Source organism: Pseudaestuariivita atlantica (genome assembly GCF_001205715.1).
In the GTDB taxonomy this organism is placed as follows: domain Bacteria; phylum Pseudomonadota; class Alphaproteobacteria; order Rhodobacterales; family Rhodobacteraceae; genus Pseudaestuariivita; species Pseudaestuariivita atlantica.
This window is the reverse complement of the sequence record NZ_AQQZ01000001.1, coordinates 56,891-112,927: the sequence shown is the minus strand read 5'-3', so window position 1 is coordinate 112,927 and position 56,037 is coordinate 56,891. Positions and strand designations below refer to the sequence as shown.

Sequence of the window (56,037 nt, the reverse complement as noted above, 5' to 3'; positions counted from 1 at the left end):
ATCCCGCCCTTCCATGCCGAGTTCGATCACCGCTACCAGCCCGACGCGCCGGCGTGGAAGCGGGAGCTGTCATTGCTGGAAACGCACGGGTTGCCGGGGCTGAAGGGCATTTACCTGTACGATCCGTTCCGGCGGCGGGATCTGTTGCATTCGCGGCAGCTGGCGGTGCTGCAACCGCAGGTCGCGCAGGCGCGGCTGAACGGCGGCGGGCATCCGGCGACGCAGGTCATCAACGGGGCGCGCAATTTCTCGAACCTTCAGAAGTGGTTGCGGCGCGGTGGCCTGACGCGGGAGGCGGTGACGGGGCTGCACCGCGCCTCGCGCCGGATCGCGCCGGTCTACTGGCGGCATATCGCGGAAGTGGCCGCGCGGCATGGCCGGGTCGAGTTCGCCGAGGCCGCGCAGGACCAGTTCGAGGTGCTGACTGCGTTGAAGGACGCGATGTAGCGGTATCGGCGGGCCGCGGTACGTCGATCCAGTGTTCAGGCTGTGCGATTTATGGCTGCCACGTCCGCAAGCCATGCAAGCGGTGCGCCGAGACCAGCCAGATCGACGTGCCGGGGGGCGGCCCGTCGATGGCGCGGCGGCTTCGCCTTGATTCCGCGCCGATGCCCCACAAATCCCGCCTGCGCCCCCTTGACCCGCCCCCGCCTTTCGGCATATCCCGCGCAGACGAAATTCCCGGGTGCCGCGCGCACCCGTTTACGTTTGGCCCACCCGCTGCCGGGCCGCACCGAGAAACGAGGACGAAACCCATGTCGCGCCGCTGCGAACTGACGGGCAAAGGCCCGATGACTGGCAACAATGTCAGCCACGCCAACAACAAGACCAAACGCCGGTTTCTGCCGAACCTGAACGACACCACCCTGCATTCCGAGACGCTGGGTCGTCCGGTGAAGCTGCGCATCTCGGCGGCGGCCCTGCGGTCGGTCGATCACCGTGGCGGTCTGGACGCCTACCTTCTGAAAGCGAAAGACGCCGAGCTGTCGGACAACGCGCTGAAGGTGAAGAAAGCGATCATCAAGGCGCAAGCCTCGGCCTGAGCCGACGCCATCGCCTGAACGAAAGCGCCCCGCCCTCACCGGCGGGGCGTTTCGCGTTTGCGTGACCCGGTGTCGCGGGCGGTTGGCCTCGACGCGCGACCGGCGTACACCCACGCCCATGCGCCGGTTTTCATCCCTCCTCTGCGTTCTGTCGCTTGCCCTGTCGATGGCGGGCATGGCCCCGCCTGCGGGCGCGGCGGATCATGGCGGGATGGCACGGGCCATGCCCACAGGCGACGCCCAAGTCCGGCTTGATGCAAACGGCACATCCCCAGACCCCGCGACGCATTGCCCGCTCTGCGTGCTGCCCGCTCTCATCGCCGGGGCGCAGGGCGTGCCGGTCGCGCCGCTGGCCCAGCGGAGGCCGGCCATCAGGCCGGATGACGCGCCCCTTCTGACCGTTGCGGCCCGTGAGCCGCCACGCGCCCGCGCGCCGCCGGCCTGATCTTCGATCCACCCGTCCTGCATCCTGATCGGAGACCTTCCATGCTGTCCCTCACCCTGCGCGCTACCGCGCTGTCCATTGCCTGCCTTCTCACACCAGCCCTTGCCGGAGAGGGGCAAGAAGCCACCGCCGCCCCGCTGGCCACGACCGAGAGCGGATTGATCCTGAGAGACGGCTTTGCGCGCGCCGCAACGCCCGCAGCAAAGGCCGGGGCGGCCTTTGTCGTGATCGAGAACCCGACCGACATGCCCGACCGCCTGCTTGCGGCCAGCACCGATGCCGCGAAGCGGGTGGAGTTGCACACCCATTCCATGACCGACAGCGGCGTGATGCGGATGCTGCACCTGCCCGAGGGGTTCGAGATACCGGCAGGCGGCCAACTGGTGCTGGAGCGCGGCGGGCATCACGTGATGATGATGGGCCTCACGCGCGGTCTGGCCGATGGCGACGCGGTCGAGGTGACCTTCACCTTCGAACGGGCCGGACCCGTCACCGTGACCCTGCCCGTCGACCTGCAGCGCGGCGCGCACGGGGGCTGAGCGCCCCCCGCCCTGCGCAGCATGGCCTAGAGGCCGAGGCAGTGGCGCATGATCGCCTTCTGCGCGTGCAGCCGGTTTTCGGCCTCGTCGAAGATCACCGATTGCGGGCCGTCCATCACTTCGGACGTGGCCTCTTCGTTCCGGTGCGCGGGCAGGCAGTGCATGAAGAGCGCCTGCGGGCCCGCCGCCTCCATCACGTGACGGTCGACCTGGTAGGGGCGCAGGAGGTTGTGGCGGCGTTCGCGCGCGGTCTGGGACTGGTGCATGGAAATCCACGTGTCGGTCACGACGAGGTCCGCGCCTTCGACTGCCGGGATCAGGTCGCGCTTGATCTCGACCTTCACGCCTTTGTCCCGGGCATAGCCTACGAAGTCGGGTTCGGGATCAAGCACTTCGGGACCGACGAAGGTCATGTCGAACCCGAACTGTCCGGCGGCGTGCAGGAAGGACGCGCAGACGTTGTTGCCGTCGCCCGACCACACGACGCGTTTGCCCGCGATGGGGCCGCGGTGCTCTTCGAACGTCATCACGTCGGCCATGATCTGGCAGGGATGGGTGCGGTCGGTGAGGCCGTTGATGACGGGCACGTCGGCATATTCGGCCATCTCGGTCAGGACGGTTTCGTCGAAGGTGCGGATCATGATCAGGTCGACATAGCGCGACAGCACGCGGGCGGTGTCGGCGATGGTCTCGCCATGGCCCAGTTGCATGTCGGCCCCCGACAGCACCATCGTCTGCCCGCCCATCTGGCGCACGCCCACGTCGAAGCTGATGCGCGTGCGGGTCGAGGGTTTTTCGAAGATCAGCGCCACCATGCGCCCGTCGAGCGGCAGGTCGTCGTCCGCCGCTCCACGGGGCCTGCCCGCGCGTGCGTCCTTCATGGTGCGGGCGTGGTCGATGATGTGGCGCAGGTCGGCGGCGTCGGTTTTGTGGATGTCGAGGAAATGGGGCATCGGTCAGGGCTTTCCGGCAGGCGGAGGAACCGGGGATTTCACACCCCCGGACCCCCGTGCCATATTTTTCAAGAGAAGAAGCGGCTCATGCAGGGGTGAGGATTGCGGAAGCGGCGCGGTCGAGCCGCTTGAGAGCCTCGGAGATGTCCTCGTCCGTCAGTGTCAGGGGCGGCAGCAGGCGCACCACGTTGTCGGCGGCGGGCACGGTGATGACATCGGCGTCATAGCCCGCAGCGACCACGTCGGTATTGGGCAGCTTGCATTTCAGGCCGAGCATCAGGCCCGAGCCGCGCACGCTGTCGAAAACGTCCGGGTGCGCCGCCACGAGGCCTTCGAGTTTCTGGCGCAGCGCGCCCGCGCGGCGGTTCACGTCGGCGAGGAAATCGGGCTCACCGACGATGTCGAGGACCGCCTTGCCCACGGCACAGCCGAGGGGGTTGCCGCCATAGGTGGAGCCGTGGGTGCCGAGCGTCATGCCGGAGGCGGCCGTTTCGGTGGCGAGGACCGCCCCGAGGGGGAAGCCGCCGCCGATCCCCTTGGCGACCATCATGATGTCGGGCGCGACGCCGGCCCATTCATGGGCGAAGAGCTTGCCCGTCCGGCCCATGCCGCATTGCACCTCGTCGAAGATGAGGAGCAGGCCGTGTGCGTCGCACATCTCGCGCAGGCCCTTGAGGCACTGGTCGGGGACGGGGCGGATGCCACCTTCTCCCTGGATCGGTTCGATCAGGATGGCCGCTGTGTGATCGGTGATCGCGGCCTTCAGCGCGTCGTGATCGCCAAACGGCAGGTGCACGAAGCCGGGAAGGAGCGGGCCGAAGCCCCTGGTCATCTTTTCCGACCCGGCGGCGGCGATGCCCGCAGAGGAGCGGCCGTGGAAGGAGCCGTCGAAGGTGATGATCTCCACCCGGTCGGGCTGCCCGGCATCGTGGAAGTGCTTGCGCGCCATCTTGACGGCCAGTTCGCAGGCCTCTGTCCCGGAATTGGTGAAGAAGACCGTGTCGGCAAAGGTCTGCGCGACCAGTGCGTCGGCGAGCGCCTGTTGCTGGGGGATCTGGTAGAGGTTCGACAGGTGCCAGACCTTCTGCGCCTGATCGGTCAGCGCCGCCACGAGCGCCGGATGCGCGTGACCCAGCGCGTTCACGGCGATGCCCGCGCCGAGGTCCAGCAAGCGTCGCCCATCCTCCGTCTCCAGCCATGCGCCGGAGCCCGACACGAAGGTCAGGGGCGCGCGGGAATAGGTGGGCAGAAGCGACGGGATCATGGGTCTGGTCCTTCGGTGTTGGAAGTCCGCACTGTGCAGACGCACACGGACGGGTCAAGTTTGAATGGTGGATGGATGACGGACGGAAAGACGCCGCCCGGAAAACGGGCGGTGGAGGCGCATCAGGCGCGTCGTCGGAAGGTCTGTGCCGTGGTCATGGGGCGACAGGTGCCGCAAAAGGGGCGCGCTTGTCCAGCCCTTTCAGGCCGAGAGCAGCGATTTGGCGGCGGCGCGGGCTTCGGGCGTGACGGTGTCACCGGCGAGCATGCGCGCGACCTCGTCGATGCGGTCGTCGTCCGAGAGAGGCGTCACGGTGGACAGTGTGACCTCGCCCTCCACCCGTTTCTCGACGCGCAGGTGGGTGTTGCCGAGGGCCGCGACCTGCGGGGAGTGGGTGACGACCAGCACCTGCCCGTCGCGCGCAAGTGCTGCGAGGCGGCGGCCCACCGCATCGGCGGTGGCCCCGCCCACGCCGCGGTCGATCTCGTCGAAGATCATGGTGACGCCGCCCGTGGCGCGGGCGAGGCAGACCTTGAGCGCCAGAAGGAAGCGGCTGAGTTCACCGCCTGACGCGATCTTGCCGATGGGACCGGCGGGCGCACCGGGATTGGTGGCAACGAGGAATTGCACCGCGTCGGTGCCCTCGGGGCCATCGGGCGCGGTGCCGAGTTCGGTCGAGAAGACCGCGCGGTCCATCTTAAGCGGCGCAAGTTCCGCCGCAACGGCGGTGTCGAGCCGCCGCGCCGCATCCGCGCGGGATGCGGAGAGGGCGGATGCTGCCTTGGCATAGGCGGCGCGCGCGGCCTCTTCGGCGGCGGTGGCGTCGCGCAGGGCGGCATCGCCCTGGTCGAGCGCGGCGAGGCGCGCGCGCATCTCTTCGGCGAATTCACCCAGCGCGTCGGGGGCGACCTGGTGTTTGCGGGCGAGCGCGCGGATGGCGAAGAGACGCTCTTCGGTGATCTCCAGCTCGTGCGGGTCGAAGGCGAGCGTGTCGAGCGCGCGGGCGACGCCGTCTGACGCCTCGGCAAGGTCGGAAAGCGCGCGGGAGAGCGCCGCGAGGGGCGCGTCGAGCGTGCCGCCGGCATCGGCTGCGGCGTCTTCGAGCCAGCGGAGCGCGTCCCCTGCCCGACCCTCGGCCCCGTCCGATCCGAGCGCCTGCGCGGCGCGGCTGATGTCCTCGCCGATGCGGGCGGCGCCCTGCATCAGGCGGCGGCGGGCGTCGAGCTCGGCCTCTTCCCCCGGCTGTGGGTCGAGCGAGTCGAGCTCGGCGGCGGTGTGGCGCAGGAAGTCCTCCTCGGCGCGGGCAGCGTCGAGCGTGGCGGCGGCCTGTTCGCGCGCCGTCCGCGCCTCGGCCAGTGCGCGCCATGCGGCGGTGGTGGCGGTCAGCAGGTCGTCATGCCCGGCGAAGGCATCGAGAAGCGCGCGGTGGCCGCGCGGGTTCAGGAGGCCGCGGTCGTCGTGCTGGCCGTGCAGTTCGACCAGAGTGTCGCTGAGGGCGCGCAATTGCTCACCCGTGGCCGGGCGGCCATTGATCCACGCGGATTTCCGGCCCGAGGCGGTGTTGGTGCGGCGGAGGAGCAGCTGCTCTTCGGGCTCTGGCAAGCCCGCCTCGCGCAAGACGGCCCGCGCGGGGTGGTCGGGGGCGAGATCGAAGATCGCCGTCACCTCTCCCTGCGCGGCGCCCTGCCGGACCAGTTCCGCCCGGCCCCGCCAGCCGAGCACGAATCCGAGCGCGTCGAGCAGGATGGATTTGCCCGCGCCGGTTTCACCGGTGAGCACGTTCAGCCCGTCGCCCAGGTCGAGCGCGAGGTGGTCGATGATCAGGATGTCCCGTATGTCGAGCGTGCGGAGCATGGGTCGGGGTTAACGCCGTGCGGGCCCGGTGTGAAGGGGGTGCGGAGCGGCCTAGAGCCACTCCCCCTTGACCATCTGGCGGTAGATCTGGCGCAGCCAGCTGTCGCCCGCCGCTTTCAGTTCAAGCCCACGGCCCGTGAGCAGCTTGTAGCTGTCCTCGTACCAGTCGGTGGACTGGTAGTTGAACCCGAGGATCGCGCCGGCGGTCTGCGCCTCGTCCGTCAGGCCGAGCGAGAGGTAGGCTTCGACCAGCCGGTGCAGGGCTTCGGCGGTGTGGGTGGTTGTCTGGAAATCCTCCACCACCACGCGGAAGCGGTTGATGGCCGAAGTGAAATGGTCGCGGCGCAGGTAGTAGCGGCCGATCTCCATCTCTTTCGAGGCGAGGTGATCGAAGGCGAGGTCGAATTTCAGGATCGCCGAGCGGGCGTATTCGCTGTCTGGATAACGCTCGATCACGGTGCGGAGCGCCTGCAGCGCCTGGAAGGTCAGTCCCTGGTCGCGGCCCACGTCATCGATCTGGTCGTAATAGCTGAGCGCGAGGAGGTACTGGGCATAGGCCGCGTCCTCGTCCGCCGGGTAGAAATCGATATACCGCTGCGCGGCGGAGCGGGAAGCCTCGTAATCCTTGTCCTGGTGGAAGGAAAACGCCTGCATGATCAGCGCGCGCTTGGCCAGTTCGGAATAGGGATAAAGCCGCTCGATTTCCGAGAAGTAGAAGGCGGCTTCCTCGTGCTTGCCGCGCTCGTTCTCGAACTCGCCGCGTTCGAAGATCTGCTGGGCGGTGAAGGCTTCGATGGGCGCGCCGTTGGTGCCGACGCCGCGCTGGCGTTCGAACAGGTTGAACCCGCGATTGCCGCCGCAAGACGCGAGCGTCAGCACAAGCGTCGCCATAACCGCTGTCCGGAGCACCTTGCTGCCCGTCATGCATCGACCTCGTCTTGCCTTGCCGGCGGCCTGCCCGCCCGGCCCGCGTTGCGCCGGTACCCGGCACCAAGCCCCTGATCGGGCCCCGTGCCACGGCGGCGCACATCCGCCTGTTTCCGGCGGTTTAGCACAGATTTCGGCGGTGCCAAACGCCTTTCGGCGTGGCGGGTGCCGTCGTGATCAGACAGGGGCCGGGATTTCGCGGTGCGTCACGCCCACGCCGGGCAGCCGGGCGGTCTGCGCACCGTCGCAGGTGACCATGCGGAAGGCCTGCGGCTGCGCGAAAAGCGCGCGCAGCAGGTCGTTCGTGACGGCATGGCCCGCGCGGTGACCTTCGTAATGGCCAAGGATCGGGGCACCCGCCAGCGCGAGGTCACCCATCGCGTCGAGCATCTTGTGGCGCACCGCCTCGTCCCGGTGGCGCAGGCCGCCGGGGCTGAGCACCATGTCGCCGTCGACCACGACCGCGTTGTCGAGCGTGCCGCCAAGGGCGAGGCCCTGCGCGCGCATCGCGTCCACGTCGGACTGGCGGCAGAAGGTGCGGCTGTCGCTCAACTCGCGCACGAAGGCGCCGTTGGAGAGCGTCATGCTCTTGTCCTGGCGGCCGATGGCGGCATCCGAGAACTCGATATGGAAATCCATGCGCAGGGTGTCGGCGGGCGACAGGCGCGCCCATGCGTCGCCGCGACGGACCTCGACCACTTCGAGGATCTCGATCGCGCGGACGGGCACGCGCTGGTTGCGAAGGCCACGGGCGAGGATCGCGCGGACGAACGGCACCGCCGATCCGTCGAGGATCGGCACTTCGGGACCGGTCACGTCGATCAGCGCGTTGTGCACGCCGCAGCCGATCAGCGCGGCCATCACGTGTTCGACGGTCGAAACCTCGACCCCCGCCGCGTTCACCAGCCGGGTGCAGAGCGGTGATTGCTTGACCGCGTCCCAGCGGGCCGGGACCATCGTGTCGGTGCCATCAAGGTCGATGCGGCGGAACCAGATGCCGTGCTCGGCAGAGGCCGGCTGGATCGTCAGGGTCACGGGCGCGCCGGAGTGAAGGCCTACGCCCTCGAACCGGATCGGTGCTTTGACTGTGTGTTGCACGGGCGCCCCCAGACGTCTCTTGCGATACGAACTCCGCCCCATCCCCCAACAAGGCGCGCCGAAGGATTTCGGCCCTGACGGTGGTAAACATTGCGCTGCAACCGCTCAAATCAAAGAATCCTACGGGATGTAACAACAGCTACATTTTTCCGCCTATCGTCAAGGCCCTGTAATCGCTGGTAAATTCCGAACCGCCGCGAGGGTGTGCGTGGTCAGTGTTACAGGATGTGACATGAAAAAGGCCCGCCGTGAGGGCGGGCCTTCGGAAAATCCTGTTCGTGACGTGGCGTCAGTTGGCCTGCCGGCGCAGGAAAGCGGGAATCTCGATCCGCTCCTGGTCGGGGTCGGCCTGCGGTTCCGGCTGGACCGGTGCGGGCGCGGCCTGGCTGCGCTGCACGGGCGATCCGGCAGGGGCTGCCGGGGCCGGTGCGGGCGCGGGTGCCGCCGGGCGCGCTGCCTCGGCCGACGGGGCGCCGGTCATGCGGTTGATCAGCGAGTTGATGCCAAAGCGCGGGCGCTCGGCCTCTGCCGGCTCGGGATCCGCCGTCATCGCCGGGCGCGGCGCCGAGCGGCGCGCGGCCTCTTGCAGGCGGGTCAGCGCGTCTTGCGACGGCGTGCCCGGCGCGGGGGCCTTGGGCGCGACGTAAGCGGCAGCGGCGGCCTCCTCGGCCTCCTGTCCCAGCGCGTCGGGCTGCGGTTCGAATTGCGGCACCTGGGGCTGGTAGGCCGGGGGCGGCAGGTCGTCGGCAGCGGCGGCGGCCGGTGCGGCCTCCTGCGGCGCGGCGGGCTCCATGTTGGGGAAGAGCGAGGGCTCTTCCTCGGCCGGGGCCGCGGCTGCGGTCGCCGCGGCGACGGCGGGCATCGGCGCGGGCTCTTCGGCCATCGGTTCCGGCGCAGGGGCCGCGGCGGGCTGTTTCAGCGGTTCGGCCAGCGAGCGGCGCGGCACCGGGATGTCCATCGGGACTTCCGAGGCGTCGATGCCGGTGGCGACGACCGACACGCGCATCGCGCCGTCCATGCGTTCGTCCAGCGTCGAGCCGACGATGATGTTGGCGTCCGCGTCCACTTCCTCGCGGATGCGGTTGGCGGCTTCGTCCAGTTCGAACAGCGTGAGGTCGTTGCCGCCGGTGATGTTGATGAGAACGCCCTTGGCGCCCTTGAGGCTGATTTCGTCGAGCAGCGGGTTGTTGATCGCGGCGTCGGCGGCCTGCACCGCGCGGTCCTCGCCCTGCGCCTCGCCGGTGCCCATCATCGCCTTGCCCATCTCGTCCATGACCGAGCGGACATCGGCGAAGTCGAGGTTGATGAGGCCCGGACGGACCATCAGGTCGGTCACGCCCTTGACGCCCTGGTAGAGCACGTCGTCGGCCAGCGCGAAGGCTTCGGTAAACGTCGTCTTCTCGTTGGCGAGGCGGAACAGGTTCTGGTTGGGAATGATGATCAGCGTGTCGACAACCTTTTGCAGGCTGTCCACGCCTTCTTCCGCCTGGCGCATCCGCTTGGCGCCTTCGAACTGGAAGGGTTTGGTCACGACGCCGACGGTCAGCACGCCCAGCTCCCGCGCGGCCTGCGCGATGATCGGCGCGGCACCCGTCCCGGTACCGCCGCCCATGCCGGCGGTGATGAAGCACATGTGCGCACCCGCAAGGTGATCGACGATCTGTTCGATGCTTTCCTCGGCAGCGGCGGCGCCCACGGTGGCCCGCGCCCCGGCGCCCAGTCCTTCGGTCACCTTCACGCCCAGCTGGATGCGGCTTTGCGCCTTGGCCTGCTGCAGCGCCTGCGCGTCGGTATTGGCGACGACGAAATCGACCCCGTCCAGCGCCTTGTCGATCATGTTGTTGACCGCGTTGCCGCCGGCCCCACCGACGCCAAAGACCGTGATCCGGGGTTTCAGTTCTTCCTGACCGGGCATGGAAAGACTCAATGTCATCGCTCGTACCGCCTGTTTTTGTCCGGGCTGATTCCAGCCCATTTTTGCCTGTTCACCCTTCAATCTACGCAACTGTGGCGCAATCGTCACGCGATTTCTGCCCGAATACCGCCAAATAAGGCAACATTTTGGCAAGGTTCCGCTGGATTTCGGGGGTACGACAAGATGCAGCGGTGTGCGGCGCGCAAAATACTAGGGCGCGCGGCCTGACACGGCGCGCGGGGTGGTTCGGTCGATCATGGGGAAGCCTGCCCGACATCCCTGCCGCGCCTCTTGCGGGCGCTGTGGATATCTTAACGCATGCGACCGGGGCTGTCACGCCATCAGTGCGGAGCCGCGCGGTCGACGGCGCGCGCGGTGGCGATCAGACCGTCGGGCGGCGCGGTTTATCGTTCAACCCTGCAAGAGATGTGAGCGTCGCACTGGCGGATGCCAAATCGCCGCCGCGTGGGGGCGCGCCGGCGATCGCGCGGCGGCTTCGCCTTGATTCCGCGCGACGAAGGACCGGACTTCGGCCTACCAGTTCTCCTTGAACCACTTCACCGCGCGCTTGAACGACCGCGCCGGGTAGCGGTCGACCGGGATTTCGAAATCCCACCATTCGTCCTGCGGATGCGCCGCCTGCAGGCACAGACCGACCGCCGAGGCAAAGCCCGGTCCCGTCGCCGCCTGCGGCAGGCCGTGCACGCGCAGGGGGCGGCCCAGCCGGACCTGCTGGCCAAGGATCTTCGATGCCAGCCCGTCGAGGCCGGGGATCTGCGATCCTCCACCCGTCAGCACGATCTGCTGGCTGGGCAGGTGTTCGAACCCCGCCCCGTCGAGCCGCGCGCGCACCTCTTCGAGGATCTCTTCGACCCGCGGGCGCATGATGCCGATAACCTCGGCCACGCTGACGGTGCGGCGGTCATGCTCCCAGTCACCGGTATCGCCGCCGATCTCGATCATTTCGCGGTCATCCATGCCGGTGGCGACGACGCCGCCATAGAAGGTCTTGATCCGTTCCGCCGTCGCCAGCGGCACCTGCAGGCCCATCGAGATGTCCGAGGTCACGTGATCGCCGCCCATTCGCACGGTATCGGCAAAGATCATGTGCTTTTTCATGAAGATCGACAGGCCGGTCGCGCCGCCCCCAAGGTCGATGCAGGCGGCGCCCAGCTCCTGTTCGTCCTCGACCAGCGAGGCGACACCCGACACGAAGGACGAGGACGCGATACCCGCAAGTTCGAGGTCACAACGCTTGACGCAATAGGCGAGGTTCTGCACGGCGGTCGCATCGACCGTCAGCATGTGCAGATCGGTGGCCAGCGCCTGCCCCATCTGCCCGCGCGGGTCGATCAGGCCCGACCGGTGGTCGAGCGCGAAGTTCACGGGTTGGGCGTGCAGCACCTCCCGTCCCTCGCCGAAATCGGGCACATCGCAAGAGGACAGCACGCGCGCCACGTCCTGTTCGCTCACCTGCCCGCTTTCAACATCCACCTGCCCCGCCAGCCCGTAAGAGCGCGGATCGGCACCCGAGAAGCAGGCGATCACGTGGTCGACGCGGATGTCGGCCATCTTCTGCGCGGCCTGCACGGCGGTGCGGATCGCGCGTTCGGTTTCGTGCATCGCCTCGATCTCGCCGAAGCGGACGCCGCGCGACCGGGTCGTCGCCGCCCCCACCACGCGGAAGCCCGACTGGCCCGCCAGTGCGCCCACGCCTTCGACCTCGGGCTGCCATTCGCCGCTGTCGAAACGCAGGACAAGGCAGGCGATCTTCGACGTGCCGACGTCGAGAATGGCGATCACGCCGCGTTGCATGGCCGCCTTGCGCATGTTGCGCATCGCGCGCTGGGACTCGTAAAGCTCGATCATTGTTGGTCCACATCCACCGTTTTGATGCGCCAGAGTTCTTTGAGGCTCTGGTCGTTGAGTCTGAGGGTCGGGCGGCCGGGAAGCCGCAGGTCTATCGCCGCGATGTCGCGCGCCAGCATGTCCTGTGCCGCGTCCATCGCGATCACCCGGTCAAGCGCGCCGACGGGCCGGTCGGCGGGCAGAAGAATGCGCTGGCCGCGATCCAGCACCACGTCCCAGCGGCGCTCTCCCATCCGTTCGAGGCCGCGCATCCGGTCTGCCAGAGGCGCGGCAGAGGCGAGGATGGCAAGGGCTTCGTCCACGGCATCCGCCGCGCCGAGACCGGCAATCAGCGGCAGGTCGGGGCGTTCGTCCCGCGCGGCGATGGCGCCGACGGCAATGCCTTCGGCATCGACCAGTTCCAGCCCCTCGGGACCGCGCCACAGGATCACGGGCACGCGTTCGGTCACCTGCACCTGCAACACGCCGCCGGGGCGGATGCGGACCGAGGCGGTCCTGACCGCTTCGAGCGAGGTGATCGTGTCGCGGATGGCATCGAGGTCGAGGTCGAAGGACGACACCGGGAAGTCCACCGGCACGATTTCCCGGATATCCTCGCTGACGCTGTCCCCGGCCCCGTCGACGGCCATCATCTGGACCATGAATTCGGGGCGGGTTTCGATCTCTTGCCGGACATCGGCGATCATCAGGTTCATCGCGTCGCGGCGGTCCTGGTCGGAAAAGTACCAAAGCCCCGCGCCCAACGTGAGGCCGAATGGCAGCCCCACCCGCACGAAGCCGCGGAAGAGCGGCGACAGTTTCAGCCGCGCCCAGCGGTACTGCCAGCGGGTCGGCGCGGGATCGGCGCGCGGCGGGGTGCGGGGCGGTGCGGTCAGCGGTTGCACGAGGCGTCCTCCACCAGCCATGCGCACAGCGCGCCGAAACTCATCCCCGCATGCTCCGCCTGTTCCGGCGTCAGCGAGGTGGGCGTCATGCCCGGCTGGGTGTTGGTTTCCAGCAGGATCAGCCCCTCTGCGCCCTTCGCCTCGTCCCAGCGGAAATCGGTGCGGGTCACGCCGCGACAGCCCAAGGCCCGGTGCGCGCGCAGGGCGTAGTCCTCGCAAAGCGCGGTGATGTCGGCAGGGATGTCGGCGGGGATCACGTGGCGGGAGCCGCCGGTTTCGTACTTGGCGGCGTAGTCGTACCAGCCGTCGGTCAGGATGTCGGTCACACCCAGCGCCCGGTCGCCAAGGACCGAGGTCGTCAACTCGCGCCCCGGCGCGAAGGCCTCGACCATCACCGTGTCGGGCATGTCACCTGCCAGTTGCGGCGGGCCGTTCGCCCCGTCCTGCACGAGGTAGACGCCGACCGAGGAACCTTCGTTATAGGGTTTGACCACGTAGGGCGGCGCCATCAGGTGGGCGGCGGCAACGTCGGCCTTGGATGCCAGCAGGCTGTCCGCCACGGGCAGGCCGTGGGCGCGGTAGACCGTCTTGGTCCGCTCCTTGTCCATGGCGATGGCGGACGCCATGACGCCGGAATGGGTGTAGGGCAGACCGAGCCATTCGAAGAGACCCTGCGCGCAGCCATCCTCGCCCCAGCGGCCATGCAAGGCGTTGAAGACGACGTCGGGAGAGGCGTCGGCAAGGACCTGCGCAAGGTCACGCCCTGCGTCGATCTCTGTCACCTTGTATCCTTCGCCCCGCAATGCCGCCGCGCAACCGCGTCCTGACGACAGCGACACCTCGCGCTCTGCCGAGGGCCCGCCCATCACGACGGCAACATGGGGGAATGCCCTGCTCGACATACCCGACTGCCTCAATGTCCCGGGCGGCTCTCCGCCCTGTTGTCACCGCGACCCGGTCTTTGCGCCGGGTCTTGCTTGTCGACCGTCGGAAGTCTCCTCGGGTCTCTTGCGTGGCCGGGGGATGCGATCCGCTGGCCGCTGCCTCGTGTTGTTATTGCGCCTTCAGGCGCTTGGGGCGGGGTCACCCACCCGTATCACTTCCCATTGTAGCGAAATGCCGCTGTTTTGGAAAACCCTTTTTCGCACCTCCTCCCCCAGACCTTCGAGGTCCGCGGCGGTGGCGCCACCGGTATTCACGAGGAAGTTCGAATGCTTGGGCGACATCTGCGCGCCGCCGCGCGTGGCCCCGCGCATGCCCGCGTCGTCGATCACCTTCCACGCCTTCAACTCGTGCGTGTCGTCGTCGCGCCCGGTGCTGGAAAAGCCCGCGGGGTTGCGGAAGGTCGACCCGGCGGTGCGGTCCTTGGTGGGCTGGGTCTCGTCGCGCTTGGCCAGCTGGTCGGCCATGCGGTCGGCCAGCTCCTGCGGATCGCCCGCCTCTGCGTGGAACGTCGCCTCGACCAGGACCCAGCCGTCGGGCAGGGTCGATTGCCGGTACCGGAAGTCGAGATCGGCAGCAGAGAGCGTCACACGCTCGCCCGAGCGGGTGATGGCCCGTGCCTCGACCAGGTGATCGGCCACGTAAGAGCCATAGCAGCCCGCGTTCATCCGCACCGCCCCGCCGATCGCGCCGGGAATGGTGCGCAGGAAGGTCAGGTCGCGCCCCGCCTCTGCCGCGCGCCGGGCGACATGCGCATCGAGCGCCGCCGCGCCCGCGATCACGCGGTCGCCCTCGACCCGGATACCGTTGAAGGCGCGGCCCAGCCGGATCACCACGGCATCCAGCCCGCCATCCCGCACGATCAGGTTCGACCCGACCCCCATGGGAAAGACCGCGATGGAGGGATCGAGCGCGGCAAGGAACGCCGCGAGATCATCCTCGTCGGCAGGCTGGAACAGCGCCCGCGCCGGCCCGCCCACGCGCAGCCATGTGAGATCGGCAAGGGGGCGGTCCGGCGTCAGCGTGCCGCGAGGCGTGGGAAGATCGGTCATGCAGCGGTTCTGCCCCGATCAGCGGTGACGGACAAGTGCGATTGCAGGCGGGGTCGGGTGAGGATCACCCGACCTACGCGGGATGCCGCGAAGATGTAGGTCGGCTGCTCGCCAGCCGACCCCCGCGCCACGCCCCGTCCGCTCCTCGCCAGCCAATGCGCCAGAATGACCGCTACGGTGATGGAGATCAGGGGGAAGGCGATCATCACGTGACTTCTCCTCGTTGGTGCGCGACTGCCCGAATGTAGGGACTGCCCAAGACCGTCAGGCGACCATCATACAAACCACGTGGCTACCCAGGTTACGGCGTCCCAAACGGCTGACACACCCTTGCCAACCTTCGATACATCGTCGCCTGCCTTGACGATCTCTTCCCGTTTCAACTTTCGATGCCGGATCAGGCGGCTGCCAATCCGGTATCGGCTGTCGTCTTGTTTGTCCTTGTCCGCTCCTTCGTCGAGGGCAGTTGCAAGATCGTCGCGGTATTCGTTTGCCAAGCCTTGTTTTGCATCTTCGGCAGCAGCCTCGGTCACGGCGCGCAGCCGATCCTTCTCGGCATCATTCATTCGAGAGAAGCGAACCGACGCGCGCCTGCGCACTTTGGCCTCCACCTCGCTGTCGTTGGCGAGGATGTCGGTCGAAGACCGATCGAGTTGCCTCAGAAACCGAGAGAGGTTTTCATCTCGAATGGGCAGCCGCCCGTCTGCGATCTTGTCCTCGACGCCACGCGCTACATCGATACAGATCTCGTACAGACGCAAAGGGCGTTCAGCGTATTTCTCAAGGTAAACTTCCAGTTCCGCCAGCTCGCCCTTCAGAATATCGGCCAAGCACAGGTTGCCTTGCGCCTCGCATCCTCGGATGAACTCCACAGCATCGCTTATGCGATCACGGGCGTCGGTCAGGTCGTCGTGACCCAGTTCTGTGACCGGAACAGCCTCAACCTTGTCATCCGGAGCCGCACGAACCAGACGTTCCGCATTGCGCGATCTACCAACCGCATATTTCTCGACGATCCCGTTGATGATCGGCGTGACCACCTTGTGCCCTTCATCCCACTGGTCGGGCGTGATCGTCTCGACGATCTCTTTCAGCATGTCCCAGTTGGGCGGGGTGCCAGCGAGCGCGTCCTCGTACCACTTGATCCAGAAGGTGTAGTCTTCTCCGGCGGACCCCTCGATTGCTTCGCTGTCGCGTTGGCCGGCTGGAAGAGAGGCACGCAGGTCATGCCAGACGCGCTGAAGGGGATTGTCTTTGGCCCGCCAAAGCGCGGGGCCTGAAAGCCTCGCGGGTCGGCCACAATCTTGCGCGTCGGTTCGAATTTCATTCCAGACGGTGGCGTGGGCGGCGGCGCGGGCGGCGGCGTGGGCGGCGGCGCGGGCGGCGGCGCGGGCGGCGGCGTGGGCGGCGGCGTGGGCGGCGGCGTGGGCGGCGAGGGCGGCGTGGGCGGCGAGGGCGGCGTGGGCGGCGGCGTCGGCGGCGAGGGCGGCGTGGGCGGCGTGGGCGGCGGCGCGGGCGGCGGCGTGGGCGGCGGCGTGGGCGCGCCTGATCTCGGGGGTTGGCCATGTGCTCGCAACCCCCGAGATCAGGTTTGTCCGCAAGACGGCCATGTCTGTCAAATCACGTTCCCGCGCCTTGTCCGACCGGAACCACGACCATGCCACTGGCAAGACCCGCATCGCGCAGCGGTGGGCGATCCAGACCGCGCGGGCGCGGCCTTCCTCTTCGCCGTGTTCGGCGATCTGCGCATCCAGCCACTGTTCGAGGCTTTCGCGATCCCAGATCTCACTCGCATCCATGCGCCCGACCCTGACCGAAGCGGGCCGTGCGATCAACTCCCGTCCCGGGCTTGACCCGGGACCTCTGGCCCGACAAGTGAGAGGCCCCGGATCAGGTCCGGGGCGCGGGGGTGCCTAGCCCGGTTCGACGTCCGAGCGGATGACGGTACGGCGGAGCCAGCGGCCGAGGTAGATGACGGGCCAGCGCAGGACGCTCATGGCGGCGACCAGCACGCCGAGGCCCCACCACGGGCCGTTCTCGTACGTCACCCAGCCGAGGATCGGAACGCCCACGGCGATCAGCACGTAGGCACGGCGCCAGTGGTTGTCGCGCGACGGCAGCATGGCCAGCAGGTTGGCGACAAGCGCCCAGCCGCAGGCGGCGGCGAGCGACCAGGTCATGCCTCGGCCTCGTCATCCATCAGGTCGGCATCGTCCCGGCGCTGGTCGAGGTGGTAGCGGAGCGCGTTCAGCACCGTCTCGGCGCTGATCACGAAGGCGGTGATGAGCGACAGGGCCGATCCCGCGCGCATCGCGGTCGAGAACCAGCCCCCGCCACCAAGGATCGACAGGCTGAGAAAGACCAGCGTCGCGGTCAGCAGCGCCATCACGTCGTAGTGGAACCGCACGATCCCGTAGGCCCATGCGAAATAGACGCAGGCCCCCACCGAGACGAGCACCATGAACGCGGCGATCAGTACCATCACTTGCCCTCCAGCCGTTGCGGCAACCCGTTCGCCCAGGCCGAGATCGTGCCCGCGCCAAGGCAGACGACCATGTCCCCCGGCTTGGCCTGTTCGCGCACGAGGCGTTCGAGATCTTCTTCACCAAGGATCGCGCGGGCGTGGCGGTGGCCCGCCTGTATGAGACCGGCGACGAGGCTGTCGCGGTCGGCCCCCGGAATGGGCTCTTCCCCGGCGGCGAAAACCTCGGCGATGGCGACGACATCGGCGTCGTTGAAACAGGTGCAGAAATCGCCGAACAGGTCATGCAGGCGCGAATAGCGGTGCGGCTGGTGCACGGCGATCACGCGCCCCTCGCTCGCCTGCCGCGCGGCTTTCAGCACCGCCGCGATCTCCACCGGGTGGTGGCCGTAATCGTCGATGATCGTCACGCCGTTCCATTCGCCCACTTTCGTGAAGCGCCGGTTAACGCCGCCGAAATTGGCAAGGGCCTCGCGGATCTGGTCGCCCTTCATGCCGAGATGCCGGGCCACGGCGATGGCCGACAGCGCGTTCGACACGTTGTGATCGCCGGGCATGGGCAGCGAGCAATCCTCGATCACCATCTCCTCGGCCTGCAGGGCGACGTCGAAATGCGCCACGCCCGCCTTGTAGTGCAGGTTCACCGCGCGCACATCGGCCTGCGGGTTGAAGCCGTAGGTCACGACGCGCCGGTCGGTGATGCGGCTGACCAGCGCCTGCACTTCGGGGTGGTCGATGCAGGCGACGGCGAGGCCGTAGAAGGGAATGTTCGACACGAAGTCGAGAAAGCCCTGGCGCAGGTTCTCGATGCTGCCCCAGTGTTCCATATGCTCGGGGTCGATATTGGTGACGATGGCGATGGTGGCGGGAAGGCGATTGAAGGTGCCGTCGCTCTCGTCGGCCTCCACCACCATCCACTCACCCTGCCCCGTCCGCGCGTTCGAGCCGAAGGCGTGGATGATGCCGCCATTTACCACCGTCGGGTCGAAATCGCCCGCGTGCAGCAGCGTGGCGACCATGGTCGTGGTCGTGGTCTTGCCGTGGGTGCCCGCGACGGCGATGTTTGACTTGAGCCGCATCAGTTCGGCCAGCATCTCGGCCCGGCGCACGACGGGCAGGCCGCGGCGGCGCGCCTCGTCCAGTTCGGGATTGCCCGGCTTGATCGCCGAAGAGATCACCACGACCTCGGCGGCCTCGAGGTTCTCGGCCCGCTGGCCCTCGAAGATCAGCGCGCCGTTGGCCGCGAGCCGCTGGGTGATTGGCGAGGATTTGAGGTCGGACCCCTGCACCACGTAGCCGTGGTTCAGCAGCACCTCGGCGATGCCCGACATGCCGATGCCGCCGATCCCGACGAAATGGATCGGGCCGACATCGCCCGGAAGCTTGGTGGCGGCGTTCATGCGCGCTCCTTCGGTTCTTGGCCCGCAAGCGTTTCGACCATGTCGGCCAGTTCCTGCGCGGCATCGGGTTTGCCAAGGGCCAGCGCGGCCTCGGCCATGGCGGTGGCGCGGGCGGGGTCCGACAGGATGCCGGCCACGCAGTCCGACAGGCGCGCGGGCGACAACTCGGCCTCGGTCACGATTTCGGCCGCGCCTGCCTCGGCCAGTCCGCGGGCATTGGCGGTCTGGTGGTCGGCGGCGGCGGCTGCAAAGGGGATGAGGATCGCGGGGCGTCCGATGACCGACAGATCGGCGATCGAGGACGCGCCCGAGCGGGAGATGACAAGCTGCGCCTCGGCCATGCGGGCGGGCACGTCGTGGAAGAAGGGCTGCACCTCGGCATCGATCCCGGCCTCGGCGTACTGTGCGGCGACGGCCTCGGCATCCTCGGCGCGGGCCTGGTGGCTGACGCGCAGGTGGCGACGCAACTCGCCGTCGAGCGCGGCCAAAGCGGGCGGCACGGTTTCGCTGAGGATGCGGGCGCCCTGGCTGCCGCCGATCACGAGGACCGACACGGGGTGCGGACCGGGCGGCATGTAGGGCGCGCCCGCGCGTTCGAGGATGGCCGCGCGGACGGGATTGCCCACATGGGTCGCGGTCACGCCCGCGGGCACGTCGGTGGGCCACGTGCCGCAGGCGATGCCCGCGACGCGGCGCGCAAACAGCTGGTTCACACGCCCCAGCACGCCGTTCTGTTCGTGGATCATGCGCGGCAGGCCCATCAGCACCGCCGCCGCAAGTGCCGGGATCGACGGGTAGCCGCCGAACCCCACGACGGCGGCGGGCCGGTCGCGGCGGAACCCGCGCCGGGCGCTCAGCGTCCCGGCGGCGATGCGCAGGGGTACCCGCGCCTTCGCGACAAGACCGCCGCGGGCGAAGGTGGCCGAGGGCACCTGTTCGATCACCACTTCATGCGGGAACCCTTGCGTGTAGCGCGCGCCGCGTTCGTCGGTCGACAGCTTCACGCGCCAGCCGCGCGCCAGCATGACCTCGGCCAGCGACTGCGCGGGGAACATGTGCCCGCCGGTGCCTCCGGCGGCGATGACGAGAAGCGGCGCGATCACCGACCGCCCCGCAACAGGTCCCCGATCTGGCCCTGCGGGCGCGACCGGGTGAAGGCCAGAAGCATGCCGACGGCGATCCCGCCCGCGATCAGCGACGAGCCACCATAGGACACGAACGGCAGGGTCATGCCCTTGGCGGGCAGAAGACGCACGGCGACCCCCATGTTGATCATCGCCTGCACGCCGAACATCGCGGCGAGCCCCGCGCCCGCCAGCCGGATGAACGGGTCGCGTTCGCGCATCAGGCGCATGAAGGACCGGATCACGATGATCCCGTAAAGCGCGATGATGCACAGGACGAGGACAAGCCCGTATTCCTCGGCCGCGACGGCGATGATGAAATCGGTATGCGCATCGGGCAGCGACCATTTCACCTGCCCCTCGCCCACGCCAACGCCGAAGAAGCCGCCTTCGCGGATGGCGTTCGTGGCATAGCCAAGCTGCGTCGTGGGATCGATGTCGGGGTTGAGGAACCCGTCGATCCGCCGCGCGAAGTGTTCGGAATTGTGATAGGCCAGCGTGCCCGCCGCGATCACCACGCCGGCGAGGATCACGAGCAGCAGCATCGGCGCCCCGGCGATGAAATACATCACGCCCCAGCCGAACAGGACAAGGCAGGCCTGCCCGAAATCGGGTTGCAGCGCCAGCATCAGAACGATGGTCACGGTCAGCGCGAAGGACCACAGCCGTCCCGGAGGCCCGCCGATCTCCTGCCCTGCGGCCAGCAGCCACGCGGCGGCCACGACGAAACCGGGCTTGAGGAATTCCGAGGGCTGCACGCTGGCAAATCCCAGCGAATACCACCGCACGGCCCCCTTGCCGTAATCGGTGCCGAAGACCGGCAGAAGCGCCAGCGCCACGAGGGTAACCAGAAAACCCAGCACCGCCAGCCGCCGCACCAGCGTCGGCGACATCATCGAGGTGATGAACATCGCCACCAGCGCCATCGCCCCGAAGAAAGCCTGTCGCTGCACGTAGTGGAAATTGGCGAACCCGTTGCGTTCGGCCAGCGGGACCGAGGCGGCCAGCCCCAGAAGCAACCCGATGCCGAACAGCATCAGGACACAAGAGATCGTCCACTTGTCGACCGTGCGCCACCATTTCGGCAACACGGGTTCGACGTCCCGCACCGGTACGGTGCCATAGACCATTTCCGTCATGGAGAGCCGCTCACTGCCTCGATACCCGCCCCTCTTTGGGGGCTTTGGCACTACTCTAGCGGCAATTCGCCCATCGCGCTAGCCCATTGCGCGACATCGGCCCGCACGTCACTCCTCGACATCGTCGACATCGGCCTGTCCCGACAGAGCGCGGCGCACGATCGACCAGCTGAGCCCGATGCCCAGCACCAGCGACAGCGCGAAGATGCCGAGCCAGAGCGTCACGTCAGGATTGTCGAGCCGCAGCCAGCTCAGGTCGAACAGCACCCAGACCGCGGCGGCGACAACCGCCAAGACCAGCACCATCCCGAACAGCCCGATAGAGCGCAGCGTGGCGCGCAGGTAAATGATGTAGCCCACCAGCAGAAGCAGCCCGCTGAGCACCACCAGAGGCAGCGAGGCCTCGTAACTGCGCAGGCTCCACGCGACATAATTCCACGGTGTGGGATTGAAGGTCAGCGCCAGCAGGACAAACGCGAACAGCCAGCGAAACAGGAACCCCATCAGACGCCTCCGGATTACTCTGCTCGCGGCCTAGCGCAAGCCGGGTATCCGGGGCAAGGGGTGCGCGCCCGTCAGCCTCCGGACGCGGTGTTGAGGTCGGCGGCCTTGATCAGGTCATCCAGCCAGCGGCCAAGGTCATCGACTGATCGCTGGGTGTTGGCCACCGCTTCCTCGTTCGTGGACATGCGCCGCATCATGGTATCAAGCTTCGCCTCGGTCCGGGATTGCCGGGCCTGGATGTCCTTGAGGATTTCCAAAACAAGCTGTTGATCCGCCATGGGTAGTCGTCCGATCCGGTCTAGGCGCGCGTTGGCGAACCGCGTGCCGTGCAGGTTCAGGACCAGTGTAGCCCAAGACTGTCAGGTTCACCACCCACAAAAATGTGTAAATCCTGCGGAACGATCACTCGTTTATGTCATGTTCGAACCGCTTGGGCGCCTGCCCGGGCCGCCCGAACACCGCCCGCAGCGCGATCCACGCCAGCAGCGACAGCGCCGCAAAGACCACGAACAGCAGCGCAAGATTGCCCGTCATCCACACCGCGAACGGCCCGCCCACCAGCAACAAAAGCGCAACCACGCCCGCCCCGATCGCGAACCCGAGGAACACGAAGCCCGGCGCCAGCATCTCGATCACGCCCAGCACCAGCGCGGCCGCGGCCCAGGCCCACCATGTCGTCATCATTGGCTTTTCCTCCCGAAGAGCATCTTGAACGCATCGGCGAAACTGTCCACCGCATCCGACGGCAGCACCACCGTCTGGTTGCCCTGCCCCTGCGCGACGGCGCCCAGCGCCTCCACCTGTTTCAGAGCGACGTTGTACTGCGCCGCCTCGATCCCGTTCTCGCGGATCGCCTTGGCGACGATCTCGGTCGCGTAGGCCTCCGCCTCGGCCTGGATGCGGCGGGCCTTGGCGGATTGCTCTGCCGCGTACAGCTCGGCATCGGCGTTCAGCTCGACCGAGCGTTTCTGCCCCTCCGCCTCGGTCACCTGCGCGCGTCGGGCGCGTTCGGCGTTCAGTTGCTGCAGCATGGCGTCGCGCGTCGCCTGGTCGAGGTTCACGTCAAGGATCTCGGCCCGCGTCACCTCGATCCCCCAGTCATCCACCGCGCTTTCCACCAGCTTCTTGATCTCGGCGATCAGCTGGTTGCGGTTGGACTGCACCTCGTCCAGTTCCATCTTGCCGATCTCGGCCCGCACGATCCCCGCCACGGTGGTCGAGATCGCCCCGTCCACGTCGCGGATGCGATACACCGTCTTTTCCGGTTCGAGGATGCGGTAGAAGACCGAGGTTTCCACCTGCACCAGCACGTTGTCGCTGGTGATCGCGTCCTGGCTGGCATTGGGCAATTGCCGTTCGAGGATCGAGATCCGGTGCGCCACCTTGTCGAGGAACGGCACGATCAGGTTGATCCCCGGCCCCAGCACCGAATGCAGCCGCCCGAACCGTTCGACCACGAATTTCTGGCTTTGCGGCACGATCCGCACGCCCAGCAGGACGCACAGAACCAGGAACACGGCGAGCGCGATCCAGACCGCGTTCTGCCCGGCAAAATCAAGAAGAAAGTCTTCCACCAATCCCTCCATTGTATGCTTTTGTATACTGAAAATATGGGAACCCGGCAGGCCCCTTTCAAGAAGTGTGGCACGGGTCCCGGTTCGGTGCAAATGCACGCGGCCCGGCGGCGCGGCGGCGCATTTTCAGGTTTCGCACGGGTCGCGCCGCCGCTATACGGACGCGGGTTTGACGCAGGCAAAGGGCGCAAGGCACATGGCGAACGTGGTGGTCGTGGGCACCCAGTGGGGTGACGAGGGCAAGGGCAAGATCGTCGATTGGCTGTCGGAACGCGCCGACGTGATCTGCCGCTTCCAGGGCGGGCACAATGCAGGCCACACGCTGGTGATCGACGGCGCGGTCTACAAGCTGCACGCCCTGCCCTCGGGCGTGGTGCGCGGCGGCAAGCTCTCGGTGATCGGCAACGGCGTGGTGCTCGACGCGTGGCACCTGCTGGACGAGATCGAAACCGTGCGCGCGCAGGGTGTCGAGATCACCCCCGACACGCTGATGATCGCCGAGAACACGCCCCTGATCCTGCCCTTCCACGGCGAACTCGACCGCGCGCGCGAGGAAGCCGCCTCGCAAGGGACAAAGATCGGCACGACCGGCCGCGGCATCGGCCCCGCCTACGAGGACAAGGTCGGCCGCCGGTCGGTCCGCGTGGCCGATCTGGCCGACGCGGCCACGCTGGCCGCGCGGGTGGACCGGGCGCTGCAGCACCACGACCCGCTGCGCAAAGGCCTCGGGATCGAGGCCATAGACCGCGACGCGCTGATCGCGAAACTGAGCTCGCTTGGCCCCAGGATCCTGCCTTTCGCGGCCCCGGTCTGGAAGGTGCTGAACGAACGCCGCAAGGCGGGTCACCGCATCCTGTTCGAAGGGGCGCAAGGCGCGCTGCTGGACATCGACTTCGGCACCTACCCCTTCGTGACCTCCTCGAACGTGATCGCGGGACAGGCGGCGACCGGCACGGGCCTCGGCCCCGGTGCCATCGACTACGTGCTCGGCATCACCAAGGCCTACACCACCCGCGTCGGCGAAGGCCCCTTTCCCTCGGAACTGCACGACGATGACGGCCAGCGGCTGGGCGAGCGCGGCCACGAATTCGGCACCACCACGGGACGCAAGCGCCGCTGCGGCTGGTTCGATGCCTGCCTCGTGAAACAGACCTGCGCCACCTCGGGCGTCAACGGCATCTCGCTGACGAAACTCGACGTGCTCGACGGGTTCGAGACGCTGAAGATCTGCACCGGCTACGACCTCGACGGCACCCGCCTCGACTACCTGCCCACCGCCGCCGACCAGCAGGCGCGCTGCATGCCGGTCTACGAGGAAATGGAAGGCTGGTCCGACAGCACGGCGGGCGCCCGGTCCTGGGCCGACCTTCCCGCGCAGGCGATCAAGTACGTGCGGCGGATCGAGGAATTGATCGACTGCCCCGTCGCCCTAGTCTCCACCTCACCCGAACGCGAGGACACCATCCTCGTGACAGACCCTTTCGCGGATTGAGGACATGGCACTCAGCTACAAGGCACGGCGGCGCTGGTCGCTCATCATCCTGCTCGTGGGCATGCCGCTCTACATCGTGGCCTGCATCACGGTCATCAACTGGCTCGACCGCCCGTCGATCCTGGTGGAGCTCCTGGTCTACGTCCTCCTCGGCGTGCTCTGGGCGCTGCCCTTCAAGTTCATCTTCAAGGGCGTGGGCCAGGCCGACCCCGATGCCGACACCTGACCCGACCCACCCCTTCTTCTCTTTGAAAATATGTCGGGGGTCCGGGGGTGGAACCCCCGGTTCCCGGCCCACCATCCCGCGCTCCGCACGATGCGACACACCGAAACCGACACGCTGATCCTCGGCGCGGGCGCCGCCGGCATGATGTGCGCCGCCCGCTGCACGGGCCGCGTCATGGTGATCGACCACGCCGCGAAACCGGGGGAGAAGATCCGCATCTCCGGCGGCGGGCGCTGCAATTTCACCAATCTCGGCGTCGAACCCGCACGCTTCGTCAGCCACAACCCGCATTTCGCCAAGTCCGCGCTCGCCCGCTACACGCAATGGGACTTCATCGACCTCGTGGACCGGCACGGCATCGCGTGGCACGAAAAGACGCTGGGGCAGCTATTCTGTGACGGCAAGTCGACGCAGGTAGTCGACATGCTGCGCGCCGAGATGGCCCATGCCGACCTGCGGCTCGACACCAGCCTCACCTCCCTAGCCCACAACGGCGCGCAGTTCGAAGCGAGGCTCGCGCGTAACGGGCGCGACGAGCGGGTCACCGCCCGCGCCGTCGTTCTGGCCACGGGCGGCAAGTCGATCCCCAAGATGGGCGCGACGGGGCTGGCTTATGACCTCGCAAGGCAATTCGGGCTGCGGGTCACCGACACGCGGCCCGCGCTTGTCCCCCTCACCTTCGACGGCCAGCCCTTCGCGGGGCTGTCGGGCGTCGCCACGCCGGTCACGGCCAGCGCCGGGGGCGCGGCCTTTGACGAGGCGATGCTCTTCACCCATCGCGGCCTCTCCGGCCCCGCGATCCTGCAGGTCTCGACCTATTGGCGGGAAGGCGACGGGGTGCGGATCGACCTCGACCCGGCGGGCAGGCTTGCGCCCGCGCTGCGCGCACAACGGGCCGAGGCGGGGCGCGTGCAGCTCTCCTCGGTGCTCGCCCGCCACCTGCCGCAGCGGCTGGTGCAGCATCTTGCCGCCGATCTGGGGCTCGACCGCCGAGTGGCCGATTGCAGCGACACCGCCATCGACGAGGTCGAACGCGCGCTGCGCGGCTGGACGCTCTCCCCCACCGGATCGGAAGGCTACCGCACGGCGGAGGTCACGCTCGGCGGCATCGACACCGACGATCTGTCGTCGAAGACGATGGAGGCGAAAACCGTCCCCGGCCTTTACGCCATCGGCGAGGCGGTGGACGTGACCGGCTGGCTGGGCGGCTACAATTTCCAGTGGGCGTGGTCGTCGGCGGTGGCCGCGGCGGAGGCGATCACAGCCGCGCGGTGACCTCGGCCACGAAATCGTCGCCGCGCAATTCGAAATTGTCGTACTGGTCGAAACTGGCCGCGGCGGGTGCCAGAAGCACCGTGTCGCCCGGTTCGGCCTCCTGCATGGCGGCCTCCACCGCGGCGGCCATGGTGGTGCAGACCTGCGCCTCCACCCCTCCAAGGCCCAGCGCGAACTGCGCCGCCTCGCGCCCGATGACATAGGCCTTGCGCACGTTGCCCGTCTCTGCCGCCAGCGCGTCGAGCCCGCCTTCCTTCTGCAGCCCGCCACAGATCCAGCGGATGCGCTCGTAGGCGCGCAGCGCCATCACCGCGCTGTCCACGTTCGTGGCCTTGCTGTCGTTGACAAAGGCGATCCCGTCCGCCTCGGCGATCAGTTGCGACCGGTGCGGCAGGCCGGGGAAGGTTTTCAGCGCGGCCTCGATCTGGCGCGGCGCAAGGCCCAGCGCGCGCGCGGCGGCATAGGCCGCGCAGGCGTTCTGGTGATTGTGCGCCCCCGGCAGGCCCTTGATCCCGCGCAGGTCGATCGACGCCACCTGCCGCCCCTTGCGCGTCTCCGCCAGAAACCCCTTGCGGGCGAAGACCGACCACCCCGGACCCGTCAGCTTGGTCCCCGAAGAGACGCGGATCACCCGGTCATCCGCCGCGCCCTCGGCCATCTGCGCGGCGAGGTAACGCCCTTCGACCTCGTCCACGCCGATCACGGCGCGGTCCGGTCCGCCCTCGGCGAACAGCCGGCGCTTGGCGGCGAAATAGCCGCCGAAGCCTGCATGCCGGTCAAGGTGGTCGGGCGAGAGGTTGGTGAACACCGCCACGTCCGGCGTCAGGCTGCGCGCGAGGTCGGTCTGGTAGGACGACAGTTCCAGCACCACCACCTCGCCGTCGATGGCGGGGTCGAGGTCCAGCACCCCGCGCCCGATATTGCCTGCAAGCTGCGCCGGGCGCCCCGCGTCGACAAGGACGTGGTGGATCAGGGCCGAGGTCGTCGATTTGCCGTTCGACCCGGTTACCGCGATGACCTTGGGCGATGTGTCGAACTTTTCCCATGCGCGGGTGGCGTAGGAGCGGAAGAACAGGCCGATATCGTTGTCGACGGGGATGCCCGCCTCATAGGCCCGCGCGATCACCGGGTTCGGCGCGGGGTAGAGATGCGGGATGCCGGGCGAGGTGATCAGCGCGGCGATCCCGTCGAAAGCGCCCTGTTTCATAAGGTCGCGCACCTCGAACCCTTCGGTTTCGGCGGTGTCACGCGCGGCGGGGTTGTCATCCCAGCAGAGAACCGTCGCACCGCCTTCGCGCAGCGCGCGGGCCGCGGTCAGGCCCGAACGGCCAAGCCCGAGGACGGCGATGGTTTCGCCCGAAACACCTGTGACCGGGATCATCCGCCCCTCCGCCGTGAATGGTCACGCTTGGGTAAGGGATTGTCGCCTGCCGGTCCAGAGGCCGCGGGCCCCGGCCCGGTTCAGCCGGTCTTTTCGTTTCCGGTGCAGGTATCCTCGGGATAGGCGCCCAGCGACGCGGCCATGGCCCGCGCTTCGGTCGACATGGCGGCCACGCACTGCGCCGGTGCCACCAGTTTCCAGCCCGCCCCGGCGCTGACCCCGCAGGTGGGATCGCCCACGAAACAGTCGGGCAAGGGCCGTTCGACTTCGAAGGCCGAGGCACCGGCAGCGTAGCAAAAGGTCAGCAGGATGGTAGCGAAGCGTATCATGCGGTCAGGGATACCTATCCTTTTGTATAAAATCACCGCCGAACTTAACGAATGCTTAACGACGAACGCCCGGCGCGGAGGCCGGGCGTTGCAAACGGGTGTGCGGATTTCAGGGTTTCGGCAGGCGCGTCAGCGGACCTTCAGCGTCGCCAGTCCGATCATCGCGAGGATCAGCGAGATGATCCAGAACCGGATCACGATCTGCGGCTCCGCCCAGCCCTTCTTCTCGTAATGATGGTGAATCGGGGCCATCAGGAACACGCGTTTTCCGGTGCGCTTGAAGTAGAGGACCTGGATGATGACCGACAGCGCCTCGACCACGAAGATGCCGCCGACGATGGCCAGCACGATCTCGTGCTTGGTGGCCACGGCAATCGCGCCCAGCGCGCCGCCCAGCGCCAGCGACCCGGTATCGCCCATGAACACGGCCGCCGGTGGCGCGTTGTACCACAGAAAGCCCAGCCCCCCGCCGATCAGCCCGGCGGCGAAGATCAGGATCTCTCCGGTTCCGGGCACGTAATGCACGTCGAGATACTCGGTAAAGTCGACACGCCCCACGGCATAGGCAATGATCCCCAGCGTCGCCGACGCGATCATCACCGGCATGATCGCCAGCCCGTCAAGCCCGTCGGTGAGGTTCACCGCGTTGGCCGAACCCACGATCACGATCATCGCGAAAGGTATGAAAAACAGGTAGCCGAGGTTGATCAGCACGTCCTTGAAGACCGGCAGCGCCAGCTGGTTCTGCAGCGGTTCGGGATGGAAATACACGGCCCAGAACGCGGCGATCGCGGCGATCACGAAGCCCAGCAGCAGGCGGACCTTGCCCGGCACGCCGGCGGTGTTCTGCTTGGACACCTTGGCATAATCGTCGGCGAACCCGATCGCCCCGAAGGACAGGGTGACGAACAGGATCATCCAGATATAGGGATTGTCGAGCCGCGCCCAGAGCAGCGTCGAGGTGAGAAGCGCGGTCAGGATCAGGAGGCCCCCCATGGTGGGCGTGCCCGCCTTGACGAAATGGCCTTCGGGGCCGTCGTCGCGGATCGGCTGGCCCTTGCCCTGCCGCTTGCGCAGCACGTTGATCAGCGGCCGTCCGAAGACGAAACCAAAGATCAACGCGGTAAAGAACGCCCCGCCCGCCCGGAAGGTGATGTAGCGGAAGAGGTTGAAAAAGCCGCCGTCGTCCGAAAGCAGGGTCAACCAGTAAAGCATGAACTATCCCTCGTCATCTGTCGCCACCGGATGGCTTATTTTGCGCAGGCCGTCCACCACCTGCGAAACCTTGCTGCCTAACGATCCTTTAACCAGCACCACGTCACCGGCATCGATCAGCGTGTGGGCCTTGGCGGCGAGGTCGGGCGCGGTTTCGGCCCACCGGCCCCGGACCGCCTCGGGCAGGGCATCGTAGAGCGCGCGCATGCGGGGTCCGACGCAATGCACCTGCGCGAGGCTTTCCATCGCCGGCAGGTCGGCCAGCCCGGCATGCATCGCCGCCTCGTCCGGGCCAAGTTCAAGCATGTCGCCAAGGATCGCGATCCGGCGCCCGCGCGCGACGCGCCCGATCCCGTCGCGGGGGCGGGTCACGGACAGCACTTCCAGCGCGGCGGCCATCGAGGTCGGGTTGGCGTTGTAGGCGTCGTCGATCAGTTCGAACCCGGTGGCTTCGTCGATCGGGTCGAGCAAGCGCCGCTCGCGCGTGCCGCGCCCTTCGGGCGGTGTCCAGCGGGCGATGTCCAGCGCCGCCAGCACCGGATCGGCGCCCAGCGCCTCGACCGCGGCCAGCACGCCCAGCGCGTTGATGGCGAAATGCTTGCCCGGTACCGACAGCTTGAACATGACCGGGCCATGCGGCGTCGTCGCCTCGACCACCGTAGCGCTGTCGGTGAGCGTGACCTTGCGCAGATGCCACGGGTTGTCGTCTTCGCTCCCGTACCAGAACCGCCGGATCTCCGGCGTGGTCAGGTCCAGCTCCTTATAGGCCTCTTCGGGCACGTCGGCGCACAGGACGCTGGCCTTGTCGTCGGCGGCGTCCTCGATCCCCTCGACGATCGAGGCCTTTTCGCGCGCGATCCCCACCAGCCCGTCATCGAAGGCTTCGAGATGCACGGGCGCGACATTGGTGACCATCGCGACATGCGGGCGCGCGAGGCGCGAAAGGGGCGCGATCTCTCCGGGATGGTTCATGCCGATCTCGATCACCGCGTAGTCGGTATCGGCGGGCATCCGCGCCAGCGTCAGCGGCACGCCCCAGTGGTTGTTGTAGGACTTGACCGAGGCATGGGTGCGCCCCTGCCGTTCCAGCACCGTGCGCAGCATTTCCTTGGTCGAGGTCTTGCCGACCGACCCGGTCACCGCCACGACCCGCGCGCCGGTCCGCGCACGGCCCGCGCGCCCGAGGTCTTCGAGCGCGGTCAGAACGTCTTCCACGATCAGAAGCGGGGCGTCCTCGGCCACGCCGTCCGGCACGCGCGACACCAGCGCGGCGGCGGCGCCCTTCTCCAGCGCCTGTGCCACGAATTCATGCCCGTCCCGCGCCGCCTGCAACGCGACGAACAGGTCACCCGGTTCCAGCGTGCGCGTGTCGATGGAGACGCCGGTGGCCGCCCAGTCCGTGGTGGCCCTGCCACCCGTCGCGGCGGCGGCGTCCTGGGCTGTCCAGAGTGTCATGCAAGCCTCCCGTCAAGCGCGGCCACGGCCACGCTGGCCTGTTCGGCATCGTCGAAGGGCAGCACCGCATCTCCCACGATCTGCCCGGTTTCGTGCCCCTTGCCCGCGATTAGCAGCGCATCGCCCGGCTGCAGCGCGTCCACGGCGCGCAGGATCGCCTCGGCCCGGTCGCCGACCTCCACGGCGTCGGGCGCGCCGTCCAGCACGGCGGCGCGGATCAGCGCGGGATCCTCGCTGCGCGGGTTGTCGTCGGTGACGAATACCACGTCCGCATTCTCTGCCGCGGCCTGCCCCATCAGGGGGCGCTTGCCGGCGTCCCGGTCCCCGCCCGCGCCCACCACCGCCACAAGCCGGCCCATCACGTGCGGGCGCAGCGCCTTCAGCGCGGTCGAGACCGCGTCGGGCGTGTGGGCGTAATCGACGAACACCGCCGCACCGTTCTCTCGGGTCGCGGCCAGTTGCATCCGGCCGCGCACGGTTTCAAGCTCGGGCAGCGCGCGCAGGACGTCCTCCATCGGGGCACCGCATGCATGCACGAGGCCCGCCGCGATCAGCACGTTTTCCGCCTGGAACCCGCCGATCAGCGACAGGCGCACCTGGTGCGGCGCGTCGTGCCACGCGATGCGGATGTCCTGCCCGGTGGCGTCGAACCGCTGGGCCGTCAGGCGCAGATGGGCGTCCGCCCCAGTGCCCACGCGCAGGATCGTCTGCCCGCGTCCTTCGGCCAGCGCCGCCATGTCTGGCCCGCGCAGATCGTCGATATTGATGACCGCCGTGCCCTCGGGCGACAGAACGCGAGTGAAAAGGCCTGCCTTGGCCTCGAAATAGGCATCGAAGGTTTCGTGGTAATCGAGGTGATCCTGCGTGAAATTGGTGAACCCTGCCGCCGTCAGGTGCACCCCGTCGAGCCTTTTCTGGTCAAGCCCGTGCGACGATGCCTCCATCGCGGCATGGGTGACGCCGTTCGCCGCCGCCTCGGCCAGCGCCCGGTGCAGCGTGATGGGTTCGGGCGTGGTGTGCGCCAGCGGCGCGGTCCACACGCCCTCGACCCCCGTGGTGCCGAGGTTCACGGCCTTCTCCCCCAGCGCGATCCAGATCTGGCGCACGAAGCTCGCCACGCTGGTCTTGCCGTTGGTGCCGGTGACCGCGACCATCACCGGCGGCTGCGCGCCGAACCACAGCGCCGCCGCGCCCGACAGGGCCTGCCGGGGATCGGCGGCGATGATCAGGGCCGGGTCATGTTCGGCGATCACGTCCGCCGCGATGCGCGCGCCGTCGGCATCGGTCAGGATCGCCGAGGCCTCCATCCGCAGGGCGTATTGAATGAACTCGGCCCCGTGGACGCGGCTGCCGGGAAGCGCGGCGAAGAGGTGGCCCGGCCTCACGGCGCGGCTGTCGACCGACAGGCCCGTGACCTCGACCTCGCGCCCGCCCTGAGCGTGCAGACCTAGGTCCGTCAACGTCCGTGAAGATGCCGCCATGGCGCGCCCTCGTACCGCTCGCGCGGGTTTGCCCCGCTGTTGGGCGAAAGATTAACGCAACATGCGGGCGGATACCATGGGGATTGCGGGCGCGGCCCGCGCGCCTCAGTTGCCGGTGAGCGTGATGCCGGGAAGCTGGCCGGGTGTCACGTCGGGCCGCAGGCCCAAGAGCGGCGCGATCCGCCCGATCATTTCCGCCGCGACCGGCACCGCCGTCCAGCCCGCCGTGCGGCGCGGTTTCTCGCCCGAGGTCTCGACCGGCTCGTCGAAGGTGACGACCAGCACGTAGGCCGGGTCATGCGCCGGGAAGATCGAGGCGAAGGTCGAAATCAGGCGGTCGGTATAATACCCGCCGCGCGGCTTGGGCTTGTCCGCCGATCCGGTCTTGCCGCCCACGTGATAGCCCGGCACCTCGCCGAAAGAGGCGGTGCCCTCGGTCACGACCTTGCGCAGCATGGCGCGCGCCTGTTCGGCGGCGGCGGGCGACATCACCCGCGGGCCAAGCACCGGTCCCGGCTGTTTCAGGATGGTCGGACGCACGGCATATCCGCCGTTCGCGATCGCGGCATAACCGGCCGCCAGATGCAGCGGAGATGACGACAGTCCGTGCCCGTAAGATATTGTCACCGTAGACAAATCTCCCCACCGTTTCGGCAGGAGTGGCTTGCCCGCGCGGGCCTCGAAAATTTCGAACGGGGTGGGATCGAAGAAGCCCAGCGCGTCAAGGAACGCCTTCTGCCGCTTGGCCCCGATCTGCAGCGCCAGCCGTCCGGTACCCCGGTTCGACGATTTCACAAGCACGTCCGACACGCTGATCGTGCCGTAATCCTTGTTCTTGAATTCCTTGATCGTGAAGCCGCCGATCTTGATCGGGGTCGAGGTGTTGATCGGGGTCGCCGCGTTCACCAGCCCGAGGTCTAGCGCCTGCGCGACCGTGAAGATCTTGAAGACCGAGCCAAGCTCGTACACGCCCTGCACCGCCCGGTTGAAGAGCGGGCTGTCATCCGGCGCGCCCTCGACCGGCGGGCGCGGGCGGTTGTTGGGATCGAAATCGGGCAGGCTGACGATCGAGATCACCTCGCCCGTGCGCACGTCCATCAGGACCGAGGAAGCGCCCTTGGCATTCAGGAGCTTCATCCCGCCCCACAGCACCTCTTCGGACGCCGCCTGCACCGTCAGGTCGAGCGAGACCTGAAGCGGGCGGCCCCCGTTCGCGGGATCACGCAGCGCCTCGTCGAACACCTTTTCGACGCCCGCGACGCCCAGCACCTCGGCGGCGTGCACGCCTTCCTTGCCGAACTGCGCACCGCCGAGAACATGCGCGGCCAGCGCGCCGTTGGGATACAGCCGCATCTCGCGCGGGCCGAACAACAGGCCCGGCTCACCCAAGTCGTGCACCGCCTGTTTCTGTTCCGGGCTCAGCTTCTTCTTGACCCAGACGAACTTGCGCTTGCCGAGGAAATCCTTCTCCAGCCGCTCGCGCTTGAGATCGGGGAAGATTTTCAGCAGGCCGTCGATCGCGGCGGGCGCGTCGATCATTTGTTGGGGATGGGCATAAAGCGAGAACGTGTCCATGTTCGTCGCCAGCATCCGCCCCTTGCGGTCGACGATGTCGGCACGCTGCGCGATGATCGAGGCCCCGGCGCCCTGCGCGCGCGGCTCGGACGGCTCCGACGCCGACAAGGCCCCCATCCGCGCACCGATGGCCATGAACCCCAGCAGGAACAGCCCGGCGAGTACAAGCAAACGTCCCTCGGCCCGGATGCGCGCGGCATCGCGCATCTGTTCGTGCCGGATGCGCACGTTCTCGCGTTCGATGGCGTCGGGGTTCTGGCCTTTCTGCCGCGCGTCAAGGATGCGGGCCAGCGGGCGAAGCGGCGTGCGGATCATGGCTGCGTCTCCGCGTTCTGCGACGAGATGTCGATGGGCGTGGTGATCTCGATCAAGGGCTCGACCGGGTAGGTCACCTGGTCAATGCGCCCGAACTGGTCAGCCCTGAGCGGCGCGAGGCCCAGGCGTTCGTAATTGATCTCGGCCAGGTCACGCAGGCGTTCGGGCCGGTTGAGATAGGCCCATTCCGCGCGCAACACCTTCAGCCGGGCGCGGGCGATGCCGATATCCCGTTGCAACGTCTCGGTTTTCGACAGCGCCTCTTGCGTGGCGTAATTCTCGCGGTAGGCCCAGAAGGCCAGCGCGATCACCGCGCAGGATGTCAGGATATAAAGGAAAGACCGCATCAGCGCCGCCCTTTCACACTTGGTACACCAATCGTTTTCGCGTCGATCTCGCCCGCCGGCGCGTCGGTCCGGCGCGCCACGCGCAACAGCGCCGACCGCGCGCGGGGATTTTCGGCCAGTTCCGCCTCGTCCGGCTGGATCGCCTTGCGGCTGACAAGCGTGAAGGCGGGATCCGCGCGGGAGGTTTCGGGCGCGAAGCGGTTGGCGTTGCCGGTTGCGCCCGCACGCGATTGCAGGAAGCGTTTGACCATCCGGTCCTCGACCGAGTGGAAGGTCACGACCGCCAGCGCGCCGCCGGGCTTCAAGGCGCGTTCCGCCGCCATAAGTCCTTGATAAAGTTCGTCATATTCGGCGTTCACCGCGATGCGCAGCGCCTGGAAACTGCGGGTCGCGGGGTGGGACTGGCCGGGTTTGGCGCGGGGCAACTGGCCCTCGATCACCTCGGCCAGCGCCAAAGTCGTGTCGAGTGGCCAGGCGGCCTTGATCGCGCGGGCGATCCGGCGGGAGGCGCGTTCTTCCCCGTAGACATAAAGAATGTCGGCCAGTTCGGCCTCGGTCGCGTCGGCGATGATGTCCGCCGCCGTCGGCCCCGATTGCGACATGCGCATGTCGAGCGGCCCGTCCTTCTGGAACGAAAAGCCGCGTTCGGCCCGGTCAAGCTGCATCGACGACACGCCAAGATCCAGCACGACACCGTCCACGTCCGACACATGCGCGTCGAGGTTGGAAAAGACGTCCTCGACCATGGTGATCCGGTCATCGGCCCAGGGCGCGGCCAGTTCAAAGGCCAGCGGGTCGCGGTCAATGGCGGTGACGTGGGTTGCGCCCGCTTCAAGCAACGCGCGGGTATAGCCGCCCGCGCCGAAGGTGCCGTCGACCCAATGGCCCGTAACCGGGGAGACCGCCGCGATCAGCGGGCGGATCAGGACGGGGATGTGCGGAACGGGGGTGGGACGTACCGCCATCATCGGTCACCCGCCTGCCTTGTCCAGGAATTCCAGCGGATCGAAGTCGTCCGGCAATTCGTCGAGGTAATCCTCGGTCGCCGCAAGTTCCTCGGCCTCGTAGGTTTCGGGCTTCCAGATCTGGAACGTGTCGCCCGCGGCGATGAAGAACGCCTCGCCTTCCAGCCCGATCTTCTGGCGCAGCTTGGCCGGCAGGACCAGCCGCCCGGTTTCGTCCACGTTGGTGGGAAAGGATTGCCCGTGGAACAGGCGTTGCAGCACCTTGCGCTCTTTCGAGCCGCGCGGCATCGCCGCGATCTTGGCGTCGACCTCCTCGATCGCCTCGATCGTGTAGCAATCAAGGTGTTTCTTGCGGTGATCGCCGTAGACAATGACCAGTTCGGGGTTGTCGCCGTCACGCCAGTTGGGGTCGGAAGCTTCGAGCACACGGCGATAGGTGGCGGGAATCGAGACCCGTCCCTTCGTGTCCACCTTGTGGTGGCTCTCGCCGCGGAACACCTTTCGTGCCACGCTCGTCCTTCTCTCCCCCCCGTTGTTGACTTTGCGGGTCCCGGAATGGGAAACGGCGAGTAGAGCTGCTGCCACTGCCCTACTCGCCGCCCTCGTCCCGTCTCCGGGAGTGTCCAGCTGCGCGCGCCACCTGGGGGGATGTCTGCTCGCCCGCGCGCCGGATCCTTGGTGTGATGAAAGCGGGTGCCTGTATGAAACCTGCTTTTTTTGTTTTTGTTTTGGTGTGGGTCTGGGGTCTTGGTCGCCCCGTCCCGCGTTCATCACGGTCATAGGGATGACATGGGAGATTATGGGAAGCAATGGAAAGTAGCCCTCCGATGGTGACCTTCTTGTAGGCCATGTCCCGTGATCGAGGTTCAAAACTGGAAACAAACTGATTCAAAATCGGATCATATGGTCCTTTTTGGCGCCATGACATCAATATGTAGTGCCATCGCAACACCCAAAGACTTGTCCCATGAATTCCCAGAAATTTCGGAAATCTGGCGATTTTGGTGCATTTCAACAACACTCAAGCTCAAACTTTTCCAAAAATTTCGCAGAAACACGCGGAAGACACGGGCCGTCCCATCCCCGTCCCACGTTTTCCCATGGCACCGATCGGGATCGGGACTGATGCCGCGACCCGTCCTGCACCCGCCTGCCCCCGCGGCACTCGTCAGGATCGCTGCCCAAATCCCCGGCAACGCCGCATCCGAGGCGGCGATTTTCGACATGTGACCCGAGGTCGGGTCCGGAAAGGCTTTGAAGACAGGTCAGAATCGCTTATGCATTTGCTGCATAGCAGCATTGCCAAGCTGTGTGTTGTGCAGGTGCAGAATCCGACTAGCTATGGGTTCGAACCGCAAGAAAAGACGCATACGAGGCAATGTAATGGCTTACGTGACGACGAACTTCCCCACGGCCCATGTTGCCGGTGAAAGCCGGATCGCAGGCATGGTTGCAGACATCCGTGACGCATGGACGCGCCGCCGGGTGTACCGCAAGACGCTGAATGAACTGCAGGCCCTGTCGGCCCGCGAACTGAACGACCTGGGCCTCAACCGGTCCATGCTGCACCAGGTGGCTTACGAGGCCGCCTACGGTAAGGCGAAATAACGACAACACGGTTCAGGTGCTCCTCTCCTCCTCCCTGGAGTGCCTGTAATCTGCGGCGGCATCGACCTCCTCCCTGATGTCGCCGCTCTTTTCTTCGGGTCCTTCGTGGCCCAACCCGGATCGGCCCGCTCCTCTCCTCCTCCCTGGAGCGTGCCGGTACCTCCCGATGCCTTCCTCCCATTCGGCATCGGGACAGACAGAGCGGCGGCGTCCACCTCCTCCCGGACGTCGCCGTTTTTGTTTTCAGGATACCGGTGAACCAGACAGGTGACGTGACGGCGCCCTGCGCGTTAGCCGTCCCAGCCGCGGCCGCACGGCGACGGGCCATGGTCCCGCAGATGGGCCAGCCGGTCGAAAGCGTCGGCGAAGGTGGGCCGGTGATCGGCGCGCACGTCCCAGATGACCAGCTGCGGGCCCTCCACCACGTCGAACCATTCGCGCGCCCGCGCGAGGAAGGCGCCATGCGCGCCGGAAAAGGTGTAGGATCTGAGCGTCTCCAGATCGGTCCAGACCGACACCGTCGCCGAGATCTGCGGATCGTGGCCAAGGGCGGCAAGCTGGCGGGCGGCGTCCTCGTCGGGGACGCGCCAGATGAAACCGGGATGCTGTTCGGCGGCGCGATAGACGGCGTCGAGCGAGGACGCGAGTTCGGACATGTCGGGATGCGTCAGGGGATGGGTCATCCGACCCCAGTTCATCTGAGCAATGGCCATGGTGCACCCGCTTTTGCGCAGGGTAACGGCACGATGCGCGCCCGGTCAACGCGCGGGACCCATGCGCGTGCTCAGGCTGGATCGGCGCGCCCACCCCGCCCTAAGGCAGGACGCGCGCGCCTTTCTTATTAAGGCCGGTGGTCAGGCCGCGATCTGCTTGGCCTTTTCCACCAGCACCTCGGCCTGCCGGATCGAGGCGTAGTCGATCAGGCGCCCGTCCAGCGACACTGCACCCTTGCCCGCTGCCTCGGCCTCGGCCATGGCGGCGAGGATGCGGTTGGCTTTCTCGATCTCGGCCTCCGACGGGCTCATCACCTCGTTGGCCAGCGCGATCTGGCTGGGATGGATCGCCCACTTGCCTTCGCAGCCCAGAACGGCGGCGCGGTAGGCGGCGGCCTTGTAGCCGTCGGGATCGCTGAAATCGCCGAACGGGCCGTCGATGGGGCGCAACCCGTTGGCGCGCGCGGCGACCACCATGTTGGCGATGGCCGAATGCCACATGTCGCCCCAATGCACCTGCCGCGACCCGTCACCCGCCGGGTCGGTGAGGACCGAGTAATGCTCGTTCACGCCGCCGATCACGGTGGTCCGCGCCCGCATCGACGCGGCGTAATCGGCCACCCCGAAATGCAGGCTTTCGTTGCGCTTCGATGCACCGGCGATTTCGTTGACGTTCTGCATGCCGAGGGCCGTCTCGACGATATGTTCGAACCCGACCCGCTTGGTCAGGCCCACGGCGTCCTCTACCTGCGTCGCCAGCATGTCGACGGCATAGACGTCGGCGGCGGTCCCGACCTTGGGAATCATGATGAGGTCCAGCCGCTCGCCTGCCTGTTCAAGGATATCGACCACGTCGCGATACATGTAATGCGTGTCGAGTCCGTTGATTCGGATCGACATCGTCTTGGTGTTCCAATCGACCGTGTTCAGCGCCTTGATGATGTTCTTGCGGGCCTGTTCCTTCTCGTCCGGGGCGACCGCGTCCTCGAGGTCGAGGAAGATAACATCGACGTCGGATTGCGCCGCCTTTTCAAACATTTGCGGCTGAGAGCCCGGAACGGCCAGCTCGCTGCGGTTCAGACGGCCCGGAGCCTGTTCGATGGGGTGAAAACTCATGTGCGCCACTCCTGCTGTTCGGCGGGTTCAAGATGGCGGCCAGACAGATGGGGCAAATCGCCACCTGTCAAGAAATTTTATTGCGTACAATTGCACACAGAAGAAAGATGATTACGTGTCACCACCCGGCATCCGGGACGAGTAGTAGAAAGCGATGGCCTGCGTGCGGTTCTTCACGCTCAGCTTGTCGTAAAGGTTCGACAGGTGAAACTTGACCGTGTTGGTCGAGATGCCCAGCTCGGCCGACAATTCGCGGTTGGTCAGCCCTTTCGACAGCGCCTCGAGCATCACGCGTTCCTTGCGGCTGAGCGTCTGCATCGGGTCGGTCTGCAGGTCGCGCACGTCGATGAAGGGGAACACCATCTTGCCGGCGGCGACCTCGGCGCAGGTGGTCAGCAGGCCCTCCACCTCGCCCGACCGGGCGGCGAACCCCGCCGCCCCGGCGGTCATGGCCAGCCGAGGCAGGTCGCGCGCATCCTCGCCGTAAACCACCAGCTTGGGCGCCTGTTCCTGGTCGCGCAGCACCTCGATCAGTTTCGCGCCGCCCAGCGCCGGCAGGTTCCAGTCGATCACCCCAACCGTCACCGGCACCCGCATCACCATGCCCAGGAACCCCTCGGCCGTGGCCGATGTCGCCACGAGCGAGAATCGCGGATCGCGTTCGAAAATCTCGGACATTGCCGACAAAACCAGCGGGTTGCCATCCGCCAGCATCACGTCGATCCGTTCGTCGATATCGTTAACCATCTGAAAACAGGCCCTGAATCACAAAAAACTACCCATTTGGGTCGTATCGATACGGTATACAACCGGATACTTACCAATATGGATGGGAAATTTCCCATCCCTTTAGATACCCAAAAGCAGGAGTAACGGAGGTTGTGCGGTTCGGCAAGCTGCGATCATTTCGACGCAACCAGTTAAACACAGGGTGTAGCACATGACCGTCCACGTATTCCCGCAGCTTGAAATCCCCCACACGCTGGCCGCCGGCCCCGGCCCCGGCAACACCGACGAACGCGTGTTGCAGCGGTTTGCCTCGGCGGGCGTGGCCGATCACATGACCCCCGACGTTCTGCGCGGCATGGTCGAATGCAAGCACATGCTGCGCGAGGTCTGGGGCACCGACAACGTGCACACCTTCGGCGCGGCGGGCACCGGCTGGACCGCGCTCGACATGATGTTCGCGGCGGTGCGGCCCGGTGACAAGGTCGTGGCCTTCACCAACGGCACCTTCTCGGGCATCGACGCGCTGACGCTGCGCATCAAGGCAGCCACCACCGAAGAGCTTGCCGCCAACTCGCTCGACCCGCAGGCGGCCAGCGTCACGGTGATCGAGGTGCCGCACGGCCAGTCGGTCACCGCCGACGTGATCGAGGCGGCCTTGTCCGAACACAAACCCAAATGGGCGTTCATGGCGCATTGGGAAACCGGATCGGGCCGGATCAACGACGTGCAGGCCTTTTCGGATGCGTGCGAGGCCCACGGGGCCATGGGACTGGTCGACGCGGTCTCCTCCCTCGGCGTCGGCGACTTCCGGATCGACGATTTTCCGGGCGTCGTGGGCTGGGCCTCGTGCCCGCAGAAAGGCATCTGCTGCCTGCCCCTCACCTACGCCCCCGTCAGCTTCACCGACCGCTTCATCGACAGCCTGAAGGCGACCGGCGCGTCGACCTACGGCAACCACCCGATCTTCGAAGCCCGCCACTGGGGCATCGTCGACGGCAAGGATGTCGAGAAGGGCACCTATCACCGCACCCATTCGGGCTATGCCGTCGCCGCCTTCCACGAGGCGCTGCGCCTGACGCTGGAACAATCCGTCGCCAGCCGCGCCGCCGACTACACCCGGCACGAAGCGGTCCTGCGCGAGGCGGTCGAGGCGATGGGATGCGAGGTCACCTCGAACATGACGTCGCTGGTAGTCCTGAACCTGCCGCCGTCGCTGGCGGGCCGCGAGATGGAACTGGTGCAGCATTGCCGCGCGCAGAATTTCGGCATCTGGCCGACGCTGTCGGCGCCCGTGCAGGTGCGCATCGGCATCCTCAACCAGTTGAACCGATCCGCCATCGAAGAGATCGTGCGCCGCTTTGCGCAGGCGATCCGCGACCTTGGCGGCGAGGTGAACAACGAAGACGTCGACGCGGTCCTGCACCGTCACTACGGCGTCGCGATCGCCGCGGAATAGGAGGATCATCCCATGGACATTCACGAATATCAGGCCAAGGAGATCCTGTCCGGTTTCGGGGTCGAGGTGCCGCCCGGCGCGCTCGCCTACAGCCCGGAACAGGCCGCCTACCGCGCCCGCGAGATCGGCGGCGACCGCTGGATCGTCAAGGCACAGGTCCATGCCGGCGGACGCGGCAAGGCCGGTGGCGTCAAGATGTGCGAGGACGACCACGCCATCCAGAAAGCCTGCGAGGACATGTTCGGCCAGAAGCTGGTGACCCACCAGACCGGCCCCGAAGGCAAGGGCATCTACCGCGTCTATGTCGAGGGTGCCGTGCCGATCGAGCACGAGTTCTACCTCGGCTTCGTCATGGACCGCTCGTCACAGCGCGTCATGATCGTCGCAAGTGCCGAAGGCGGCATGGAGATCGAGGAGATCAGCGCCGAGAAACCCGACAGCATCGTGCGGTCCACGGTGGAACCCGCAGTCGGCCTGCAGGAATTCCAGGCGCGCGAGATCGCCTTTGCCCTCGGGGTCGAGGCGGGGCTTGTCAGCCAGATGGTGCGCACGCTCATGGGCTGCTACCGCGCCTTTTCCGAGCTGGACGCGACGATGGTCGAAATCAACCCGCTGGTGGTGACGGGCGACGACCGGATCATCGCGCTCGACGCCAAGATGACGTTCGACGACAACGCGCTCTTCCGTCACCCGCAGGTGGCCGAATTGCGCGACAAGAGCCAGGAAGACCCGCGCGAAAGCCGCGCCGCCGACCGGGGGCTCAGCTATGTCGGGCTCGACGGCAATATCGGCTGCATCGTGAACGGCGCGGGCCTTGCCATGGCGACGATGGACACGATCATGCTGGCAGGCGGCCAGCCTGCCAACTTCCTCGACATAGGCGGCGGGGCCACGCCCGAACGCGTCGCCAAGGCGTTCCGCCTCGTGATGTCGGACAAGAACGTGCAGGCGGTGCTGGTCAACATCTTCGCCGGGATCAACCGCTGCGACTGGGTCGCCGAGGGCGTCGTGCAGGCGCTGAAGGAGGTGCAGGTCGACGTGCCCGTCATCGTGCGCCTCGCCGGGACCAACGTGGAGGAAGGGCAGAAGATCCTCGCCAAGTCGGGCCTGCCGATCATCCGCGCCAACACCCTGATGGAGGCCGCCGAACGTGCCGTGGGCGCGTGGAGGAACGACCTCTCTCAAGCAACCAGAATGAGGGCCGTGACATGAGCATCCTTCTCGACCGCGACACCAAGGTGATCGTGCAGGGCATCACCGGGCGCATGGCCCGGTTCCACACCAAGGACATGCTGGAATACGGCACCAATGTCGTCGGCGGCGTCGTGCCCGGCAAGGGCGGCGAGACGGTCGAGGGCGTGCCCGTCTTCGACACCGTCAAGGACGCCGTGGAAAAGACCGGGGCCGAGGCGAGCCTCGTCTTCGTCCCGCCCCCCTTCGCGGCGGATTCGATCATGGAGGCCGCGGATGGCGGCATCCGGTACTGCGTCTGCATCACCGACGGTATTCCCGCGGGCGACATGATCCGGGTCAAGCGGTACATGATGCGCTATCCCAAGGAGCGCCGCATGGTCCTGACCGGTCCCAACTGCGCCGGCACGATCTCTCCGGGCAAGGCGCTGCTGGGCATCATGCCGGGCCATATTTATTTGCCGGGCAATGTCGGCATCATCGGCCGGTCAGGGACGCTGGGGTACGAGGCCGCGGCGCAGCTGAAAGAGTTGGGGCTTGGCGTGTCGACCTCGGTCGGCATCGGCGGCGACCCGATCAACGGCTCGTCCTTCCGCGATATACTCGAACGGTTCGAGAATGACGACGACACCGCTGTCATCTGCATGATCGGCGAGATCGGCGGCCCGCAGGAGGCCGAGGCCGCGGATTACATCCGCGACCACGTGACCAAGCCCGTCGTGGCCTATGTCGCGGGTCTGACCGCACCCAAGGGCCGCACCATGGGCCATGCCGGTGCCATCATCTCGGCCTTCGGCGAAAGCGCCAGCGAGAAGGTCGAAATCCTGTCCAATGTCGGCGTGACCGTCGCCGAGAACCCCGCCGTGATCGGTGAAACCGTCGCGCGCGTCATGGGAAAGGCTGCCTGATATGGTGAAACCCTCCGTTCTTGTTACCCGCCGCTGGCCCGCCGCCGTCGAGGCGCAACTGGCCGAATCCTACAACGCCACCTTCAACACCTCGGACATCCCGCTGGCGGGACCCGAGATGCGGGACGCGATGACACGCTTCGACGCGGTCCTGCCGACGGTGACCGACAAGCTCGGCTCGGACGTGTTCGAGGTCGCCAAGCCGCAGGCGAAGATCATCGGCAATTACGGCGTCGGCTACAGCCATATCTGCGAATCCTCGGCCCGCGATCTTGGCCTGACCGTGACCAACACGCCGGACGTGCTGTCGGAATGTACCGCCGACATCGCCATGACGCTGATGCTGATGGTCGCGCGCCGCGCGGGCGAAGGCGAACGCGAGGTCCGCGAAGGCCGCTGGACCGGCTGGCGTCCCACCCACCTTGTCGGCACCAAGGTCAGTGGCAAGACGCTGGGCATCATCGGGTTCGGGCGGATCGGGCAGGAAATGGCCCGCCGCGCGCATCACGGCTTCGGCATGAAGATCGTCGTGCAGAACCGCTCGAAAGTCGCGCCAGAGATCCTTGCGCAATACGGTGCCGTTCAGGTCGACACGGTCGAGGAACTCTTGCCGCAGGCCGATTTCGTGTCGCTGCATTGCCCCGGTGGTGCCGCGAACCGGCACCTGATCAACGCCGCCCGGCTGGACCTGATGAAACCGGGCGCTTTCCTCGTCAACACTGCCCGTGGCGAGGTGATCGACGAATGGGCGCTGGCCCAGGCGCTGATGTTCGACACGATCGGTGGTGCGGCACTTGACGTGTTCGACGGCGAGCCGCGGATCGCGCCGGACCTGATGCAATGCGACAACCTCGTGATGCTGCCCCATCTCGGCAGCGCCACGCGCGAGGCGCGCGAGGCGATGGGGTTCCGGGTGCTCGATAACCTCGCCGATTTCTTCTCTGGCCGCGATCCGCGCGACCGGGTGATCTGATGCGCGCCGCCCTGCCCGAGCCCGCCGGACCCGAGGCGGGCGGCGACACCTATGCCGACGATCTGCGCGCGACCCTCGCCACGCTGTGGCGGGGGGTGCTGGCGCGCCGCGCCCCGCAGGTGGCGGACTGGTTCGACGCGGGCACCGGCGCCGCCGTGCCGGTTGGCGACGGGGCGATACCATATCTGCAGGCGATGACGATCTGGTTCCAGTTGCAGCGGATCGCGGACGAAAACATCGCAATCCGCGACCGCAGGCAGGCCGAAGGGCGCACCGGCGCGGCCACCGTTCCCGGCAGCTTCGCGCAGGCCTTTGCCCTCACCAACCCCGATGCCGCGACCTTCGCCGCGCTGGCGCGGGACCTGTCCATCGGTCCCACGATCACCGCGCACCCGACCGAGGCCAAGCGCGTCACCGTGCTGGAAATCCACCGCCGCATCTACCGCGACCTGACCAAGCTGGAAACGCAGCGCTGGACGCGGCGCGAACGCGACACGATCCTTGCCGACATCGAAGGCGAAATCGACCTGTTGTGGCTGACCGGCGAGTTACGCCTCGAACGCCCCACCCTCACCGACGAGATCGATTGGGGGCTGCAATTCTTCCGCGACAGCATCTTCGATGCGGTGCCGCAGGTGTTCGACGCCTTCGAACGCGCGGTCGAGGGGCATTTCGGCACCGGTCCCGACGCCCGCCCCTGCCTGCGCTTTCACAGCTGGATCGGCGGCGACCGCGACGGCAACCCCAACGTCACCGCCGACATGACCGAACTGGCCCTGCGCCGTGGCCGCGCGGCCATCGTTGAGCGCTACCGCGACATGCTGACCAATGCCGCCGCCCGGCTGAGCCTCAGCGATCACGTTGCCGAATTGCCCGATGCGCACCGCGCCGCGCTGCACCGCATTGTCGAGGCCGGACCCCGGTTCGACCGCAACGGCAACGAGCTGTTCCGCCGCGCCCTTTCGGCGATGGAATTGCGCCTGCGCGAAGATGCCTATGCGCATGTCGGCCAGTTCATCGCCGATCTAGATACCGTCGATGCCGCCCTGTGCGCGATGGATGCCGAACCGCTCGCGCGCCGCTACGTGCGGCGTATCCGGTGGCAGGCCTCGGTCTTCGGCTTCCGCACCGTGACGCTGGACATCCGCCAGAACTCGTCCGTCATCAACGCCGCGCTGGCCGATATCTGGCAGAATGCGCCGGACTGCCAGAGCACGGAATGGTCAAGCCGCCTGCGCACCGAACTGGCCAGCCGCACGCTGCCCGCGCCGGATACCGCGCGGCTCGAGCCCATGACGGTGGAGACGCTGAACCTCCTGCGGCTGGTCCATGCCGCGCATACCGGCCCCGACCCCGACGCCATCGGCCCCTTCATCCTGTCCATGACCCGGTCGACCGACGACCTGCTCGCCGTCTACCTCTTGGCGCGTTACGCGGGCTTCGGGGCCGAGACACTCGATATCTCGGTCGTGCCGCTGTTCGAGACCATCGACGATTTGCGCAACGCGCCCGCGATCCTCGACGCGCTGCTGGGCGTGCCGCTGGCGCGGCGCAGCCTGACCCGGCGCGGCAAGTCGATCGAGATCATGCTGGGCTATTCCGACAGCAACAAGGATGGCGGCTACCTGACCTCGACATGGGAGCTGGACCGCGCCCAGCGCCGGATCGCGCGCACGCTTGCCGGGCACGGCCTGACGCCGCGCTTCTTCCATGGCCGTGGCGGATCGGTCAGCCGGGGCGGCGCGCCCACCGGCCGCGCCATCACGGCCCAGCCCGCGGGCACGGTCCACGGGCGGTTGCGGCTGACCGAACAGGGTGAGGTCGTGTCCCACAAATACGCCAACCGCGGCACCGCGGCGGCGCATCTGGAACTGCTGGCGGCCAGCGTGTTCGAGCATTCCGCCCGCCCGGCGGAACCGGCGGCACGGCCCGAATTCGAAGACGCCTTCGACGCCCTGTCGGGCCTGTCGCAGACCGCCTATGTCAGCCTCCTGAACGCGCCCGGTTTCGTCCGCTACTTTCAAGAGGCCAGCCCGGTCGACGAACTGGCGCAACTGCGGATGGGATCGCGCCCCGCGCGGCGGTTCGGGGCGGCCACGCTGGCCGATCTGCGCGCGATCCCGTGGGTGTTTGCGTGGTCGCAGAACCGCCACATCATCACCGGCTGGTACGGGTTCGGCACCGCCATCGAAAGTTTCCGGCGCTTCCGCAAGGACCGCGGCGACCGCGTGCTGGCCGACATGTTCGCCAACCACCCGCTCTTCGCGCTTGTCGTCGCCGAGGTCGAGAAGTCGCTCTACCAGGCCGACCTCGCCATCGCCGAACGCTATGCCGGGCTGGTCACCGATGACGAGGTTCGCACCGCCGTGTTCGGCGCGATCTCGGATGAATACGCGCGGGCCTGCCGGGGCGTGCGGTTCCTGACGGGCGACACCGCCCTGTGCGCGCGCTTCCCGCATTTCCGCGCAAGTTTCGACCGCAACAGGGCGAACATGGAGCGTATCCACGCGCTTCAGGTCGACCTGCTGCACCAGAGCCGCGCGACGACAGGCGCAAGCCGCGCCAACGTTCCGCTGCTGCAATCCATGAACTCGATCTCGGCCGCCCTTGGCTGGACCGGCTGACCGTTACCGGAGGACCCCGATGAATATCGCCTACACCGAAAAGAACCCGTTCTTCACCCGCGACCTGCGCGATGCCGATACCGAGCTGTTCGGCGCGATCGAGCAGGAGCTGGGCCGCCAGCGCGACGAGATCGAACTGATCGCGTCCGAGAACATCGTCTCCCGCGCCGTGATGCAGGCGCAGGGTTCGGTCATGACCAACAAGTATGCCGAGGGCTATTCCGGGCGCCGGTATTACGGCGGCTGCCAGTTCGTGGACAAGGCCGAGGACCTTGCCATCGAACGCGCCTGCCGCCTGTTCGGCTGCGATTTCGCCAACGTCCAGCCCAATTCCGGCAGCCAGGCCAACCAGGGCGTGTTCCAGGCGCTTCTGCAGCCCGGTGACACCATCCTCGGCATGTCGCTCGATGCGGGCGGGCACCTGACCCACGGCGCGCGGCCCAACCAGTCGGGCAAGTGGTTCAACCCGGTCCAGTACGGCGTGCGCAAGGACGATCTGCGGCTCGACTACGACCAGGTGGAGGCGCTGGCGCTAGAGCATCAGCCCAAGCTGATCATCGCCGGTGGCAGCGCCGTGCCGCGCCAGATCGATTTCGCCCGGATGCGCGAGATCGCCGACAGCGTCGGCGCCTACCTGCATGTCGACATGGCGCATTTCGCGGGCCTCGTCGCCGCCGGAGAGCACCCCTCCCCCTTCCCGCATGCCCATGTCGCCACCACGACCACGCACAAGACCCTGCGCGGCCCGCGCGGCGGCATGATCCTCACCAATGACGAGGCGCTGGCGAAGAAATTCAACTCCGCCATCTTCCCCGGCATCCAGGGCGGCCCGCTGATGCACGTGATCGCAGCCAAGGCCGTGGCCTTCGGCGAGGCGCTGGAGCCGGGTTTCAAAACCTACCAGAAGCAGGTGATCGCCAACGCCAAGGCAATGGCCGACCAGTTGATGAAAGGCGGGCTCGACATCGTCACGGGCGGCACCGACACGCACGTGTTGCTGGTCGATTTGCGCCCCAAGGGCGTCAAGGGCAACGCGACCGAAAAGGCGCTTGGCCGGGCGCATATCACCTGCAACAAGAACGGCATCCCCTTCGATACCGAGAAGCCGATGATCACCAGCGGCATCCGGCTGGGCAGCCCGGCGGGCACGACACGCGGGTTCTGCGAACCGGAATTCCGCCAGATTGCCGACTGGATCGTGCGCGTGGTGGACGGGCTGGCAACCCATGGCGAAGACGGCAACGCCGCCATCGAGGACGCGGTCCGCGCCGAGGTGCAGCAGATGTGCGACCGCTTCCCGATCTACGACTGAGCGCTTCAACACCGGCGCCGGGCCAGTGGCCCGGCCGCCGTTCAGAACGGGATCTCGTCGGCGGGCATCACGAACTTGGCGACGACCTTCTTGTCGCCCGCCTTCTCAAACGCGATGTCGAGTTTGTCGCCCTCGATCCCGGTGATCGTGCCATAGCCGAATTTCTGGTGGAACACGCGCTCGCCCACCGTGTGCGACGACGACGCCGTGAGGTCGATCACCGTGTTGCGCGATTCCTGCGGTTGCGACACGGGCCGCTGGGACGACCGCTGTTGCAGCCGCCGCCAGCCGGGCGAGTTGTAGACATCGGCGCGGGACGCGGCCTCGTGCAGGTTCGATTGCGGGGCCGCCGCACCATAGCCACCACCGTAGAGGCCGGGGGGCGTCAGCACCTCCACATGCTCTTCGGGCAACTCGTCGATGAACCGTGACGGCAGCGCCGATTGCCATTGGCCGAACACGCGGCGGTTGCCCGCGAAGGATATGGTGCAGACGCGTTCAGCCCGCGTGATGCCCACGTAAGCGAGCCGCCGTTCTTCTTCGAGGCCCTTCACCCCGTTCTCGTCCATCGAGCGTTGCGAGGGAAACAGCCCGTCCTCCCACCCCGGCAGGAACACGGCGGGAAATTCGAGCCCCTTGGCCGCGTGCAGCGTCATGATCGACACTTTTTCGCCGTCGCCGCCCTGTTCATTGTCCATCACCAGCGACACGTGTTCGAGGAACCCGGTCAGGTTCTCGAACCCCTCCAGCGCCTTGACCAGTTCCTTGAGGTTTTCCAGCCGCCCCGGCGCCTCGGGCGTCTTGTCGTTCTGCCACATCGTCGTGTAGCCGCTCTCGTCGAGGATGATCTCGGCCAGTTCCATGTGGGTGATCTTGCCGTCGCCGGCCATCCGGCCCCAGCGCTGCAGGCCGTCCAGAAGGGTCTGCAATTCCTTGGCGCCCTTGCCGCCCAGCCCCTTTTCATCGAGCAGGATCTGCGCCCCTTCGGTCAGGGACACGCCGTGCTGGCGGGCGGTGAACTGGATCTTTTGCTGCGCCTTGTCGCCAAGGCCGCGCTTGGGCGTGTTGACGATGCGTTCGAAGGCCAGGTCATCCTCGGGCGAGACGACGACGCGGAAATAGGCCATCGCGTCGCGGATCTCCATCCGTTCATAGAAGCGCGGGCCGCCGATCACGCGGTAGGGCAGACCGATCGTCAGGAACCGGTCCTCGAACGCGCGCATCTGGTGCGACGCGCGGACAAGGATCGCCATGTCGTCAAGGCTCATCGGGTCCATGCCCCGCGTGCCCCTTTGCATGGCCTCGACTTCCTCGCCGATCCAGCGGGCCTCTTCCTCGCCATCCCAGTGACCGATCAGGCGGACCTTTTCTCCGCCCTCGGCCTCGGTCCACAATTCCTTGCCCAACCGCCCCTTGTTGGCGGCGATCACGCCCGATGCGGCCGACAGGATATGCTGGGTCGAGCGGTAATTCTGCTCCAGCCGGATCACGCGCGCGCCGGGAAAATCCTTTTCAAACCGCAGGATGTTGCCCACCTCGGCCCCGCGCCAGCCATAGATCGACTGGTCGTCGTCGCCCACGCAGCAGATATTCTTGTGCGATTGTGCGAGCAGCCGCAGCCACAGGTACTGCGCGACGTTGGTATCCTGGTACTCGTCGACAAGGATATAGCGGAACCAGCGCTGGTACTGTGCCAGCACGTCGTCATGTTCCTGGAAGATCGTCAGGACATGCAGCAGAAGGTCGCCGAAATCGGTGGCGTTCAGCTCCTTCAGCCGCTCCTGATACTGCGCATAAAGCTGGACGCCCTTGTGATCGAAGGCCGAGGCATCGGCGGCGGGCACCTTGTCGGGCGTCAGCGCGCGGTTCTTCCAGCCGTCGATCAATGAGGACAACGCGCGGGCGGGCCAGCGTTTGTCGTCGATGTTCGAGGCCTGCAAAAGCTGTTTCAGAAGGCGGATCTGGTCGTCGGTGTCGAGGATGGTGAAATTCGACTTCAGCCCCACCAGTTCGGCATGGCGGCGGAGCAGCTTGACACAGATCGCGTGGAAGGTGCCGAGCCACGGCATCCCTTCGACCGCGTGGCCCATCATCGCGCCGACGCGGTCCTTCATCTCGCGCGCGGCCTTGTTGGTGAAGGTCACGGCAAGGATTTCGTTCGGGTGCGCGGTGCCGGTGTGCAGAAGATGCGCGATGCGCGTCGTCAGCGCCCGCGTCTTGCCCGTGCCGGCGCCTGCCAGCATCAGCACCGGGCCGTTGATCTGTTCGACCGCCTGCCGCTGTTCGGCGTTCAACCCGTCGAGGTAAGGCGCGCCCCGCGCCGCCATGGCCCGTGCCGCAAGTCCCGGAGAGGCCGCTGCCGCCTCGAACGCGTCGTCTTCGTGGTAACTGCTCATGGCGCGATCATACGGCGGAAGCGCGCCGGACAAAAGCCTTTGATCGCGTTTTGTTCTTGCCCGCGCCAATCCGCCCATCTGCGCTCCCGCTTCGAATTTGTCTCTAAATCAAGACGTCTGGTCGGCCTGATCTTCAGGTTTCGTAAACCGGTTTGTCCGATTGTACTGGCCATTGAAGATTTCCCGGAGGCAGCAATGTTCCAGGCAACCGATCTTGACGAGCTTCGCGTAGAGCTCGATTCCTTCAAAATCCCGGTATTCGTGGCAGAACGACAGACCGGCCAGCGGCAATTCCACCTGATAGGGCTGAACGAGGCGCATGAACGCGAAAGCGGCATGGAGTTCGGTGCGTGTCGCGGCAAGCGCGTGTCCGACCTGTTGCCCGACAAGCAGGCGGAAGAGGTCAACGCCCACTATGCCGAAGCCATCGCGCGCGGCGGCCCCATCGACTACCAGGAGGTCCTGTCGAAGCCCGGCGGCACGCTGACGTGGCAAACGACGGTCTGCCCGGTCACCATGCCAGGCGGCGCGGAACGGATCCTTGGCCACGCGCTGTGCGTGCGCCGGCTGGAACGGGACCAGGCTGATCTCGTCGCGTTCGAGGACGTGCGCTATTTCTCGACCGAGGCCTCGTTTCAGTTGTCGCGGATCGGCGCCCTGTTCGACGCGATGGAGGCGGGACAGGCCAGTGACTGCGACCTGCGCGCATCGGCGCGGTTCCTTGCGGGGATGTGCCGGGCGGTGGACGACACGCTGCAAAAGGTGCGCACAACCGCCGAAAACCGGCTGGCCGCGGCGCAACAGGCGGACATGTCCCTGCTGGACCTGTCGCAGACCGGAACGCCCACCTTGCGCGAAACCGCGCAACACCTTGTCGACCTTGCGGTCGCCGAAGCGCCCGAGTTCCGGCACCACGCCTGACCCGCGCGCACGACCCGGCGGGGCATGCAGCCAAGGCCCCGCCGGACCCCGGCCCGTTCAGGCGGGCTTTCCTTCCAGGGTTCGACCGGCTACGACTTTTCGCGGATTATGCAGGTGCAGCATGATCTGGCGGGCTACCCACTTCCCCTCAGTTTACCCGGCTGCACCCGCGTCATATAGCACGGGTACAATCCGACGCGGGGAACCAAGATGACCACCTTTTCCAAGATCCTGATCGCCAACCGCGGTGAAATCGCCATCCGCGTGATGCGCGCCGCCAACGAGATGGGCAAGAAGACGGTCGCCGTCTTCGCCGAAGAGGACAAGCTGGGCCTGCACCGGTTCAAGGCCGACGAGGCCTATCGCATCGGCGAGGGGCTGGGCCCGGTCCAGGCCTACCTGTCGATCGACGAGATCATCCGCGTCGCCAAGATGTCGGGCGCGGATGCGATCCACCCGGGATATGGCCTGTTGTCGGAAAACCCCGACCTCGTGGATGCCTGCGCCGCGAACGGCATCACCTTCATCGGCCCCCGCGCCGAAACCATGCGCAAGCTGGGCGACAAGGCCAGCGCCCGCCGCGTCGCGATCGAGGCAGGCGTGCCCGTCATCCCCGCGACCGAGGTGCTCGGCGACGACATGGACGCGATCCGCAAGGAAGCGGCCGAGATCGGCTACCCCCTGATGCTCAAGGCGTCCTGGGGCGGCGGCGGGCGCGGCATGCGCCCCATCGAGTCCGAGGACGAGCTGGAAGAGAAGGTGCTGGAAGGCCGGCGCGAGGCCGAGGCCGCCTTCGGCAACGGTGAAGGCTATCTCGAAAAGATGATCACCCGCGCGCGGCACGTCGAGGTGCAGATCCTCGGCGATACGCATGGCAACCTGTACCACCTTTATGAACGCGACTGCTCGGTCCAGCGGCGAAACCAGAAGGTCGTGGAACGCGCCCCTGCCCCCTACCTGTCAGAGGCGCAGCGCGAAGAGATTTGCGAGTTGGGCCGCAAGATATGCGCGCATGTGAATTACGAATGCGCCGGCACGGTCGAGTTCCTGATGGATATGGACACCGGCAAGTTCTACTTCATCGAGGTCAATCCGCGCGTGCAGGTCGAACACACCGTGACCGAAGAGGTCACCGGCATCGACATCGTGCAGGCCCAGATCCAGATCGCCGAGGGCAAGAGCCTCGCCGAGGCGACGGGCAAGGCCTCGCAATACGACATCCGCCTCAACGGGCACGCGCTGCAGACCCGCATCACGACCGAGGACCCGCAGAACAACTTCATCCCCGATTACGGCCGCATCACCGCCTATCGCGGTGCGACCGGCATGGGCATCCGGCTGGACGGCGGCACCGCCTATTCCGGCGCGGTCATCACGCGGTATTACGACTCGCTTCTGGAAAAGGTCACCGCCTGGGCACCGACGCCCGAAAAGGCCATCGCCCGGATGGACCGCGCCCTGCGCGAGTTCCGCATCCGCGGCGTCAGCACCAACATCGCCTTCGTCGAGAACCTGCTGAAGCACCCGACCTTCCTCAACAACCAGTACACCACCAAGTTCATCGACACGACGCCCGAGCTGTTCCAGTTCGACAAGCGCCGCGACCGGGGCACCAAGGTGCTGGGCTACATTGCCGAAATCACGGTGAACGGGCATCCCGAAACCGCCGGTCGCCCGCGCCCGCCCGCCGACCTGAAACTGCCCAAGGCCCCCAAGCCCGCCAATGCCGAGATCGCCGATGGCCCGCGCCAGATCCTCGAAAAGAAGGGCGCGCAGGGCGTGGCGGACTGGATGTCTAAGCAGAAACAGCTTCTGATCACCGACACCACGATGCGCGACAGCCACCAGTCGCTTCTGGCGACGCGGATGCGGTCGATCGACATGATCGGGATCGCGCCCAACTACGCGCATGACCTGCCGCAGCTTTTCTCGGTCGAATGCTGGGGCGGCGCGACCTTCGACGTGGCCTACCGGTTCCTCGACGAATGCCCGTGGCAGCGCCTGCGCGACCTGCGCGCGCGCATGCCGAACCTGCTGACCCAGATGCTTCTGCGCGGGTCGAACGGGGTGGGCTATACCAACTACCCCGACAACGTCGTGCAGGCCTTTGTCGCACAAGCCGCGGAATCCGGCGTTGATCTTTTCCGCGTTTTCGATCCGCTCAACTGGACTGAAAACATGCGCATCTCGATGGATGCGGTACTCGAATCGGGCAAGATCCTCGAAGCGGCGATCTGCTATACCGGCGACGTGCTCGATCCCAAGCGGTCCAAGTACGACCTGAAATACTACCTGAAGATGGCGCAGGAACTGAAGGATGCGGGCACGCATGTCCTGTGCATCAAGGACATGGGCGGCCTTCTGAAACCGGCGAGCGCCACGGTGCTGTTCAAGGCCCTGAAGGAAGAGACCGGCCTGCCGATCCACTTCCACACCCACGACACGGCGGGCATCGCGTCGGCCAGCATCCTCGCCGCCGCAGCCGCGGGCGTCGACGCCGTCGACTGCGCGATGGATTCGCTGTCGGGCAATACCAGCCAGGCGACGCTCGGCACCGTGGTTGAGGCGTTGCGCCACACCGACCGCGACACCGGGCTCGACATCGACGCGATCCGCCAGATTTCAAACTACTGGGAAGCGGTGCGCGGGCATTACGCGGCCTTTGAATCGGGCATGCAATCGCCCTCGTCCGAGGTCTACCTGCACGAGATGCCGGGCGGCCAGTTCACCAACCTCAAGGCGCAGGCGCGCTCGATGGGGCTGGAGGACAAGTGGCACGAGGTCGCCAGGACCTATGCCGACGTGAACCGGATGTTCGGCGACGTGATCAAGGTCACGCCCATCGCCAAGACGGTGGGCGACATGGCGCTGTTGATGGTCAGCCAGGGCCTGACCTGCGAAGACGTGCTGGACCCCAAGACCGAGGTCAGCTTCCCCGAAAGCGTCAAGACGCTGATGCGCGGGCAGGTCGGTCAGGCCCCCGGCGGCTTCCCCAAGGACATCGTCAGGAAGGTCCTGAAGGACGAAAAGCCGATCACCGTGCGCCCCGGCGAATTGCTGGAGCCCGAGGACCTTGACGCGCGCCACGCCGAACTTGCCAAGCGGTTCGAGATCGACATCGACAACGAGGACCTGATGGGCGCGATGATGTACCCCAAGGTCTTTGCCGATTACGCCGACAAGCACGCCGTCGTCGGTCCCATCCGCACCCTGCCCACGCGCACCTTCTTCTACGGCATGGTGCCGGGGGAAGAGATCACCGCCGAAATCGATCCGGGCAAGACGCTCGAAATCCGGCTGCAGGCGGTGGGTGACACGCAGGAGGACGGCTCGTCGCGGGTGTTCTTCGAACTGAACGGCCAGCCGCGCGTTGTGCGCGTGGTGAACAAGGCCGCCGCGGTGCAGGTCGCCGACAAGCCCAAGGCCGACCCCGCGAACGAGAACCACATCGGCGCGCCCATGCCCGGTGTCGTGGCCAGCGTCGCGGTCAAGGCCGGCCAGACGATCAGCGCGGGCGATCTGCTGCTGACGATCGAGGCGATGAAGATGGAAACCGGCCTGCATGCCGAACGCGACGCCGTCGTGCGCGCGGTGCACGTGCAGGCGGGCAGCCAGATCGACGCCAAGGACCTGCTCGTCGAACTGGATTGACCATGAATGCGCGGCGCGCGGGTGACAGTCCCGCGCGCTGCACCTAGGGTCCCGCCCAGACAACACGGAGACCCCCATGCCCCTGCCCATCACCGCCTTCTATGCCGGCCTCGTCGCGCTGTTGTTCATCACCCTGTCGGTCCGCGTGATCCGCTACCGACGCGGCGCGGGCATCTCGCTCGGCGACAAGGGCGACAAGGTGCTGATGCGGCGCATCCGCGCGCAGGCCAATTGCGCCGAATACGCGCCCATGGGGCTGATCCTGCTTGGCCTGGCCGAGGGGCTGGGCACGCCGGGCTGGGTCCTGCACCTGCTGGGCCTCTCCCTTCTGGCCGGACGCGCGATGCACGGCGCGGCCCTGTCGAGCCCGTCGCCGCGCCCGAAACTGCGGGTGGGCGGCATGATGCTGACCTTCGCGATGATCGGACTGACGGCCATCGGCCTCGTCGCCCATGCCGTGATCTGATCGGCGCAGCGCGATTGCCCGCATGCCCGCGGCGGTGATAGGTGTCGGGCATGGCAGATGCAGGCTCATCTTCGGCACTGGGACCGGTCTTGTTCATCGGTCTGTCGCTCTATGTCGCGGTGACGCAGGGCGCGCCCGAGATCGTCTTTGCCAATCCCGTCGACACGATGCCAGCCGAGGAGCTTGTCCGCACCGACGTGGCAGTCTTTTCCGGGGTGCCACGCGCGCTTGCCCGGCCATCCCCGCCACCCGACGCTGTCATCCGCCACGCGGCGCAAAGGGTGCGCGCGCCCGAACTGGCCCGCGGCGATGTCGCGGTGGAGCGTGCGTCGTGGCCGCGCCCCGCCCTGCCCGCGCCGTCCCTGTTCGCCGCGGGCCCGCCCCGGCCCGCGCCCGAGGCGCCGGGCCGCATGTCGTCGGTCATGCAGGGCAACGTGATGGCGGCCCCGCGCGCCCTGCCGCGCGACGCCCGTCCCGGCGATATCGGCCTGCCCGAGGCACGTCGGCTGCCGGGCATCACCGCGCCGCAAGCCCCTGACGGGAACGGACCGGCGCTTGCCGCGGGTCTTGACCCGTTGCAGACGGTGACACGCCCGGAAAGCGGCCCGCGCCTCGTGCCCCTGCGGCCCGGCGCTTGGCGTCCCGACGCGACCGGCCCCGCCGCGCGCCCCGACCTGCCCGACCCCGCGATGCCGCAGGTGGCCGCCGCCGCGCCGGATGCCTCGGCCAAGCCCGCGCCGGACGCCCCGCACCGCCGTCCCGAACCGCAGGCGCAGGCCACCGGCATTTTTGGAGACCCGCCACCCTCACGCCCCGCGCCCCTGCCCGGCACGCGCCTCCTTGCCGCGCTCGGCGGTCTCCTCGCAGCGCCCGTGGCGGATGCATCCGGCCCCGTCCCGCCAGAACAGG

General features: G+C 67.1%; 53 protein-coding genes (2 of these 53 only partly in view). 18 read left to right on the top strand and 35 right to left on the bottom strand.

All coding sequences use genetic code 11. The features are described 5' to 3' along the window. The 4 genes from ATO11_RS00510 to ATO11_RS00495 all read left to right on the top strand — a co-directional run. On the top strand, positions 1-447 hold the 3' portion of the coding sequence (locus ATO11_RS00510; RefSeq protein ID WP_050528884.1) for an alpha/beta hydrolase. 360 nt of this gene lie to the left of the window's left edge; 447 of the gene's 807 nt are visible here — the last part of the coding sequence; the start codon falls outside the window, past its left edge; its stop codon occupies positions 445-447. Positions 448-755: 308 nt separating this feature from the next. Beyond that, positions 756-1,043 carry a 50S ribosomal protein L28 gene (gene rpmB, locus ATO11_RS00505; RefSeq protein WP_050528883.1) on the top strand — a complete coding sequence of 96 codons (288 nt, stop codon included), beginning with the start codon at positions 756-758 and terminating at the stop codon, positions 1,041-1,043. A 118-nt stretch (positions 1,044-1,161) separates the two neighbouring features. Continuing rightward, positions 1,162-1,488, top strand: a complete 327-nt coding sequence (locus ATO11_RS00500) for a DUF2946 family protein (protein ID WP_134643045.1) — start codon at positions 1,162-1,164, stop codon at positions 1,486-1,488. A 41-nt stretch (positions 1,489-1,529) separates the two neighbouring features. After that, positions 1,530-2,027 carry a copper chaperone PCu(A)C gene (locus ATO11_RS00495; RefSeq protein ID WP_050528881.1) on the top strand — a complete coding sequence of 166 codons (498 nt, stop codon included), beginning with the start codon at positions 1,530-1,532 and terminating at the stop codon, positions 2,025-2,027. A 26-nt stretch (positions 2,028-2,053) separates the two neighbouring features. Here the strand turns inward: ATO11_RS00495 and argF are convergent, their stop codons facing one another. The 21 genes from argF to ATO11_RS00390 form a co-directional block, all read right to left on the bottom strand. Continuing rightward, complete coding sequence (gene argF, locus ATO11_RS00490) at positions 2,054-2,980, bottom strand: ornithine carbamoyltransferase (protein WP_050528880.1); 927 nt, start codon at positions 2,978-2,980, stop codon at positions 2,054-2,056. An 85-nt stretch (positions 2,981-3,065) separates the two neighbouring features. Next, entirely contained in the window at positions 3,066-4,244 is a 1,179-nt protein-coding gene (locus ATO11_RS00485) for an aspartate aminotransferase family protein (RefSeq protein WP_050528879.1), read from the bottom strand. Between the two features lie 201 nt (positions 4,245-4,445). Beyond that, positions 4,446-6,098, bottom strand: coding sequence for a DNA repair protein RecN (recN, locus tag ATO11_RS00480; protein WP_050528878.1), 1,653 nt, complete (start codon positions 6,096-6,098; stop codon positions 4,446-4,448). Between the two features lie 51 nt (positions 6,099-6,149). After that, positions 6,150-7,022, bottom strand: coding sequence for an outer membrane protein assembly factor BamD (locus ATO11_RS00475; RefSeq protein ID WP_050528877.1), 873 nt, complete (start codon positions 7,020-7,022; stop codon positions 6,150-6,152). 180 nt (positions 7,023-7,202) lie between these two features. Continuing rightward, positions 7,203-8,123 carry a UDP-3-O-acyl-N-acetylglucosamine deacetylase gene (lpxC, locus tag ATO11_RS00470; protein ID WP_050528876.1) on the bottom strand — a complete coding sequence of 307 codons (921 nt, stop codon included), beginning with the start codon at positions 8,121-8,123 and terminating at the stop codon, positions 7,203-7,205. A gap of 289 nt (positions 8,124-8,412) precedes the next feature. After that, positions 8,413-10,056: a cell division protein FtsZ gene (ftsZ, locus tag ATO11_RS00465; protein WP_050528875.1), complete on the bottom strand. Its 1,644-nt coding sequence runs from the start codon at positions 10,054-10,056 to the stop codon at positions 8,413-8,415. Between the two features lie 516 nt (positions 10,057-10,572). Then, positions 10,573-11,907 (bottom strand): cell division protein FtsA, encoded by a 1,335-nt coding sequence (ftsA, locus tag ATO11_RS00460; RefSeq protein ID WP_050528874.1) that lies wholly within the window; start codon positions 11,905-11,907, stop codon positions 10,573-10,575. Then, positions 11,904-12,812, bottom strand: a complete 909-nt coding sequence (locus ATO11_RS00455) for a cell division protein FtsQ/DivIB (protein ID WP_050528873.1) — start codon at positions 12,810-12,812, stop codon at positions 11,904-11,906. The genes ftsA and ATO11_RS00455 overlap by 4 nt, the downstream gene beginning before the upstream one ends. Then, complete coding sequence (locus ATO11_RS00450; RefSeq protein WP_050528872.1) at positions 12,779-13,693, bottom strand: D-alanine--D-alanine ligase; 915 nt, start codon at positions 13,691-13,693, stop codon at positions 12,779-12,781. The genes ATO11_RS00455 and ATO11_RS00450 overlap by 34 nt, the downstream gene beginning before the upstream one ends. Positions 13,694-13,855: 162 nt before the next feature. Beyond that, a complete protein-coding gene (murB, locus tag ATO11_RS00445; RefSeq protein WP_050528871.1) occupies positions 13,856-14,785 on the bottom strand; it encodes a UDP-N-acetylmuramate dehydrogenase in 930 nt (309 codons plus the stop codon). Beyond that, positions 14,782-14,994, bottom strand: coding sequence for a hypothetical protein (locus ATO11_RS00440; protein ID WP_134643044.1), 213 nt, complete (start codon positions 14,992-14,994; stop codon positions 14,782-14,784). The genes murB and ATO11_RS00440 overlap by 4 nt, the downstream gene beginning before the upstream one ends. A gap of 66 nt (positions 14,995-15,060) precedes the next feature. Then, positions 15,061-16,584: a hypothetical protein gene (locus tag ATO11_RS21980; protein ID WP_165586904.1), complete on the bottom strand. Its 1,524-nt coding sequence runs from the start codon at positions 16,582-16,584 to the stop codon at positions 15,061-15,063. Positions 16,585-16,698: 114 nt separating this feature from the next. Next, positions 16,699-16,965, bottom strand: a complete 267-nt coding sequence (locus ATO11_RS00430) for a DUF2484 family protein (protein ID WP_050528869.1) — start codon at positions 16,963-16,965, stop codon at positions 16,699-16,701. After that, positions 16,962-17,267, bottom strand: coding sequence for a hypothetical protein (locus tag ATO11_RS00425; protein WP_050528868.1), 306 nt, complete (start codon positions 17,265-17,267; stop codon positions 16,962-16,964). The genes ATO11_RS00430 and ATO11_RS00425 overlap by 4 nt, the downstream gene beginning before the upstream one ends. Continuing rightward, on the bottom strand, positions 17,267-18,667 hold the full coding sequence (murC, locus tag ATO11_RS00420) for a UDP-N-acetylmuramate--L-alanine ligase (RefSeq protein WP_050528867.1): 1,401 nt from the start codon (positions 18,665-18,667) through the stop codon (positions 17,267-17,269). The genes ATO11_RS00425 and murC overlap by 1 nt, the downstream gene beginning before the upstream one ends. Then, positions 18,664-19,770 carry an undecaprenyldiphospho-muramoylpentapeptide beta-N-acetylglucosaminyltransferase gene (gene murG, locus ATO11_RS00415; protein WP_050528866.1) on the bottom strand — a complete coding sequence of 369 codons (1,107 nt, stop codon included), beginning with the start codon at positions 19,768-19,770 and terminating at the stop codon, positions 18,664-18,666. The genes murC and murG overlap by 4 nt, the downstream gene beginning before the upstream one ends. Then, the gene (gene ftsW, locus ATO11_RS00410; protein WP_050528865.1) at positions 19,767-20,930 is read right to left on the bottom strand and encodes a putative lipid II flippase FtsW; all 1,164 of its coding nucleotides are present in this window, start codon (positions 20,928-20,930) and stop codon (positions 19,767-19,769) included. Before ftsW ends, murG begins: the two co-directional genes overlap by 4 nt. Positions 20,931-21,038: 108 nt before the next feature. Further along, positions 21,039-21,434: a DUF6524 family protein gene (locus ATO11_RS00405; protein ID WP_050528864.1), complete on the bottom strand. Its 396-nt coding sequence runs from the start codon at positions 21,432-21,434 to the stop codon at positions 21,039-21,041. A 71-nt stretch (positions 21,435-21,505) separates the two neighbouring features. Next, positions 21,506-21,712: a hypothetical protein gene (locus ATO11_RS00400; protein WP_050528863.1), complete on the bottom strand. Its 207-nt coding sequence runs from the start codon at positions 21,710-21,712 to the stop codon at positions 21,506-21,508. 124 nt (positions 21,713-21,836) lie between these two features. Continuing rightward, the gene (locus ATO11_RS00395) at positions 21,837-22,118 is read right to left on the bottom strand and encodes an NfeD family protein (protein ID WP_050528862.1); all 282 of its coding nucleotides are present in this window, start codon (positions 22,116-22,118) and stop codon (positions 21,837-21,839) included. Further along, positions 22,115-23,020, bottom strand: a complete 906-nt coding sequence (locus ATO11_RS00390) for an SPFH domain-containing protein (protein WP_082176069.1) — start codon at positions 23,018-23,020, stop codon at positions 22,115-22,117. Before ATO11_RS00390 ends, ATO11_RS00395 begins: the two co-directional genes overlap by 4 nt. A gap of 184 nt (positions 23,021-23,204) precedes the next feature. On the opposite strand from ATO11_RS00390, the gene ATO11_RS00385 reads away from it, so the two are divergent. From ATO11_RS00385 to ATO11_RS00375, 3 genes are all read left to right on the top strand, one after another. Further along, positions 23,205-24,500: an adenylosuccinate synthase gene (locus ATO11_RS00385; RefSeq protein ID WP_050529380.1), complete on the top strand. Its 1,296-nt coding sequence runs from the start codon at positions 23,205-23,207 to the stop codon at positions 24,498-24,500. Between the two features lie 4 nt (positions 24,501-24,504). After that, positions 24,505-24,726 (top strand): DUF2842 domain-containing protein, encoded by a 222-nt coding sequence (locus ATO11_RS00380; protein WP_050528861.1) that lies wholly within the window; start codon positions 24,505-24,507, stop codon positions 24,724-24,726. 90 nt (positions 24,727-24,816) lie between these two features. Beyond that, entirely contained in the window at positions 24,817-26,001 is a 1,185-nt protein-coding gene (locus ATO11_RS00375; protein ID WP_050529379.1) for a BaiN/RdsA family NAD(P)/FAD-dependent oxidoreductase, read from the top strand. Here ATO11_RS00375 and murD read toward each other — a convergent pair. From murD to ATO11_RS21765, 10 genes are all read right to left on the bottom strand, one after another. Continuing rightward, complete coding sequence (gene murD / locus ATO11_RS00370) at positions 25,985-27,382, bottom strand: UDP-N-acetylmuramoyl-L-alanine--D-glutamate ligase (RefSeq protein ID WP_050528860.1); 1,398 nt, start codon at positions 27,380-27,382, stop codon at positions 25,985-25,987. The two genes, ATO11_RS00375 and murD, sit on opposite strands and share 17 nt — an antisense overlap. 80 nt (positions 27,383-27,462) lie before the next feature. After that, positions 27,463-27,711: a hypothetical protein gene (locus ATO11_RS00365; protein WP_050528859.1), complete on the bottom strand. Its 249-nt coding sequence runs from the start codon at positions 27,709-27,711 to the stop codon at positions 27,463-27,465. A gap of 129 nt (positions 27,712-27,840) precedes the next feature. After that, on the bottom strand, positions 27,841-28,926 hold the full coding sequence (mraY, locus tag ATO11_RS00360) for a phospho-N-acetylmuramoyl-pentapeptide-transferase (protein ID WP_050528858.1): 1,086 nt from the start codon (positions 28,924-28,926) through the stop codon (positions 27,841-27,843). Positions 28,927-28,929: 3 nt separating this feature from the next. Beyond that, positions 28,930-30,381, bottom strand: a complete 1,452-nt coding sequence (locus ATO11_RS00355; protein ID WP_050528857.1) for a UDP-N-acetylmuramoyl-tripeptide--D-alanyl-D-alanine ligase — start codon at positions 30,379-30,381, stop codon at positions 28,930-28,932. Then, a complete protein-coding gene (locus ATO11_RS00350; protein WP_050528856.1) occupies positions 30,378-31,862 on the bottom strand; it encodes a UDP-N-acetylmuramoyl-L-alanyl-D-glutamate--2,6-diaminopimelate ligase in 1,485 nt (494 codons plus the stop codon). Before ATO11_RS00350 ends, ATO11_RS00355 begins: the two co-directional genes overlap by 4 nt. 105 nt (positions 31,863-31,967) lie before the next feature. Continuing rightward, on the bottom strand, positions 31,968-33,752 hold the full coding sequence (locus ATO11_RS00345; protein WP_050528855.1) for a peptidoglycan D,D-transpeptidase FtsI family protein: 1,785 nt from the start codon (positions 33,750-33,752) through the stop codon (positions 31,968-31,970). Beyond that, a complete protein-coding gene (gene ftsL, locus ATO11_RS00340) occupies positions 33,749-34,099 on the bottom strand; it encodes a cell division protein FtsL (RefSeq protein WP_050528854.1) in 351 nt (116 codons plus the stop codon). The genes ATO11_RS00345 and ftsL overlap by 4 nt, the downstream gene beginning before the upstream one ends. Next, positions 34,099-35,067, bottom strand: a complete 969-nt coding sequence (rsmH, locus tag ATO11_RS00335; protein ID WP_050528853.1) for a 16S rRNA (cytosine(1402)-N(4))-methyltransferase RsmH — start codon at positions 35,065-35,067, stop codon at positions 34,099-34,101. Before rsmH ends, ftsL begins: the two co-directional genes overlap by 1 nt. A 3-nt stretch (positions 35,068-35,070) precedes the next feature. Then, positions 35,071-35,574 carry a division/cell wall cluster transcriptional repressor MraZ gene (gene mraZ / locus ATO11_RS00330; protein WP_082176068.1) on the bottom strand — a complete coding sequence of 168 codons (504 nt, stop codon included), beginning with the start codon at positions 35,572-35,574 and terminating at the stop codon, positions 35,071-35,073. 389 nt (positions 35,575-35,963) lie between these two features. Then, a complete protein-coding gene (locus ATO11_RS21765) occupies positions 35,964-36,290 on the bottom strand; it encodes a hypothetical protein (RefSeq protein WP_134643043.1) in 327 nt (108 codons plus the stop codon). A 157-nt stretch (positions 36,291-36,447) separates the two neighbouring features. Between ATO11_RS21765 and ATO11_RS00325 the strand changes: the two genes are divergently transcribed. Next, the gene (locus tag ATO11_RS00325) at positions 36,448-36,672 is read left to right on the top strand and encodes a DUF1127 domain-containing protein (RefSeq protein ID WP_050528852.1); all 225 of its coding nucleotides are present in this window, start codon (positions 36,448-36,450) and stop codon (positions 36,670-36,672) included. Between the two features lie 290 nt (positions 36,673-36,962). Here the strand turns inward: ATO11_RS00325 and ATO11_RS00320 are convergent, their stop codons facing one another. From ATO11_RS00320 to ATO11_RS00310, 3 genes are all read right to left on the bottom strand, one after another. Beyond that, positions 36,963-37,370 (bottom strand): DUF3291 domain-containing protein, encoded by a 408-nt coding sequence (locus ATO11_RS00320; RefSeq protein WP_278044278.1) that lies wholly within the window; start codon positions 37,368-37,370, stop codon positions 36,963-36,965. A gap of 156 nt (positions 37,371-37,526) precedes the next feature. After that, positions 37,527-38,501: an HpcH/HpaI aldolase/citrate lyase family protein gene (locus tag ATO11_RS00315; protein ID WP_050528850.1), complete on the bottom strand. Its 975-nt coding sequence runs from the start codon at positions 38,499-38,501 to the stop codon at positions 37,527-37,529. A 111-nt stretch (positions 38,502-38,612) separates the two neighbouring features. Further along, the gene (locus ATO11_RS00310; protein ID WP_050529377.1) at positions 38,613-39,215 is read right to left on the bottom strand and encodes a response regulator transcription factor; all 603 of its coding nucleotides are present in this window, start codon (positions 39,213-39,215) and stop codon (positions 38,613-38,615) included. A gap of 226 nt (positions 39,216-39,441) precedes the next feature. Here ATO11_RS00310 and ATO11_RS00305 point away from each other — a divergent pair, with 226 nt between their 5' ends. The 6 genes from ATO11_RS00305 to glyA are packed head-to-tail and all read left to right on the top strand — an operon-like array spanning position 39,442 to position 47,694. Continuing rightward, positions 39,442-40,686, top strand: coding sequence for an aminotransferase class V-fold PLP-dependent enzyme (locus ATO11_RS00305; protein ID WP_050528849.1), 1,245 nt, complete (start codon positions 39,442-39,444; stop codon positions 40,684-40,686). Between the two features lie 12 nt (positions 40,687-40,698). Then, the gene (locus ATO11_RS00300) at positions 40,699-41,898 is read left to right on the top strand and encodes a malate--CoA ligase subunit beta (protein ID WP_050528848.1); all 1,200 of its coding nucleotides are present in this window, start codon (positions 40,699-40,701) and stop codon (positions 41,896-41,898) included. Further along, complete coding sequence (gene sucD / locus ATO11_RS00295) at positions 41,895-42,785, top strand: succinate--CoA ligase subunit alpha (RefSeq protein ID WP_050528847.1); 891 nt, start codon at positions 41,895-41,897, stop codon at positions 42,783-42,785. The genes ATO11_RS00300 and sucD overlap by 4 nt, the downstream gene beginning before the upstream one ends. 1 nt (position 42,786) lies before the next feature. Then, a complete protein-coding gene (locus ATO11_RS00290; protein ID WP_050528846.1) occupies positions 42,787-43,758 on the top strand; it encodes a 2-hydroxyacid dehydrogenase in 972 nt (323 codons plus the stop codon). Continuing rightward, entirely contained in the window at positions 43,758-46,382 is a 2,625-nt protein-coding gene (locus ATO11_RS00285; RefSeq protein ID WP_050528845.1) for a phosphoenolpyruvate carboxylase, read from the top strand. The genes ATO11_RS00290 and ATO11_RS00285 overlap by 1 nt, the downstream gene beginning before the upstream one ends. 19 nt (positions 46,383-46,401) lie before the next feature. Beyond that, the gene (glyA, locus tag ATO11_RS00280) at positions 46,402-47,694 is read left to right on the top strand and encodes a serine hydroxymethyltransferase (protein WP_050528844.1); all 1,293 of its coding nucleotides are present in this window, start codon (positions 46,402-46,404) and stop codon (positions 47,692-47,694) included. Positions 47,695-47,735: 41 nt separating this feature from the next. Here the strand turns inward: glyA and ATO11_RS00275 are convergent, their stop codons facing one another. Continuing rightward, on the bottom strand, positions 47,736-50,090 hold the full coding sequence (locus tag ATO11_RS00275) for an ATP-dependent helicase (protein WP_050528843.1): 2,355 nt from the start codon (positions 50,088-50,090) through the stop codon (positions 47,736-47,738). 195 nt (positions 50,091-50,285) lie between these two features. Here ATO11_RS00275 and ATO11_RS00270 point away from each other — a divergent pair, with 195 nt between their 5' ends. The 4 genes from ATO11_RS00270 to ATO11_RS21975 form a co-directional block, all read left to right on the top strand. Continuing rightward, on the top strand, positions 50,286-51,011 hold the full coding sequence (locus tag ATO11_RS00270) for a PAS domain-containing protein (RefSeq protein WP_050528842.1): 726 nt from the start codon (positions 50,286-50,288) through the stop codon (positions 51,009-51,011). Between the two features lie 210 nt (positions 51,012-51,221). Next, entirely contained in the window at positions 51,222-54,662 is a 3,441-nt protein-coding gene (pyc, locus tag ATO11_RS00265) for a pyruvate carboxylase (RefSeq protein ID WP_050528841.1), read from the top strand. Between the two features lie 76 nt (positions 54,663-54,738). Beyond that, on the top strand, positions 54,739-55,128 hold the full coding sequence (locus ATO11_RS00260; RefSeq protein ID WP_050528840.1) for an MAPEG family protein: 390 nt from the start codon (positions 54,739-54,741) through the stop codon (positions 55,126-55,128). Between the two features lie 50 nt (positions 55,129-55,178). After that, positions 55,179-56,037, top strand: partial view of an SH3 domain-containing protein gene (locus tag ATO11_RS21975; protein ID WP_165586905.1) — the 5' portion only. It continues 287 nt past the right edge of the window; only the first 859 of its 1,146 coding nucleotides appear in the window; its start codon is at positions 55,179-55,181; its stop codon lies beyond the right edge, outside the window.

Bases quoted from the DNA above. Each gene is read 5' to 3' on its own strand.
- ATO11_RS21980 (WP_165586904.1), bottom strand. From the start codon at position 16,584: ATGGATGCGAGTGAGATCTGGGATCGCGAAAGCCTCGAACAGTGGCTG.
- ATO11_RS00475 (WP_050528877.1), bottom strand. From the start codon at position 7,022: ATGACGGGCAGCAAGGTGCTCCGGACAGCGGTTATGGCGACGCTTGTG.
- ftsW (WP_050528865.1), bottom strand. From the start codon at position 20,930: ATGACGGAAATGGTCTATGGCACCGTACCGGTGCGGGACGTCGAACCC.
- ATO11_RS00385 (WP_050529380.1), top strand. From the start codon at position 23,205: ATGGCGAACGTGGTGGTCGTGGGCACCCAGTGGGGTGACGAGGGCAAG.
- ATO11_RS00405 (WP_050528864.1), bottom strand. From the start codon at position 21,434: ATGGGGTTCCTGTTTCGCTGGCTGTTCGCGTTTGTCCTGCTGGCGCTG.
- ATO11_RS00400 (WP_050528863.1), bottom strand. From the start codon at position 21,712: ATGGCGGATCAACAGCTTGTTTTGGAAATCCTCAAGGACATCCAGGCC.
- mraY (WP_050528858.1), bottom strand. From the start codon at position 28,926: ATGCTTTACTGGTTGACCCTGCTTTCGGACGACGGCGGCTTTTTCAAC.
- ATO11_RS00300 (WP_050528848.1), top strand. From the start codon at position 40,699: ATGGACATTCACGAATATCAGGCCAAGGAGATCCTGTCCGGTTTCGGG.
- ATO11_RS00395 (WP_050528862.1), bottom strand. From the start codon at position 22,118: ATGATGACGACATGGTGGGCCTGGGCCGCGGCCGCGCTGGTGCTGGGC.
- ftsL (WP_050528854.1), bottom strand. From the start codon at position 34,099: ATGCGGTCTTTCCTTTATATCCTGACATCCTGCGCGGTGATCGCGCTG.
- ATO11_RS00390 (WP_082176069.1), bottom strand. From the start codon at position 23,020: ATGGAGGGATTGGTGGAAGACTTTCTTCTTGATTTTGCCGGGCAGAAC.
- ATO11_RS00430 (WP_050528869.1), bottom strand. From the start codon at position 16,965: ATGACCTGGTCGCTCGCCGCCGCCTGCGGCTGGGCGCTTGTCGCCAAC.
- ATO11_RS00485 (WP_050528879.1), bottom strand. From the start codon at position 4,244: ATGATCCCGTCGCTTCTGCCCACCTATTCCCGCGCGCCCCTGACCTTC.
- ATO11_RS00380 (WP_050528861.1), top strand. From the start codon at position 24,505: ATGGCACTCAGCTACAAGGCACGGCGGCGCTGGTCGCTCATCATCCTG.
- ATO11_RS00270 (WP_050528842.1), top strand. From the start codon at position 50,286: ATGTTCCAGGCAACCGATCTTGACGAGCTTCGCGTAGAGCTCGATTCC.
- ATO11_RS00315 (WP_050528850.1), bottom strand. From the start codon at position 38,501: ATGAGTTTTCACCCCATCGAACAGGCTCCGGGCCGTCTGAACCGCAGC.
- ATO11_RS00450 (WP_050528872.1), bottom strand. From the start codon at position 13,693: ATGTCGAGCAGGGCATTCCCCCATGTTGCCGTCGTGATGGGCGGGCCC.
- murB (WP_050528871.1), bottom strand. From the start codon at position 14,785: ATGACCGATCTTCCCACGCCTCGCGGCACGCTGACGCCGGACCGCCCC.
- murC (WP_050528867.1), bottom strand. From the start codon at position 18,667: ATGAACGCCGCCACCAAGCTTCCGGGCGATGTCGGCCCGATCCATTTC.
- ATO11_RS00290 (WP_050528846.1), top strand. From the start codon at position 42,787: ATGGTGAAACCCTCCGTTCTTGTTACCCGCCGCTGGCCCGCCGCCGTC.
- argF (WP_050528880.1), bottom strand. From the start codon at position 2,980: ATGCCCCATTTCCTCGACATCCACAAAACCGACGCCGCCGACCTGCGC.
- ATO11_RS00305 (WP_050528849.1), top strand. From the start codon at position 39,442: ATGACCGTCCACGTATTCCCGCAGCTTGAAATCCCCCACACGCTGGCC.
- ATO11_RS00365 (WP_050528859.1), bottom strand. From the start codon at position 27,711: ATGATACGCTTCGCTACCATCCTGCTGACCTTTTGCTACGCTGCCGGT.
- rpmB (WP_050528883.1), top strand. From the start codon at position 756: ATGTCGCGCCGCTGCGAACTGACGGGCAAAGGCCCGATGACTGGCAAC.
- ATO11_RS00355 (WP_050528857.1), bottom strand. From the start codon at position 30,381: ATGACACTCTGGACAGCCCAGGACGCCGCCGCCGCGACGGGTGGCAGG.
- ATO11_RS00500 (WP_134643045.1), top strand. From the start codon at position 1,162: ATGCGCCGGTTTTCATCCCTCCTCTGCGTTCTGTCGCTTGCCCTGTCG.
- sucD (WP_050528847.1), top strand. From the start codon at position 41,895: ATGAGCATCCTTCTCGACCGCGACACCAAGGTGATCGTGCAGGGCATC.
- ATO11_RS00325 (WP_050528852.1), top strand. From the start codon at position 36,448: ATGGCTTACGTGACGACGAACTTCCCCACGGCCCATGTTGCCGGTGAA.
- ATO11_RS00310 (WP_050529377.1), bottom strand. From the start codon at position 39,215: ATGCTGGCGGATGGCAACCCGCTGGTTTTGTCGGCAATGTCCGAGATT.
- ATO11_RS00495 (WP_050528881.1), top strand. From the start codon at position 1,530: ATGCTGTCCCTCACCCTGCGCGCTACCGCGCTGTCCATTGCCTGCCTT.
- ATO11_RS21765 (WP_134643043.1), bottom strand. From the start codon at position 36,290: ATGTCGAAAATCGCCGCCTCGGATGCGGCGTTGCCGGGGATTTGGGCA.
- ATO11_RS00285 (WP_050528845.1), top strand. From the start codon at position 43,758: ATGCGCGCCGCCCTGCCCGAGCCCGCCGGACCCGAGGCGGGCGGCGAC.
- ATO11_RS00350 (WP_050528856.1), bottom strand. From the start codon at position 31,862: ATGGCGGCATCTTCACGGACGTTGACGGACCTAGGTCTGCACGCTCAG.
- ATO11_RS00275 (WP_050528843.1), bottom strand. From the start codon at position 50,090: ATGAGCAGTTACCACGAAGACGACGCGTTCGAGGCGGCAGCGGCCTCT.
- murD (WP_050528860.1), bottom strand. From the start codon at position 27,382: ATGATCCCGGTCACAGGTGTTTCGGGCGAAACCATCGCCGTCCTCGGG.
- rsmH (WP_050528853.1), bottom strand. From the start codon at position 35,067: ATGATGGCGGTACGTCCCACCCCCGTTCCGCACATCCCCGTCCTGATC.
- ATO11_RS00345 (WP_050528855.1), bottom strand. From the start codon at position 33,752: ATGATCCGCACGCCGCTTCGCCCGCTGGCCCGCATCCTTGACGCGCGG.
- glyA (WP_050528844.1), top strand. From the start codon at position 46,402: ATGAATATCGCCTACACCGAAAAGAACCCGTTCTTCACCCGCGACCTG.
- ATO11_RS00455 (WP_050528873.1), bottom strand. From the start codon at position 12,812: ATGGCTGGTGGAGGACGCCTCGTGCAACCGCTGACCGCACCGCCCCGC.
- recN (WP_050528878.1), bottom strand. From the start codon at position 6,098: ATGCTCCGCACGCTCGACATACGGGACATCCTGATCATCGACCACCTC.
- ftsZ (WP_050528875.1), bottom strand. From the start codon at position 10,056: ATGACATTGAGTCTTTCCATGCCCGGTCAGGAAGAACTGAAACCCCGG.
- pyc (WP_050528841.1), top strand. From the start codon at position 51,222: ATGACCACCTTTTCCAAGATCCTGATCGCCAACCGCGGTGAAATCGCC.
- ATO11_RS00375 (WP_050529379.1), top strand. From the start codon at position 24,817: ATGCGACACACCGAAACCGACACGCTGATCCTCGGCGCGGGCGCCGCC.
- ATO11_RS00425 (WP_050528868.1), bottom strand. From the start codon at position 17,267: ATGGTACTGATCGCCGCGTTCATGGTGCTCGTCTCGGTGGGGGCCTGC.
- ATO11_RS00320 (WP_278044278.1), bottom strand. From the start codon at position 37,370: ATGAACTGGGGTCGGATGACCCATCCCCTGACGCATCCCGACATGTCC.
- ATO11_RS00260 (WP_050528840.1), top strand. From the start codon at position 54,739: ATGCCCCTGCCCATCACCGCCTTCTATGCCGGCCTCGTCGCGCTGTTG.
- ftsA (WP_050528874.1), bottom strand. From the start codon at position 11,907: ATGATCGAGCTTTACGAGTCCCAGCGCGCGATGCGCAACATGCGCAAG.